The 44729-nt window shown below is 59.8% G+C and carries 44 protein-coding genes and 1 other RNA gene (1 of these 45 cut by a window edge); 29 read left to right on the top strand and 16 right to left on the bottom strand.

What is annotated here, in order from left to right; translation table 11 throughout:
• Positions 1-287, top strand: a 287-nt coding sequence (locus tag AC07S6_RS06785; protein WP_495111959.1) for a hypothetical protein, incomplete at its 5' end; no start/stop codon positions are given.
• Here the strand turns inward: AC07S6_RS06785 and AC07S6_RS06780 are convergent.
• A complete protein-coding gene (locus AC07S6_RS06780; protein WP_197882698.1) occupies positions 284-748 on the bottom strand; it encodes a TIGR02444 family protein in 465 nt (154 codons plus the stop codon). The two genes, AC07S6_RS06785 and AC07S6_RS06780, sit on opposite strands and share 4 nt — an antisense overlap.
• A 50-nt stretch (positions 749-798) precedes the next feature.
• Between AC07S6_RS06780 and abc-f the strand changes: the two genes are divergently transcribed.
• The 5 genes from abc-f (at position 799) to AC07S6_RS06755 (ending at position 6559) form a co-directional block, all read left to right on the top strand.
• Positions 799-2709, top strand: a complete 1911-nt coding sequence (abc-f, locus tag AC07S6_RS06775; protein ID WP_014720438.1) for a ribosomal protection-like ABC-F family protein — start codon at positions 799-801, stop codon at positions 2707-2709.
• On the top strand, positions 2709-3275 hold the full coding sequence (locus AC07S6_RS06770) for a mechanosensitive ion channel family protein (RefSeq protein WP_003195372.1): 567 nt from the start codon (positions 2709-2711) through the stop codon (positions 3273-3275). The genes abc-f and AC07S6_RS06770 overlap by 1 nt, the downstream gene beginning before the upstream one ends.
• Positions 3276-3371: 96 nt before the next feature.
• Positions 3372-4004 carry a LysE family transporter gene (locus tag AC07S6_RS06765; protein ID WP_005792425.1) on the top strand — a complete coding sequence of 211 codons (633 nt, stop codon included), beginning with the start codon at positions 3372-3374 and terminating at the stop codon, positions 4002-4004.
• Positions 4005-4206: 202 nt separating this feature from the next.
• Positions 4207-6102, top strand: coding sequence for an FTR1 family protein (locus AC07S6_RS06760; RefSeq protein WP_495111958.1), 1896 nt, complete (start codon positions 4207-4209; stop codon positions 6100-6102).
• 1 nt (position 6103) lies between these two features.
• Entirely contained in the window at positions 6104-6559 is a 456-nt protein-coding gene (locus tag AC07S6_RS06755) for a YaiI/YqxD family protein (protein ID WP_105228932.1), read from the top strand.
• A gap of 146 nt (positions 6560-6705) precedes the next feature.
• Here the strand turns inward: AC07S6_RS06755 and elbB are convergent, their stop codons facing one another.
• The gene (gene elbB / locus AC07S6_RS06750) at positions 6706-7371 is read right to left on the bottom strand and encodes an isoprenoid biosynthesis glyoxalase ElbB (RefSeq protein ID WP_294195179.1); all 666 of its coding nucleotides are present in this window, start codon (positions 7369-7371) and stop codon (positions 6706-6708) included.
• A 115-nt stretch (positions 7372-7486) separates the two neighbouring features.
• On the opposite strand from elbB, the gene AC07S6_RS06745 reads away from it, so the two are divergent.
• Positions 7487-8722 (top strand): sterol desaturase family protein, encoded by a 1236-nt coding sequence (locus tag AC07S6_RS06745; protein WP_495111957.1) that lies wholly within the window; start codon positions 7487-7489, stop codon positions 8720-8722.
• On the opposite strand, the gene AC07S6_RS06740 is transcribed toward AC07S6_RS06745, so the two are convergent.
• Positions 8703-9338, bottom strand: a complete 636-nt coding sequence (locus AC07S6_RS06740; RefSeq protein WP_197882682.1) for a DedA family protein — start codon at positions 9336-9338, stop codon at positions 8703-8705. The two genes, AC07S6_RS06745 and AC07S6_RS06740, sit on opposite strands and share 20 nt — an antisense overlap.
• Before the next feature lie 208 nt (positions 9339-9546).
• On the opposite strand from AC07S6_RS06740, the gene hemB reads away from it, so the two are divergent.
• Positions 9547-10560: a porphobilinogen synthase gene (gene hemB / locus AC07S6_RS06735; protein WP_057975313.1), complete on the top strand. Its 1014-nt coding sequence runs from the start codon at positions 9547-9549 to the stop codon at positions 10558-10560.
• Between the two features lie 18 nt (positions 10561-10578).
• Positions 10579-12801, top strand: a complete 2223-nt coding sequence (ppk1, locus tag AC07S6_RS06730; RefSeq protein ID WP_014720431.1) for a polyphosphate kinase 1 — start codon at positions 10579-10581, stop codon at positions 12799-12801.
• A gap of 128 nt (positions 12802-12929) precedes the next feature.
• Here the strand turns inward: ppk1 and ppx are convergent, their stop codons facing one another.
• Positions 12930-14432, bottom strand: a complete 1503-nt coding sequence (ppx, locus tag AC07S6_RS06725) for an exopolyphosphatase (protein ID WP_003195352.1) — start codon at positions 14430-14432, stop codon at positions 12930-12932.
• Positions 14433-14910: 478 nt separating this feature from the next.
• Between ppx and AC07S6_RS06720 the strand changes: the two genes are divergently transcribed.
• From AC07S6_RS06720 to AC07S6_RS06700, 5 genes are all read left to right on the top strand, one after another.
• Positions 14911-15570 carry a DUF1120 domain-containing protein gene (locus tag AC07S6_RS06720; RefSeq protein ID WP_495111956.1) on the top strand — a complete coding sequence of 220 codons (660 nt, stop codon included), beginning with the start codon at positions 14911-14913 and terminating at the stop codon, positions 15568-15570.
• 115 nt (positions 15571-15685) lie between these two features.
• Positions 15686-16345, top strand: coding sequence for a DUF1120 domain-containing protein (locus tag AC07S6_RS06715; protein WP_197882675.1), 660 nt, complete (start codon positions 15686-15688; stop codon positions 16343-16345).
• Between the two features lie 106 nt (positions 16346-16451).
• On the top strand, positions 16452-17153 hold the full coding sequence (locus AC07S6_RS06710; protein WP_197882674.1) for a fimbria/pilus chaperone family protein: 702 nt from the start codon (positions 16452-16454) through the stop codon (positions 17151-17153).
• Between the two features lie 6 nt (positions 17154-17159).
• Positions 17160-19664, top strand: a complete 2505-nt coding sequence (locus tag AC07S6_RS06705) for a fimbria/pilus outer membrane usher protein (RefSeq protein ID WP_495111955.1) — start codon at positions 17160-17162, stop codon at positions 19662-19664.
• A gap of 10 nt (positions 19665-19674) precedes the next feature.
• Complete coding sequence (locus AC07S6_RS06700; RefSeq protein ID WP_034129076.1) at positions 19675-20217, top strand: DUF1120 domain-containing protein; 543 nt, start codon at positions 19675-19677, stop codon at positions 20215-20217.
• Between the two features lie 4 nt (positions 20218-20221).
• Here the strand turns inward: AC07S6_RS06700 and AC07S6_RS06695 are convergent, their stop codons facing one another.
• Genes AC07S6_RS06695 through AC07S6_RS06680 form a run of 4 tightly spaced genes read right to left on the bottom strand, consistent with a single transcriptional unit; the run spans position 20222 to position 23061 of the window.
• On the bottom strand, positions 20222-20959 hold the full coding sequence (locus AC07S6_RS06695) for an amino acid ABC transporter ATP-binding protein (RefSeq protein WP_181124100.1): 738 nt from the start codon (positions 20957-20959) through the stop codon (positions 20222-20224).
• Positions 20946-21596 (bottom strand): amino acid ABC transporter permease, encoded by a 651-nt coding sequence (locus tag AC07S6_RS06690; protein ID WP_490613491.1) that lies wholly within the window; start codon positions 21594-21596, stop codon positions 20946-20948. The genes AC07S6_RS06695 and AC07S6_RS06690 overlap by 14 nt, the downstream gene beginning before the upstream one ends.
• Positions 21593-22261 carry an amino acid ABC transporter permease gene (locus AC07S6_RS06685; protein ID WP_495111954.1) on the bottom strand — a complete coding sequence of 223 codons (669 nt, stop codon included), beginning with the start codon at positions 22259-22261 and terminating at the stop codon, positions 21593-21595. The genes AC07S6_RS06690 and AC07S6_RS06685 overlap by 4 nt, the downstream gene beginning before the upstream one ends.
• Positions 22262-22275: 14 nt before the next feature.
• Positions 22276-23061, bottom strand: a complete 786-nt coding sequence (locus tag AC07S6_RS06680; protein ID WP_034129021.1) for a transporter substrate-binding domain-containing protein — start codon at positions 23059-23061, stop codon at positions 22276-22278.
• A 254-nt stretch (positions 23062-23315) separates the two neighbouring features.
• On the opposite strand from AC07S6_RS06680, the gene AC07S6_RS06675 reads away from it, so the two are divergent.
• The 6 genes from AC07S6_RS06675 (at position 23316) to AC07S6_RS06650 (ending at position 30590) form a co-directional block, all read left to right on the top strand.
• Positions 23316-24011, top strand: coding sequence for a FadR/GntR family transcriptional regulator (locus AC07S6_RS06675; RefSeq protein WP_197882671.1), 696 nt, complete (start codon positions 23316-23318; stop codon positions 24009-24011).
• 121 nt (positions 24012-24132) lie between these two features.
• The gene (gene trxA / locus AC07S6_RS06670; protein ID WP_034129019.1) at positions 24133-24462 is read left to right on the top strand and encodes a thioredoxin TrxA; all 330 of its coding nucleotides are present in this window, start codon (positions 24133-24135) and stop codon (positions 24460-24462) included.
• A gap of 235 nt (positions 24463-24697) precedes the next feature.
• On the top strand, positions 24698-25957 hold the full coding sequence (gene rho / locus AC07S6_RS06665) for a transcription termination factor Rho (RefSeq protein WP_003176825.1): 1260 nt from the start codon (positions 24698-24700) through the stop codon (positions 25955-25957).
• Positions 25958-26113: 156 nt separating this feature from the next.
• A complete protein-coding gene (locus AC07S6_RS06660) occupies positions 26114-28096 on the top strand; it encodes an acyltransferase family protein (protein WP_060772781.1) in 1983 nt (660 codons plus the stop codon).
• Between the two features lie 59 nt (positions 28097-28155).
• Positions 28156-29622, top strand: coding sequence for a 4-hydroxy-3-polyprenylbenzoate decarboxylase (gene ubiD, locus AC07S6_RS06655; protein ID WP_003195329.1), 1467 nt, complete (start codon positions 28156-28158; stop codon positions 29620-29622).
• Positions 29622-30590, top strand: coding sequence for a CDP-6-deoxy-delta-3,4-glucoseen reductase (locus tag AC07S6_RS06650; RefSeq protein ID WP_197882669.1), 969 nt, complete (start codon positions 29622-29624; stop codon positions 30588-30590). The genes ubiD and AC07S6_RS06650 overlap by 1 nt, the downstream gene beginning before the upstream one ends.
• A 60-nt stretch (positions 30591-30650) precedes the next feature.
• Here AC07S6_RS06650 and AC07S6_RS06645 read toward each other — a convergent pair whose 3' ends face one another.
• Positions 30651-31133, bottom strand: coding sequence for a serine/threonine-protein phosphatase 2A activator family protein (locus AC07S6_RS06645; protein WP_057710208.1), 483 nt, complete (start codon positions 31131-31133; stop codon positions 30651-30653).
• Positions 31134-31460: 327 nt separating this feature from the next.
• On the opposite strand from AC07S6_RS06645, the gene AC07S6_RS06640 reads away from it, so the two are divergent.
• Together AC07S6_RS06640 and AC07S6_RS06635 are read left to right on the top strand one after the other, a co-directional pair.
• Entirely contained in the window at positions 31461-33848 is a 2388-nt protein-coding gene (locus tag AC07S6_RS06640) for a TonB-dependent receptor plug domain-containing protein (RefSeq protein WP_495111953.1), read from the top strand.
• A 27-nt stretch (positions 33849-33875) separates the two neighbouring features.
• Complete coding sequence (locus AC07S6_RS06635) at positions 33876-34529, top strand: gamma-glutamylcyclotransferase (protein ID WP_054895996.1); 654 nt, start codon at positions 33876-33878, stop codon at positions 34527-34529.
• Here AC07S6_RS06635 and glpT read toward each other — a convergent pair.
• Positions 34526-35863, bottom strand: coding sequence for a glycerol-3-phosphate transporter (glpT, locus tag AC07S6_RS06630; RefSeq protein WP_003195321.1), 1338 nt, complete (start codon positions 35861-35863; stop codon positions 34526-34528). The genes AC07S6_RS06635 and glpT overlap by 4 nt on opposite strands.
• A 291-nt stretch (positions 35864-36154) precedes the next feature.
• Complete coding sequence (locus AC07S6_RS06625) at positions 36155-37132, bottom strand: NADPH:quinone oxidoreductase family protein (protein ID WP_495111952.1); 978 nt, start codon at positions 37130-37132, stop codon at positions 36155-36157.
• 150 nt (positions 37133-37282) lie between these two features.
• On the opposite strand from AC07S6_RS06625, the gene AC07S6_RS06620 reads away from it, so the two are divergent.
• Complete coding sequence (locus AC07S6_RS06620) at positions 37283-37690, top strand: flagellar basal body-associated protein FliL (RefSeq protein WP_014720413.1); 408 nt, start codon at positions 37283-37285, stop codon at positions 37688-37690.
• Between the two features lie 115 nt (positions 37691-37805).
• On the opposite strand, the gene AC07S6_RS06615 is transcribed toward AC07S6_RS06620, so the two are convergent.
• On the bottom strand, positions 37806-38255 hold the full coding sequence (locus AC07S6_RS06615) for an EVE domain-containing protein (RefSeq protein WP_495111951.1): 450 nt from the start codon (positions 38253-38255) through the stop codon (positions 37806-37808).
• A 195-nt stretch (positions 38256-38450) separates the two neighbouring features.
• Here AC07S6_RS06615 and AC07S6_RS06610 point away from each other — a divergent pair, with 195 nt between their 5' ends.
• Positions 38451-38600 carry a hypothetical protein gene (locus AC07S6_RS06610; RefSeq protein ID WP_010207387.1) on the top strand — a complete coding sequence of 50 codons (150 nt, stop codon included), beginning with the start codon at positions 38451-38453 and terminating at the stop codon, positions 38598-38600.
• A gap of 9 nt (positions 38601-38609) precedes the next feature.
• Here the strand turns inward: AC07S6_RS06610 and AC07S6_RS06605 are convergent, their stop codons facing one another.
• The 4 genes from AC07S6_RS06605 to AC07S6_RS06590 all read right to left on the bottom strand — a co-directional run bounded on the left by AC07S6_RS06605 (position 38610) and on the right by AC07S6_RS06590 (position 40032).
• Positions 38610-39242, bottom strand: a complete 633-nt coding sequence (locus tag AC07S6_RS06605; RefSeq protein WP_034129012.1) for a 5-formyltetrahydrofolate cyclo-ligase — start codon at positions 39240-39242, stop codon at positions 38610-38612.
• 57 nt (positions 39243-39299) lie between these two features.
• A non-coding RNA gene (gene ssrS / locus AC07S6_RS06600) (6S RNA) lies at positions 39300-39478 on the bottom strand.
• Between the two features lie 30 nt (positions 39479-39508).
• Entirely contained in the window at positions 39509-39826 is a 318-nt protein-coding gene (locus AC07S6_RS06595) for a cell division protein ZapA (RefSeq protein WP_054895993.1), read from the bottom strand.
• The gene (locus AC07S6_RS06590; RefSeq protein ID WP_003177365.1) at positions 39823-40032 is read right to left on the bottom strand and encodes a TIGR02449 family protein; all 210 of its coding nucleotides are present in this window, start codon (positions 40030-40032) and stop codon (positions 39823-39825) included. Before AC07S6_RS06590 ends, AC07S6_RS06595 begins: the two co-directional genes overlap by 4 nt.
• Before the next feature lie 138 nt (positions 40033-40170).
• On the opposite strand from AC07S6_RS06590, the gene AC07S6_RS06585 reads away from it, so the two are divergent.
• The 5 genes in view from AC07S6_RS06585 to AC07S6_RS06565 are tightly spaced (at most 21 nt apart) and all read left to right on the top strand, a layout consistent with a single transcriptional unit that may run on beyond the window.
• Positions 40171-40728, top strand: coding sequence for a YecA/YgfB family protein (locus AC07S6_RS06585; protein ID WP_034129010.1), 558 nt, complete (start codon positions 40171-40173; stop codon positions 40726-40728).
• Between the two features lie 21 nt (positions 40729-40749).
• A complete protein-coding gene (pepP, locus tag AC07S6_RS06580) occupies positions 40750-42072 on the top strand; it encodes a Xaa-Pro aminopeptidase (protein ID WP_034129009.1) in 1323 nt (440 codons plus the stop codon).
• Positions 42069-43256, top strand: a complete 1188-nt coding sequence (gene ubiH / locus AC07S6_RS06575; protein WP_495111950.1) for a 2-octaprenyl-6-methoxyphenyl hydroxylase — start codon at positions 42069-42071, stop codon at positions 43254-43256. The genes pepP and ubiH overlap by 4 nt, the downstream gene beginning before the upstream one ends.
• Positions 43249-43734, top strand: coding sequence for a DUF4442 domain-containing protein (locus tag AC07S6_RS06570; protein ID WP_495111949.1), 486 nt, complete (start codon positions 43249-43251; stop codon positions 43732-43734). Before ubiH ends, AC07S6_RS06570 begins: the two co-directional genes overlap by 8 nt.
• A gap of 8 nt (positions 43735-43742) precedes the next feature.
• A protein-coding gene (locus AC07S6_RS06565; RefSeq protein WP_259284794.1) for a 2-octaprenyl-3-methyl-6-methoxy-1,4-benzoquinol hydroxylase crosses the window boundary here: on the top strand, positions 43743-44729 show its 5' portion. Its footprint extends 231 nt past the window's final position; the window shows 987 of its 1218 coding nt (coding positions 1-987); the start codon lies at positions 43743-43745; its stop codon lies off the right edge, out of view.

Genomic DNA, 44729 nt, shown 5'->3' with positions numbered 1-44729 from the left:
CTGCTGCTGCCAAACCAGCTGCCAAGCCAGTCGCTAAAACCGCTGCTGCCAAACCAGCCGCGAAGCCAGCCGCTAAAACCGCTGCTGTCAAACCGGCTGCCAAGCCAGCCGCTAAACCTGCTGCTGCTAAACCAGCCGTGAAGCCAGCCGCCAAGCCAGCGCCCGCAAAGCCAGCCGCTCCAGCAGCACCCACTGCCACCCCGGCAGCCGCCACCGCTCCAACTGCATCGGCCAGCAGCACCCCTGCACCGGTAGCGCCAAGCACCACCCCAACCAGCGCTTCCTAAGTGTTGGTGGCCATGACGCGCAATTGCAGCAGCGCGTCGTGGTCAAGGTTGGCGGCTTCGGTCGCCAGGCCTTCGAGCCAGCCTTGCTGACCCGGCACCTCATTGATCGGCCATGTCTGCGCCAGCGCTTCCAAGCGCGCCAGCAACGTTCTTTCGGCCTCGAGCTCCAGTGTCTTGACCTGCTCTCGTAGCGATGCCAATTGCGCATCCTGCTGGGCCAAGGCTCGCCATTGCACGCGCATTTGTCGCAAGGGTTCGACAACCTGCACCCGCCACGGCTGGGCAATCTGCTGCAGTGCCTGAACGCGTTCGGGCTTATATGCCACACCTCGCCATTCCAGCCACGCACCACACAACAACAGGCACACGTCTGCCCCTTGCTCCTGCAAGCGCAGGCACGCGGCCTCCACGCCCGGGCGGGCATAGGTCGAAAGGGCAAAGCTCCACAGGTCAGCGCACATATTCACACCCAAGCCAGCGGCCAACGAAGCTGGTAGACTCCGCCGCCATTATGATCCGACTTCAAAGCCTAACATTACAGCGTGGCCCGCAACGTCTTCTTGAAGACGCCGAGCTGACCCTGCACGCCGGTCACAAAGCCGGCCTGATCGGAGCCAATGGCGCCGGCAAATCCACGTTGTTCGCCTTGTTGCTGGGTGAGCTGACCCCGGATTCCGGGGACTGCCTGCTGCCGGCCGACTGGCGCATTGCCCATATGCGCCAGGAGATCGACACCCTGGACCGCATCGCCATCGACTACGTGCTCGATGGCGACCTGCGCCTGCGCCAGGTGCAGCACGACCTGGCTGAGGCCGAAAAAGCCCAGGACGGTGCCGCACAGGCGCGCCTGCACTCGGAGCTGGACAGCGCCGATGGCTATACCGCCGACGCCCGTGCTCGCAAGATGCTCGCTGGCCTTGGGTTTACCAACGAACAGATGGACCGCCCGGTCGCCGACTTCTCCGGTGGCTGGCGCATGCGCCTGAACCTGGCTCAAGCGCTGATGTGCCCCTCTGACCTGCTGCTGCTCGACGAACCGACCAACCACTTGGACCTCGATGCGATCCTGTGGCTGGAAGATTTCCTCAAGAGTTACCAGGGCACCTTGCTGCTGATCTCCCACGACCGGGATTTCCTCGACGCCGTGGTCGATAACATCGCCCATGTCGAACAGAAGAAAATCACCCTTTACCGTGGCGGCTATACCGCGTTCGAACGCGCCCGCGCCGAACGCCTGGCCCAGCAGCAACAGGCCTTTGAAAAGCAACAGGCGCAACGTGCGCACATGGAAAGCTACATCGCTAGGTTCAAGGCCCAGGCTACCAAGGCCCGCCAGGCCCAGAGCCGGATCAAGGCCCTGGAACGCATGGAAGAGCTGTCGGCGGCCCACGTCGATTCGCCGTTCGACTTTGTCTTCCGTGAGTCGGTGAAGATCTCCAGCCCGCTGTTGGACCTCTCGGACGCTCGCCTTGGCTATGGCGACAAAACCATCCTTGAGAAGGTCAAGCTGCAGCTCACGCCGGGCGCACGCATCGGTTTGCTCGGCCCGAACGGCGCAGGCAAGTCGACACTGATCAAGAACCTTTCGGGTGAGCTTGAGCCGCTGGCCGGTCGCCTCACTCGTGGCGAGAACACGGTGGTGGGTTACTTCGCCCAGCATCAACTGGACTCGCTGGACGCCAAGGCAAGCCCGTTGTTGCACCTGCAACGCCTGGCGCCGACCGAGCGCGAGCAGACCCTGCGCGACTTCCTTGGCGGTTTCGACTTCCGTGGCGCGCGCATTGACGAACCTGTGCTGAATTTCTCCGGTGGCGAAAAAGCCCGACTGGCCCTGGCCCTGATCGCGTGGGATCGCCCGAACCTGTTGCTGCTCGACGAGCCGACCAACCACTTGGACCTGGAAATGCGCCTGGCGCTGACCATGGCCCTGCAGGAGTTCAGCGGTGCGGTATTGGTGGTGTCTCACGACCGTCACCTGCTCAAGAGCACCACCGACAACTTCCTGCTGGTGGCCGACGGTAAGGTCGAAGAGTTCGATGGCGACCTGGACGACTACGCGCGCTGGCTGACGGAGTACCGCCTGCGCAATGCGCCGGCCAGCAACACGCCGGTCAACCCGGACAAGACCGACAAGAAAGCCCAGCGCCAGGCCGCCGCCGCGCTGCGCCAGCAGTTGGCGCCGCACAAGCGTGAGGCCGACAAGCTGGAAGCCGAACTGGGCAAGGTGCATGAGCGCCTGGCCAAGATCGAAGCCAGCCTGGGCGACAGCGCCGTGTACGAGGCGGCGCGCAAGGACGAGCTGCGTGACCTGCTGGCCGAACAGGCCAAGCTCAAGGTGCGCGAGGGGCAATTGGAGGAAACCTGGATGGAGGCCCTCGAATTGCTCGAAACCCTGCAAGCGGAGCTGGAGGCGCTGTCCTGATGGAAGCGTTGCAATTGCCAGTCCCGGTGCAATGGATCGAGCCCATCTGGATCGGCGTGCAAATCCTGCTGATCCTGCTGGCTGGCTACCTGGCTCAGCGCTTCGTCGCAAAAGGCCTTACGCGCCTGGGTGAGCGCTACCCGTTCCCGCCGCAATTGCTGATGCCCCTGCGGGGCGGCTTGCGCTGGCTGATCATGGGCAGTGCGCTGATCTTTGTGCTGGGCCGCCTGGGTGTGTCTGCCACGGTGTTGTGGACGGCCCTGTCAGGCTTTGTCGCGGTGGCGGCCGTGGCGTTCTTCGCCATGTGGTCGGTGCTGTCCAACCTGCTGTGCGCGATCCTGATCTTCACGGTCGGGCCGTTTCGCCTCGGTGATATCGTCGAGTTGGTGGACACCGTCGACAAACCGGGCGTGAAGGGCCGGGTCGTGGCGATCAACTTGCTCTACACCACGCTGATCGAAGTCGAGGAAGCCGGGACCAACAGCGCGATGGTGCAGGTGCCCAATAGTCTGTTCTTCCAGCGTTCGGTGCGACGTTGGCCCGGGTCTGGCACTAATATCCTGTAGGCGCGAGCAAGCTCGCTCCTACAGAAATCTATAGCCAGCCTTTGGTCGCTGGAGTTAGCTTAAGGCACAACCGCTAACTCCATTACGAGGTGTGCAATGGCTCTCGATACATGGCTGGCCTTTTTCCTGGCCAGTTGGATCATCTCCCTTTCTCCTGGCGCCGGTGCCATCGCCTCGATGTCCAGCGGCCTGCAATACGGTTTTGTGCGTGGCTACTGGAACGCCATCGGCCTGCAACTTGGCCTGGCGATGCAGATTGCGGTGGTCGCCGGTGGTTTGGGTGCCATTCTGGCGGCCTCGTCTACTGCGTTCTATGCGATCAAATGGTTTGGCGTGGCCTACCTCGTGTATCTGGCCATCAAACAATGGCGTGCCCTGCCCATGGACATGACCGATGACGCCGCCGTGCGCCCGATCGGCAAACCGATGGCGATGATGTTCCGCGGCTTCCTGGTTAACGCCAGCAATCCCAAGGCGCTGGTGTTCATGCTGGCGGTGCTGCCGCAGTTCGTGAACCCGCAGGCGCCGTTGTTGATCCAGTACCTGATCCTCGGTGCCACTATGATCAGCGTCGATATGATCGTGATGGCGGGCTACACAGGGTTGGCGTCGAAAGTCTTGCGCCTGTTGCGTACGCCTAAACAGCAGAAACGTGTAAACCGCACCTTTGCTGGCTTGTTTGTCGGCGCTGCCGGTTTCCTTGCGAGCCTGCATCGCGCCACGGCCTGACCAAGCGACTGGCTCAAAAATGTGGGAGCGGGCTTGCTCGCGAATACGGTATATCAGTCAAAGAAAATAGTGACTGAAGCACCGCATTCGCGAGCAAGCCCGCTCCCACATTGGTTTTAGGGTGATATGAAATAACACCTTGAGTCGAATCCATTAAAGCTCAACAATAGTGTTACTTCGTATTTCCACTTGAGATTCATTCATGACCGCCCCTTTCCGCTTTCTCGCCTGGCTGGTGTTGCCGGCATTGCTGTCGTGCAGCCTCAATCTGTCGGCCGCGACCGCCGAGGGCGCGCCGCAAGCCCTGCATTTGCTCGACTACATTGGCGCCGACTACCCGCCGACGGTAGAAGCGGGCAAGGTCGTGGATGATTCGGAATACCGCGAACAAGTCGAGTTTCTCGGGGTATTGCAGGGGCTGGTGGCGGAGTTGCCAGACAAGCCTGAGCGCGCCGAGCTGGTAAAGGGCGTTGATGAGCTGCTGGCCGCGGTCACTGCCCACCAGGATGGAGCGAGCGTTGCCCGCCAGGCCCGTCAATTGGGTGCCAAGCTGGCCGTGGCGTATGAAGTCAGCCAGGCCCCGGCCATCACGCCGGACCCGACGCGCGGCGCGCCGCTCTACGCCCAGCATTGTTCGGTGTGCCACGGCACAGCAGGGGCCGGCGATGGCCCCGCAGGCATGGGCATGACGCCACCACCCGCTAACCTGCGCGATGCCACGCGCCTGGATCGCCTGAGCCTCTACGCGATCTACAACACCCTCGGCCTGGGCGTCGAAGGCACCGACATGCCGTCGTTCGCTGACCAACTGGACGACCGCCAGCGCTGGGACCTGGCAACCTATATCGCCGGCTTCACGGCCGACCCGGCCGCTGCCAAAGGCGAGCAGACATTCAACCTCGCCGACCTGGCCCGTCAGACCCCCAATGAAGTGCTCGCCGCTGACGGTCCTGACGCTGCCGCGACATTTCGCGCCCAACGTGCCCAACCGCCGCAGGTTCAGCGTGGCCCCGCGCAGTTGCTCGACTACACCGCCGCCACCCTGGACAAGAGCCTCGCGGCGTTCCGCAACGGCGACCACGAGCAGGCTTACGATCTATCCGTCGCTGCCTACCTGGAAGGCTTCGAGCTGGTGGAAAGCTCCCTGGATAACGTCGATGCCAATGTGCGCAAAGACACCGAGAAGGCCCTGATGGCCTATCGGCAATCGTTGCAGGACGGTTTGCCTATCGAGCAGGTGCAGCAACGCTTGGACGCGGCCAAAGGCAAACTCACTGAATCGGCTGGTTTGCTGGGCGGCGATGGCCTGAGCTGGTCGTTGAGCTATATCTCCGGCTTGCTGATCCTGCTGCGTGAAGGCCTGGAAGCGATACTGGTGCTGGCCGCGATCCTCGCCTTCCTGCGTAACACCGGCCAGCAATCGGCGGTGCGCAGCGTCAACGTCGGCTGGGGCCTGGCGCTGTTGGCGGGTTTGGGTACCTGGGCCTTGGCGGCCTATGTCACTGACGTCAGCGGCGCCCAGCGTGAGTTGCTTGAGGGCTGCACGGCGTTGTTTGCCAGTGTGATGGTGCTGTGGCTCGGCGTGTGGATGCACGACCGGCGTCACGCGGCGGCCTGGCAGGACTACATCAAGAGCAGCCTGGTGGGCGGCGGTGGGCGTTTCGGGTTTGCGGTGCTGGCGTTCTTCTCGGTATATCGCGAACTGTTCGAAGTGATCCTGTTCTACGAAACCCTGTGGCTGCAGGCCGGCCCTGCCGGGCACAACGCGGTGCTGGCCGGTGGTGCCACGGCGCTGGTGCTGCTGGTGGGCCTGGCCTGGGTGATCCTGCGCGGTTCGGCGAAGTTGCCCCTGGCGCTGTTCTTCGGCATCAACGCCGCGTTGCTGTGTGCGCTGTCGGTGGTGTTCGCCGGGCACGGTGTGAAAGCCTTGCAGGAAGCGGGCATTTTCGGCACGCGGCCAGTGGCGTTCTTTGACTTCGACTGGCTGGGCATCCACGCCGACGCGTACTCGTTGGGGGCACAGGCCGTGGCGATCCTGGCGATTGTGGTGTTGTATGGCCGTAGCCGCCTGACCGAAAAGCACCGGGCGGCGGCGTAGCATGCGCGTGTGGATCGACGCCGACGCCTGCCCTCGGGCGGCCAAGGACCAAGTGGTGAAGTTTGCCCTCAAGCGCCAGTTTGAGGTAGTGCTGGTGGCAGGGCAAAGCCAGATCAAACCGAGCTTTGCCTGTGTGAAGCTGATCGTGGTGCCCAGCGGGCCGGATGCCGCTGATGATTACCTGGTGGAGCACGCCGTGCCCGGCGAACTGGTGATTTGCAGCGACGTGCCCTTGGCCGACCGCCTAGTGAAGAAGGGCGTGACGGCCCTTGACCCGCGTGGCAAGGAGTTCAGCCCTGCGAACATGAGCGAGCGGTTGGCGGTGCGCAACCTGTTCACCGACCTGCGCGAGCAAGGCCAGATGGGCGGCGGCCCGCCGCCCCACAGCGAAAAGGACAAGCAGGCGTTTGCCAATGCGCTGGACCGAATCCTTACCCGCTTGATGAAACCAGCCTGACCTGTGGCGAGGGAGCTTGCTCCCGCTGGGCTGTGCAGCAGCCCCAAAGCCGTCGTCAGTGTTTTATCTGAATCACCGCGTCAGCTTAGATGGGGCGGCTTCGCCACCCAGCGGGAGCAAGCTCCCTCGCCACAGGAGCATCCCCATCAGTCGTTCTCGTGGGTCAACTCCAGCACCCGATCCACCAGCTTGTTGATGCCGGACGCCACCTCGCTGATGTTCTTGCCCAGCATGTAGGCCGGTGTACTCACCAGCTTGCGCGCCTGGTCCTCTACGATGTCCTCCACGGTGCATTCGACGTGGGTGGCGCCCATCTTGTCCAGGGCTGCGGCGGTGTCGGCATCGTTGCCGATGGTGCAGGTCACGCCAGGGCCGTAGATCTTGGCGGCCAGGGCCGGCGAAATGCAGATCAAACCCACCGGCTTGCCCGCTTCGGCAAAGGCTTCAGCCAGTGCCAGTACCTGGGGGTTGATGCTGCAGCCGGCGCCTTCCACGGCAAAGTTCGACAAGTTCTTGGCCGCGCCAAAACCGCCCGGCACGATCAGCGCGTCAAAGTCTGCGGCGTTGGCTTGGCCAATATCCTTCACGGCGCCTCGAGCGATGCGCGCGGATTCCACCAGCACATTGCGCGATTCGGGCATTTCCTCGCCCGTGAGGTGGTTGATCACGTGCAACTGCGCTACGTCGGGTGCAAAGCATTCCACTTGAGCGCCGCGCTGGTCCAGGCGCAGCAGGGTGATCACGCTTTCATGGATCTCTGCGCCGTCGTACACGCCACAGCCGGAAAGGATCACTGCAATCTTTTTGCTCATGGGCATTTCTCCTGATTCATGGCGTTAAATGTCTACTAATTTGTAACCTCTTGCCAATGGGAACTCACGTCGCTGCACCTAATCTTGATGTAACAAAAATAGACCGGACTAGCCCATGGACTTTGTGCCTTACGCAGTACCGTTTTTTATTGCCCTGATCGTGGTGGAGTTGCTGGCCGACCGTTGGCGTGGCGTGCGCAACTACCGAGTGGCGGATGCCATCAACAGCCTCAGCACCGGAGTGCTGTCCACCACCACAGGCTTGCTCACCAAGGGCGTGGGCCTGCTGACTTACGCGTTCGCCCTCAAGCACCTGGCGCTGTTCGAATTGTCGGCCCAGAGTGCCTGGACCTGGGTGTTTGCCTTTGTGTTCTATGACTTCTGCTACTACTGGCTGCACCGCATGGGCCATGAGCGCAACATCCTGTGGGCCGCGCATTCGGTGCATCACCAGAGCGAGGACTACAACCTCAGCACTGCCTTGCGCCAGACCAGCACCGGTTTCCTGCTGAGTTGGATCTTCTACTTGCCCCTGGCGGTGGTTGGTGTGCCGCTGGTGGTGTTTATCAGCGTAGCGTCGCTCAACCTGCTGTATCAATTCTGGGTCCATACACGCCATGTTCCCAAGCTCGGCTGGGTCGAATGGTTTTTCGTCACACCCTCCAATCATCGGGCCCACCATGCACAGAACGCTCTCTACATGGATCGCAACTACGGCGGGGTGTTCATTATTTGGGACCGGCTGTTCGGCACCTTCCAAGAGGAAGACGATAACGAACCGGTGATTTTCGGCGTAACCACACCCCTGGCCAGTTGGAATCCGCTGTGGGCCAACCTGCAGTTTTATGCGCAGCTCTGGAGTGACGCCAGGCGTACTGAGCGTTGGTGGGACAAGCTGCGCATCTGGTTCATGCGCACCGGTTGGCGGCCGGCGGACGTCAAGGCCAAGTACCCGATGGCCAAGCCGGACCTGAGCCAGTTCCGCAAATTCGAGGTGCCGCTGGACGTGCGCCAACAGGTCTACATCGCCTTGCAGTTTGCGGCCTATGTAGGGTTTGGCAGCTATCTGATGAATTTCGGTGAGGGCTTGCCCTCCACTGCGCTGGTCCTTGGTTGGGGCACGATGGCGCTGGGGTTGTTTACCTTGGGCGTGGCGTTGGAGAATCGCCCATGGGCACTGAAGGCCGAGCTGGCGCGCCTGGCGCTGAATGTTCCCTTGGTATGGCTGGCGCCGCTGGTGGGGTTGTGGCCCGCCAGCAACCTGGGCTGGCTGGGCCTGGCAAGCTACAGCCTGCTCAGTATCATCGGCCTCTACTGTTGCAGAAGCCGGCTTACTCGGTGGGTGTCTTAGGCGTCTCGACCGAGGCTGGCTCGTTAGCCAGCCGAGCCTTGGCCTCGGCACAGGCTTGGCGGGCGATGCGGGCATTCTTGACGCGACGGCGCAGCCACAGGCCAAAGCCCAGCACCAGCAAGGCCCCCAATACCCACAACTCGTATTTCTTGACGCTGCCGAGCATCCCTTCCAGCACCGCGCCGAAGTGATAGGCCGCCGCCCCCAGTGCTGCGGCCCAGATCGCCGCGCCAATACCGTTCAGAACCAGGTAGCGCAGCGGTGGGTAGCCGGACAGGCCAATCGCCACGGGCATCACAGTGCGCAAGCCGTAGACGAAGCGGAAACTCAATACCCAGATATCCGGATGCTTGCGGATATGTTCCAGTGCCTTGTCGCCCATCAATTGCCAGCGCGGCTTGCGCGCCAGCAACTTGCGGCCGTGCTTGCGCCCCATGTAGTACCAGAGCTGGTCGCCGGCGTAGCTGCCAAAAAAGGCAACGACCACCACCAGGTTGATATCCATGTAGCCGCGGAACGCCAGGAAGCCTGCGAGTACAAGGATGGTCTCGCCTTCGAAGAACGTGCCGAGAAAGAGGGCAAAGTAGCCGAAGTCATGCAGAAATTGTTGAAGCATGGTCTAGGGTGCTGGCGAAATGAACGCGCAGCCTACGCCTTCACGAAGATTCATGAAAGTATCGAGATGTGTCACGAAGTGAACAATTCCTACGCAAATGACGAATGGGACTACAGGTCGCGTCGATAAGCACAACTGTCATTCATTCGTCATAATGGCCGCTTATAACTGCAACGCTCGCCCGTAAACACGGGCTCAGGAGTCTGTCGTGAGCTTTACCCCTGCCAATCGCCTGTTCCCCGCCACCCGTCTGCGTCGCAATCGTCGTGATGATTTTTCTCGTCGCCTGGTACGTGAAAATGTACTGACCACGAATGATCTGATCCTGCCGGTTTTCGTGCTCGACGGCGAAAATCGCCGGGAAGCGGTGGCGTCGATGCCGGGTGTGGAGCGTCTGACCATTGATTTGTTGCTTGAAGAAGCGGCGAAGTGGGTCGAATTGGGCATCCCGGCGCTGGCGCTGTTCCCGGTGACCCCGGCCGAACTCAAGACCCTGGACGCCGCCGAAGCCTGGAATCCCCAGGGGATTGCCCAGCGTGCCACCCGTGCCCTGCGCGAGCGTTTCCCGGAGCTGGGCGTGATCACCGACGTGGCCCTGGACCCTTTCACCACCCACGGCCAGGATGGCATTCTTGACGAAGACGGTTATGTTCAGAACGACATCACCGTCGATGCACTGGTCAAGCAGGCGTTGTCCCACGCGGCTGCGGGCGCCCAGGTGGTTGCACCGTCGGACATGATGGACGGGCGCATCCAGGCGATTCGCGAAGCCCTTGAGCTGGCCGGTCACGTCAATGTGCGGATCATGGCCTACTCGGCCAAATACGCCAGCGCCTACTACGGCCCATTCCGCGATGCGGTAGGCTCGGCGCTGAACCTGGGCAAGGCCAACAAGGCCTCGTATCAGATGGACCCGGCCAACAGCCAGGAAGCCCTGCACGAGGTGGCTGCCGATCTGGCCGAAGGCGCCGATATGGTGATGGTCAAGCCGGGGATGCCCTACCTTGACATTCTTTACCGGGTCAAAGAGGAATTCAAAGTGCCGACCTTTGTCTATCAGGTCAGCGGTGAATACGCCATGCACATGGCGGCCATCCAGAATGGTTGGTTGAGTGAAGGGGTGATCCTCGAATCCCTGACTGCCTTTAAACGTGCCGGCGCTGATGGCATTCTGACCTACTTCGCCGCCCGCGCCGCCCAATTGCTTAGAGAGCAACAATAGCCCTCACAGGAACACTCGATGAATACCGAAGGACTCTCAGAAGTTGCCGTAAAAGACGCTCACCCGGTGGTTGAACAAGTCGCCCAGACCCCGCCGGAGCTGGAGCCCGCACCGCCTGCGGTGGTGGCCGAAGCGCCGGCGCCGGCGCCGGTGGCCGTGGTCACCAACCTGGATGACAGCAGCCTGTACATCCACCGCGAGTTGTCACAACTGCAATTCAACATTCGCGTGCTCGAGCAGGCGCTGGATGAGTCCTACCCCTTGCTGGAGCGGCTGAAATTCCTGCTGATCTTCTCCAGTAACCTGGACGAGTTCTTCGAGATCCGTGTTGCCGGCCTCAAGAAGCAGATCACCTTCGCCCGTGAACAAGCCGGTGCCGACGGCCTGCAACCGCACCAGGCCCTGGCGCGTATCAGTGAGCTGGTGCACGGCCATGTAGACCGCCAGTATGCGATCCTCAACGACATCCTGCTGCCGGAGCTGGAAAAGCACCAGGTCCGCTTCATTCGTCGTCGTCACTGGACCGCCAAGATCAAGACCTGGGTGCGCCGTTACTTCCGGGACGAAATTTCGCCGATCATCACGCCTATCGGCCTCGATCCGACGCACCCGTTCCCCTTGCTGGTGAACAAGAGCCTCAACTTCATCGTCGAACTCGAAGGTATCGACGCTTTCGGCCGCGATTCGGGCCTGGCGATCATCCCGGCACCGCGTCTGTTGCCACGGATCATTAAGGTACCGGAAGAGGTAGGGGGCGCTGGCGACAACTATGTATTCCTGTCGTCGATGATCCACGCGCACGCCGATGACCTGTTCCAGGGCATGAAGGTCAAGGGCTGTTACCAGTTCCGCCTGACGCGTAACGCCGACCTGGCGCTGGACTCCGAAGACGTCGAAGACTTGGCCCGTGCCCTGCGCGGCGAACTGTTCTCACGGCGCTATGGCGATGCGGTGCGCCTGGAAGTGGCGGACACCTGCCCGAAACATTTGTCGGACTACCTGCTCAAGCAGTTCAACCTGGCCGAATCCGAGCTGTACCAGGTCAACGGCCCTGTGAACCTGACGCGTTTGTTCAGCATCACTGGCTTGGACAGCCATCCGGAGCTGCAATACAAGCCGTTCACCCCGCAGATCCCGAAACTTTTGCAAAACAGCGAGAACATCTTCAGCGTGGTGAGCAAGCAGGACATCCTGCTGCTGCACCCCTTCGAGTCCTTCACCCCGGTGGTCGACCTGTTGCGCCAGGCCGCCAAAGACCCGCATGTCCTGGCCGTGCGCCAGACCCTGTACCGCAGCGGCGCCAACTCGGAAATCGTCGATGCGCTGGTAGATGCGGCGCGTAACGGCAAGGAAGTCACTGCGGTGATCGAGTTGCGTGCGCGTTTCGACGAAGAGTCCAACCTGCAACTGGCCAGCCGTCTGCAAGCGGCCGGTGCGGTGGTGATCTACGGCGTGGTCGGCTTCAAGACCCACGCCAAGATGATGCTGATCCTGCGCCGTGAAGCCGGTGAGATCGTGCGCTACGCCCACTTGGGTACCGGCAACTATCACGCCGGCAACGCCAAGCTCTACACCGACTACAGCTTGTTGACATCCGACGACGCGCTGTGCGAAGACGTCGGCAAGTTGTTCAGCCAGTTGATCGGCATGGGCAAGACCTTGCGCATGAAGAAGCTGCTGCACGCGCCATTCACGCTCAAGAAGGGCATGCTCGACATGATTGCCCGCGAGACCCAGTTTGCCCTGGACGGCAAACCGGCGCACATCATCGCCAAGTTCAACTCGCTGACCGATCCGAAGATCATCCGCGCGCTGTACAAGGCCAGCCAGTCCGGTGTGCGCATCGACCTGGTGGTACGTGGCATGTGCTGCCTGCGCCCCGGCATTGTGGGCGTGTCCCATAACATCCATGTGCGCTCGATCATCGGCCGCTTCCTGGAGCACACCCGCGTGTTCTACTTCCTCAACGGCGGCGAAGAGCAGATGTTCCTCTCCAGTGCCGACTGGATGGAACGCAACCTCGACAAGCGTGTGGAGACCTGCTTCCCGGTGGAAGGCAAGAAGCTGATCATGCGGGTCAAGAAGGAGCTGGAAAGCTACCTCACCGACAACACCCACAGCTGGAGCCTGCAGTCGGATGGTCGCTACGTGCGTAACACCCCGACCGGCAACCAGAACCCGCGCAGCGCGCAGGCGACATTGCTGGAGAAGTTGGGTAGCCCGATTCTGACGGTGAACTAGCCCAGGCATACGCAATTCCATGTGGGAGCGGGCTTGCTCGCGAATGCGGTGTGTCAGTCAATGCGTCTGGTGACTGATCCACTGCATTCGCGGGCAAGCCCGCTCCCACATTTGTTTTGCAGTGTGCTTTAGCGCAGGTTCAGGCTGAACCCCACCCGTGTCAGCCATTCCGCTTCCTGGGCGAAGTCCGCCTGGGTCAGCTGGTTTTCATCCAGCCAGCCTTTGGGGAACATCACTTCCAGGCTATCGCCATCGGCGTGCAGTTTGACCTGGGGCATTTCCTGGGTGCCGCGGATGTGGTGGAACAGGATTGCAAAGCGCAGCAGCGCGCACAGGCGGATCAGCTTGATGCCGTCTTTACCGAATTCGGCAAACTTGTCCTTGGGAATGTTGCGGCGATGGCCGCGTACCAGCAGCGCGAGCATCTGTTGGTCTTCCCGGGAGAAACCGGCCAGGTCCGAGTGTTCGATCAGGTACGCGCCGTGCTTGTGATAATGGTAGTGAGCGATGTCCAGGCCGACTTCATGCACCTTGGCTGCCCAGCCGAGTAACTCGCGCCAGACGCCGTCCTCCAGGTCCCAGTCCTCAGCCACCTGGTCGAAGGCGTGCAAGGCTTTGCGCTCGACGCGGGCGGCTTGCTCCAGGTCGACGTGGTAACGCTCCATCAGCGAGCTGAGGGTGCGCTCGCGCACGTCTTCGTGGTGGTGCCGGCCCAGCAGGTCGTAGAGCACGCCTTCGCGCAGGGCGCCGTCACAGTGGTCCATGCGTTGCAGTTCGAGGGCGTCGAAGATGGCTTCGAGAATCGCCAGGCCCGCAGGGAAAATGGCGCGACGGTCGGGCTTGATGCCGTCGAAGTCGATTTTCTCTGCATCCCCCAGCTTGAACAGCTTGCGCTTGAGCCACGCCAGGCCTTCGGCGTTCACCTCACCGGTGCCATGGCCACCGGCCTTCAAAGCCAGGCCAATGGCACGGATGGTCCCGGACGAGCCGATGGCTTCATCCCAGGTCAGGCGGTGCAAGGCATGTTCGATGCTCATGATTTCCAGGCGCGCTGCGGTGTAGGCCTGGGCATAGCGCGCCGGAGTGATCTTGCCATCCTTGAAATAACGCTGGGTGAAACTCACGCACCCCATCTGCAGGCTTTCACGCAATAGCGGTTCGAAACGTTGGCCGATGATGAACTCGGTGCTGCCACCGCCAATGTCCGCCACCAGGCGTTTGCCGGGCGTATCGGCCAGGGTGTGGGACACGCCGAGGTAGATCAGGCGTGCCTCTTCACGGCCCGAGATGACTTCCACCGGATGCCCGAGGATTTCCTCGGCGCGATGGATGAATTCGTTGCGGTTGCGCGCTTCGCGCAAGGCGTTGGTGCCAACGATACGCACCGCGCCAGGGGGCATGCCGTTGATCAGTTGCGCGAAACGCTTGAGGCAATCGAGCCCGCGCTGCATGGATTCTTCATTGAGCTTGCGCTCGTCGTCGATCCCGGCGGCCAGTTGCACCTTCTCGCCGAGCCGCTCAAGGATGCGGATCTCGCCGTTCTGGGCCTTGGCCACGACCATATGAAAGCTGTTGGAGCCCAGGTCGATGGCGGCGATCAAAGACAGATTCTTGGCTTGGGATTGCGGCATGGTTTGGGGGTCTCGGTCGATAACCTTGCCATCGTGCCACGATCGAACGCTGGCGCCAACGCATGGTGCAAGAGGATTTCGACTTGAGGCTTGATGGACACTGTAAGGGTGAGGTGTAGGAAGTTGTTACTTTGGCCGTATTACTAAACCCGAAGACTATGTAGTCATTACTTTGATATGTCTCTGGTTTACGATTTGGAGAGGTTTTCTACAGGATTTTTTCTGTCCTATTTACTGATGTTTGACGTCGTACAGATGCTTTCCTGTCAATGACATCGGGTTGAAGATTAATCCGACGAAAATTGTACGTTTGTCCGGCTTTCTTATTCTGGTGAGACGGTAATACTTAGACGCGACGCTCGTGCTGTGGTGGTATTTATTTATAGATCAGACCTTCAGGGAAGTTTTTATAAGCAATGGATTTGGTATGTAAGTGGGCTGATTTTTGATTTTTGATAGGTTGAAAAGGTGAGCTCTAATGAAGAAATCTATTTCTGGGATGGCTGGGCTGCTCCTGGTTACCGCTGGTATTAACGTTCAAGCCGCAGACCTGAGTGTAAAAGGCTCGATTGCACCGTCCAGCTGCAGCTTTACGATTACAAGTTCCGTCATTGATTATGGGCGGCTTGATCCGAATACTTTTAGCCCAACCAACTACACAAAGCTGGCTAAAAAAAGTAGCCCTTATGCGATCAGATGCGGTGCTGCTGCGAAAGCCAAGATTGGTATAAAAGTCGTGGATAATCGTGCCAGTTCAAGAATACCTGGGCTGATGGTTTCACAGTTTGGAACAGGCTATCGAGATAATTATAACTACGGATTGGGAACTACCTCTAAAGGACAGAAAATCGGCGGATATGTCATTCATATGCGTAACAACGTCGGAGAGGGTAAAGCGGCTTATGTCATTACCAATGAAGGATACGGCGGTACTTGGGATCCGAGGAGCACTGAGGCGCTGGGACATTCTACCAATCTTTCTAGTTGGCGTTCCGGTGCGGCATTTACGCCTGGCCAGTTTAATACGGTAACCGGAAATCTGGAAGTGCAAGCTATCATTAACAAGGCTTCAGAGCTTGAAATGAATACTCAAATCAACCTTGATGGTCACGCAACTTTGGAACTTCGTTACCTCTAGACTTCTGGTCATCCCTCATTACGCAGATAACTCGCATGTTCGTCTCGGTGAAAGTGCGAACCGGCCCGCAAAAGGGGTTGATATGGTGTTTTTTATTAATTAGAGAGCTCTGAAGATGAATAAAAACAAATTTTGGATGACTGCTGTGTGTTTGGCGCTACTTGGTGCTAATGCACAAGCCGCAGACCTGAGTGTGAAAGGGACGATTGCCCCCGTCAGCTGCAGTTTCACGATAACCAATTCGGTTTTTGACTACGGAAGGATTGATCCGAATTCCCTGAGTCCGACGCGTTATACACAGTTGGCTAAAAAGACAACGCCTTATTCGATCAAGTGTGCCAGCAATGTCAAGACAACGGTGGCAATCAGGGCGTCGGACAATCGCGCAAGCTCTCGAATTCCCGGCATGATGCTCAGTCTTTTTGGCAGTAATTATAAAGATTTTTATAACTTCGGATTGGGTGCTACGTCCCAAGGGCAAAAGATTGGTGGGTATCTGATCCACCTGCGTAATTCGGTGGCGGACGGTGTATCGGTAGGGATTGTTGGTTCCGAGAGTAATGGCGGATATTGGCATACGAATAGCACCCAAGCCGTCGGCCATACCTCCAACCTTACGGCTTGGCGGGCAGGAAATGTCTACGCACCTATTAAGCTTAATACGGTGGCAGGCCAAATTGAAGTGTTGCCTGTTATCAATAAAACATCAGAGTTAAATATGAGTAATCAGATTGATCTGGACGGTCAGGCTACTTTAGAGCTGCGCTATCTATAACTAGGTGCGGAAAGGGGCTGACACAGAACCACGCTTTATTAAGCGGGTTTTGTGTCGGCCAATATTTCTTTCGCAAAGCCTGTGCGCACAAGTAGGTAGTGAAGTGATGGTTAAAAGAGTTCTTAAGTCATGCTTGTTAATAGGTTTTTTCTTGCCGATGGTGCTGTTTGCCGACGGTATGCGTCCTGATACTACCGTCATTGTGCTACATGAGGCAGAAGGTGAAGTCAGCATTAACGTCACCAACACGGATAGCAGTCCGGCACTACTGCACTCGGTTATCGAGGATGTCCCGGAAGATACCGAGCAACTGATTGTTGTCACTCCACCGGTCACACGTGTGGATGCAGGAGAGCGTCAGATGGTGCGGTTTCTTTCAATAGGCACCGAGCCACTCAAGACCCAGCGCCTGAAGCGTGTGTCCTTCGAAGGAATTCCTCAGGCAAAACCTGGTTCCGGTGCGACCATTGGTATCAGCCTTCGGCAGAACCTTCCGCTGATCCTGCATCCCAAAGGCTTGCCAAAGAACGATGCGCCTTGGGAGCTACTGACCTGGCATCTTCAGGCCAACGTCTTGAGTGTGCGCAACGACAGCCCCTACGTAGTTCGCCTGGCGGCGGACGTCCGTCTTAATCCGCAACGAGTGACGGCCAGCCTTGCTCGTACCTACGTGCTGCCTGGCGAAGTGTTGCAGGTGGCCTTGGACAAGCCTGTGCCCGGTGCCACCTCGGTCACCCTTGAACCCGCGACCGTCTATGGCTTCGCTGTCGATAGCTACGATGCGCTGCTCATCACGAATGCGCCGTGACCGTTCATGAACACAACCAATGGCAATTTCGGTGCAGTTCCCGACGACTTGAATCATGTACAACAGCGTGAGGCGCTTTTCAGGCGAAGCGGGCTGAGCCTGTCGGTGTGCATGGCACTGATGGCGGGGGTGGTCACGGAGGCTTCTGCCGCCCGGGTATCGAGCATTTCCGGGTTCGACTTGGAAACGCTGCAGGCCCGGGGTATCAGCCCTTCGGTTGCCCACTATTTTCGTCATGCGCCACGTTTCAGTGAGGGTGTGAGGGTCGTGGACCTGCACGTCAACGGTGAGCGGATAGGCTTGACGGATGCTCGGTTCGATAAAGAAGGTGAGCTATGCTTTACCCGTAGTTTGCTTGATCGTGGCAGCTTGCGGGTACCTCCTTCGGTGATCGACAAAAGTGTCCCCCCCGAGCAAGCCTGTCATGACTTCAAAGCCGAATACCCTGAGACAGTAACGACATTGCGCCCTGGCAACGAAGAGGTGTCGTTGGTGGTGCCTACGCAAGCGCTGCGAGACGTTCAGCGAGACTCCGGCAGCTATGCGCGCGGAGGCACGGCAGCGCTACTCAATTACGACGTCCAGGCAATCAACAGTCATTCCAGGGCGGATACCTATCGGTATCTTTCAGCCTCCACAGAGGTGGGCTTCAATTTTGGCGATTGGATTGCCCGCAGCCGCCAGCTTTATATTTCCAACGATCGCCGCACAACGGCCGAACACCTTTTCGCCTATGCACAACGGGATTTCTTGCCTTTGGCTTCGACCTTCCAGGTCGGTCAGATATCGAGCAATAACCCGGTGTTTGGGGGAGTACAACTGACGGGCGCGCAGATTTTTCCCGATGGTATTGAAAGTGGTGGCAGTCACAATGGCGTGGTAGTCGAGGGGCGAGCCCTGAGCCAATCACGGGTGGAAGTACGGCAATCCGGCGCGTTGATCTATACCACGGTCGTTCCTGAGGGGCCTTTTACGCTGACCAATCTGCCCTTGCTCAACGGCACCAGCGACCTTCAGGTCACGGTGATAGAGACTCAGGGCGGGCAGCGCAGTTTTGTCGTGCCGGCTGCTACGTTCCGCGCAGTGGTCCCCGTGAAGTCTGGATATACAGCTTCTTTGGGCAAGGTCCGGGAGGTGGAGGGGAGAGGGGCCAAAGAGCCCCTGCTGGCCATGGCCAGTGGTACGTGGGCTGTGGGCAAGGACAGCGCGGTCAGCGCAGGGGTACAAAGTACCGATAGCTACAATGCGGTAGGGCTTGCCCTGGACAGCAGCTTTTCCCAGCGCTTTTCCCTGGGGGTGCGTAACAACTTGTCCCGGGATCATTCAACAAACGTACAAGGCGCGCGCAACAGTGTGTCTGTGAGCGTCGGCCTGCCTGCGAATGTACAGATGTCCTTGAGTGCCACTGCGCAGACACCGGGCTATCGTGACGTCATCGATACAGTGACGCCTCATGTGAACGATGTGGATGGCTCGCGATTCAAGAACCAGTACACCGTAGGATTCAGTTGGGCGGACCCTCAGTTGGGTGGCTTCTCAATCGGTTATAACCGGGGGGCCGATTTCAAGAGCCGGATTACCCAGAATATCTACGGCACGTGGAACAAGAGCTTCAGATATGCCAGTGTCGGTGTGACCGTGGACTCTCAGATTGGCCAGTCCAACAGTGCCGATGACCGGAACGATGACGGACTGGGTATTCGACTGCAGGTCAGTGTTCCCTTGGGCCGTGATCGGAGCCTCAGCGCATTCGCTCGACGTCAGGGAGAGCGCTCCAGTATCGGCACTGCCTATGATGAGCGTGTCGACGAGACGCTGAACTACCAGATACGCAGCGACAGAGACTTCGCAGGGCATCGTGAGCACACCCTGGGCGGCACGCTCAACGCGTCTTCTCGTTACGCGCAAGTGGGGCTGGGGCTGAATCGTGACTCGTCCAGCACTAGTTACTCCGGGCAATTGCAAGGGGCGGTGGTCGCCCATTCTGAAGGTTTCACATTGTCGCCGTATCGGGTTGAGGACACGTTTGGCGTGGTCTCGGTGGGCGAGGTTGCCGGTGCTCGTCTTACCACACCTCAAGGGCCGGTTTGGACCGACCCGTGGGGCAAGGCTGTGATCGCCAGTTTGCCGGCTTATCAGTCGAGCGTGTTGGAGCTGGAAGGCAAAAGCCTACCTCGCCAGATGGATATCAAGAACGGTACCAAGGTCCTGGAAGCGGGCCGTGGGTCCTTCAACAGGGTCGATTTCGAAGTAATCAACGTGCGCCGGGTACTGCTGCGCGCTACGGATATACACGGCAAACCATTGCCTCAGGGCGCTGCCGTGCTGGGGCCAGAAAATGCATTGCTGACCACGGTGGTTGGGGATGGGATGATTTTTCTCAGCAACGTCGACGCGCCCCAGGCCCTTAAAGTTTCTTCCAGCACAGTGTCCTGCGCGCTGCAACTCGACCTTCCGGAGCAAACCTATAATGGCAAATTCTACGAAACCGCTTCGGCGGTCTGTCGGTGAGATGGCCCGCATGAACGAGTGGCGTATCGGGTGCCTCAAAGGCTTGGGGCTGTTGTTGAGCTGCCTTTTACTGGCAGCGCCGGCAAGTGCTGCGAACTGCCGCCTGTCCCTGAGCCAACCCATCATCGATTACGGCCTGCTTCGCCCAGGCGAACAGCTCGAAAACCGGGGTGCTTCGCTGGGAAAGCGTATGGTACGTCTGAACGTGATCTGCGTGGAGGCTGCGGTGATTGCGCTACGTTTTCAAGGCGTGCCGGCCAATGAGACTGGCTACAGGTTCGGCCGCCAGGGCTTTTTCAACCTGACGCTTCAGCATCCTCAACTCGACGGTAAACCCATCGAGTTAGCGCAATGGCACAACCCTACCGAACGGGACGCCCAGCTACGCCCAGGCCAATCTCTGGTAGTGCTGGTCGGCGGAGTTCCTGCCAGAGGCCACGCTTTTTCCGCGCAGGTGCAAGTAGACACCTGGCTATCGAGCGCAGCCACTGCTGTTGGCAATAAAACCACATACGAGGGCAATGGGCGTTTCGAGCTGGTGTCCGGTGGCTGAGTCCTCAGGCAGGTGATCCATGGCTGCCGATGAAGTTTGCAAGCTCGGCAGATTGCGGATGTGCAAACAGCACTTTCGGATCGCCCACTTCATGCACCTTGCCCTGGTGCATGAACACCAACTTATCCCCAACCTCCCGGGCAAAACGCATTTCGTGGGTCACCATGATCAGGGTCATGCCGTCTTTAGCCAGTTGGCGCACCACGCTGAGCACTTCATTGACCAGCTCCGGGTCCAGGGCCGATGTGATTTCATCGCACAGCAGCACTTTGGGTGACATGGCCAGTGCGCGGGCAATGGCGACTCGCTGTTGCTGGCCACCGGACAGTCGATCAGGGAAAGCGTTGAACTTCTCGCCCAGGCCTACCCTTTCCAGCATCTGCTTTGCCAACTGCACCGCTTTGGCCTTTGGCACTTTCTGCACCACTTGCGGCGCCAGCATCACGTTCTCGCCCACGGTCAGGTGCGGGAACAGATTGAATTGCTGGAACACCATGCCGACCTTCTGCCGCAGGCTGCGCAGGTCGGCGCGGGCCGCGTCGAGGTATTCACCATCGACTTCGATGACGCCGTCGTTGATCGACTCCAGACCATTGAGGGTGCGCAGCAAGGTGGACTTGCCCGAGCCGCTGCGGCCGATGATTGCCACCACCTGGCCTTCGTCCACCGTCAGGTCGATGCCCTTGAGCACGTGGTGATCGCCATAATACTTATGCAGGGCAGAAATTCTAAGCAGAGGCATGCAGTCTCCTTTCCAGGTAGCGCGCACTGAGGGACAAGGGGTAGCAAAGCAGGAAGTATCCGAGGGCCACCAGGCCATAAACCATGAAGGGTTCAAAGGTGGCGTTGGCGAGCATGCCGCCCGTCTTGGTCAGTTCGGTGAAGCCGATGATCGAGGTCACGGCGGTGCCTTTGACCACCTGCACCGAGAAGCCCACTGTCGGCGCGACAGCAATACGTAGCGCCTGGGGCAAGATCACGTAGCGCAGTTGTTCAAGCGGGTTGAGGGCCAGGCTGGCCGAGGCTTCCCATTGGCCATGGGCAATGGAGTCGACGCAGCCGCGCCATATTTCAGCCAGGTAAGCGCTGGTAAACAGGGTCAACGCAATCGCCGCTGCCAGCCAGGGCGATATGTCCACGCCGAGCAGGGCAACGCCGAAAAACACCAGGAATAGCTGCATCAGCAGTGGTGTGCCCTGGAACAGTTCGATATAGGTGCGGGCAATATTGCGCGGGAACGCTTTGCGGCTGATGCGCAGGGTCATCACCAGCAAGCCGATCAGACTGCCGCCCACAAACGCCACCAATGACAGCAGCAGCGTCCATTGCAGGCCGGTAAGCAGGTTGCGCACGATGTCCCAAAACGAAAAATCACTCATCGGCTGTTCCTCATGACAAACCGTCGGCCGATCCAGTTGAGCAACTGGCGAATCATCAGCGCCATGCACAGGTACACCAGCGTGGTCAGGGCATAGGTTTCAAAGGCACGGAAATTACGTGACTGGATAAAGTTGGCGGCAAAGCTCAGCTCTTCAGTCGCGATCTGCGAACACACCGCCGAGCCGAGCATCACGATGATGATCTGGCTGCTCAGGGCTGGCCACACCTTGCCCAGGGCTGGTAGCAACACCACATGGCGGAACGCCTCGAAGCGCGTCATTGCCAGCGCCGCGGCCGCTTCCAGTTGCCCCCGTGGGATGGCCTGGATACCCGCACATATGATCTCGGTGGAGTACGCCCCCAGGTTGATTACCATCGCCAGCACGGCGGCTTGCCATTCGGTGATTTTCAATCCCAGGGACGGCAGTCCGAAGAAGATGAAGAACAGTTGCACCAGGAACGGCGTGTTGCGGATCAACTCGACATACACACCAAAGAGCCACGCAAACGGCTGGATCTTCCATGCCCGTACCACGGCGCCGACAGTGCCCAGGGCCACACCGAGGGTGGCGCCAATGGCCGTCAGCTCAAGGGTGAACAGCGCGCCACGCAGGAGCAGGTCGGTATTGGCCAGCACCGGCACAAAGTCGAATTGATAGGCCATCGTTGAGCTCCGCGTCAGAGGTCGGCAGGCAGCGGTTCTTTGAGCCACTGCATGGCGTTTTTCTCCAGGCTACCGTCAGCCTTGGCCGCGACCAGGATCTGGTTGACCTTTTCCAACAGCGCCGGCTCGTTCTTGTTCACGCCTACGTACACCGGCGAATCCTTGAGTTTCACCTTCAGTGCCGGTACGCGCTTGGGGTTGCGTTCGCTGATGGCCACCATGACCACGTTGCCACTGGCGATCAGGTCGACCTGGCCGGCCAGGTAGGCGGCGATGGTGGAGTTGTTGTCTTCAAAACGCTTGATCGTGGCTTCCTTGGGCGCTACCGCGGTCAGCTCGATGTCTTCGATGGCGCCACGGGTCACGCTGATGGTCTTGCCCTTGAGGTCGTCGAGGCTGGCGATGGCGGCATCAGGCGGCCCAAACACGGCAAGGTAGAACGGCGCGTAGGCGTTGGAGAAGTCGATGACTTTTGCGCGCTCGGGGTTCTTGCCCAGGCTGGAAATCACCAGGTCGACCTTGCCGGTGGTGAGGAACGGGATGCGGTTGGTGCTGTTCACCGGGGTCAGTTCCAGCTTGACCTTGAGTTGGTCGGCCAGCAGCTTGGCGGTGTCGATGTCCAGGCCACGGGGTTGCATGTCAGGGCCCACCGAGCCAAACGGCGGAAAGTCCTGGGGGACGGCAACCTTCAGCGTGCCACGAGCGACGATGTCATCCAGACCATTCGCCTGGGCGGGTGCCTGGCTCAGCATAAGGCTGGCAAACAGGGCAGTGAGCAGGGCGCTGTAGCGCTTGGTCATGGCAACTCTCCGAAAAAGGCGAAGGAATTTTCTGAGTTTGCCCAGTGCACAGCCCATGCCAGCACCGTTCGGATCGTCTGCAAGGCTGATGTTTATTGAGGTGCACAGGTCTTACTGGTCTGAACAGTTGCCAGGGTTTTCGCACCCTTTTCGAGCGCTGACAAAAAGCTGCGAGCCCCTTTGGGGCGCGGCTTGCAGCCGGCCATAAATAGTTTTACAACGGGTCACGCAGCTATCGGGAACCTGTGCTTTTTATGAATTCCATTGCCCAAGCCGTACCGGAGGCGGCCTTGCAGGCCATCCGCAAACTCATCAAGGAGCAAGGCTTCGGGCCGGGCGATGCGTTACCGTCCCAGCGCGACCTGGCCCTGCAATTGGGGGTGAGTCGGGCTTCGTTGCGTGAGGCGCTGTCATCGCTTAGCGCCTTGGGCGTGGTCAGTGTGCAGGCGGGCAAGGGCGTGTTCGTGCAGGACGTGCAAGAAGCGCCAGGCTTTGCCTGGCCCTTCGCGGCGCAGGCTACGCCGCCGGATATCTTCCAGCTGCGCTACGCATTGGAGGGGTTTGCGGCGGGGTTGGCAGCAATGACACTGACCATCGAGGCGCTGGACAGCCTGGAGGATAATGTCGAAGCCATGCACAGAGTGCTCAAGGCGGGTGACTTCGAAGCGGCCGCTCGCCTGGACTTCGAATTTCACCAGTGCATTCTGCTGGCCAGCGGTAACCAGGCAATGGTGAGTATCCTCAGTGCCAGTGCCGAGGTGTTTTTGGAGAGTCAGAAACTACCGTTCATCCGGCCGGAGCGGGCCATGGAAACCTGGCAGGAACATCGCAGGATCCTGCGCGCCCTGGCCCGCCGCAACAGTACGAAGGCGCAGAAAACCATGCAGGAACATATACGTAATGCTGCGTTGCGCACGGGCATTGCGTTCGTGACGCCCGTTACGTCGTGAGTGGGGTCATACCCACACTCATTCAACTTCATAGCAAGACTCAATCAGACGCGGCTTCCTGAACAGGGGAAGGGCGGCTATGATGGGCAACGTTTTTTTTGCTTACAATCCGGAGACATCCATGAGCAACGATCTTATCAAGCACGTCACCGACGCGACCTTTGAGGCCGAAGTACTCAAGGCTGCCGGCCCGGTGCTGGTTGACTACTGGGCTGAATGGTGCGGCCCTTGCAAAATGATCGCTCCGGTCCTGGACGACATTGCAACCACCTACGAAGGCAAGCTGACCGTTGCCAAGCTGAACATCGACGACAACCAGGAAACTCCGGCCAAGCATGGCGTACGTGGTATTCCTACGCTGATGCTGTTCAAGAACGGCAATGTTGAAGCGACTAAAGTGGGCGCGCTGTCGAAGTCCCAGTTGCAAGCTTTCCTCGACGCGAACATCTAAGCGTCGTCAAAAAAGCCCCGCAAATAGCGGGGCTTTTTCGTAAAGCAGGGCTAGACGCTCCGAAATCCAGGTGGTACATTCGGCCCCGCAGTGGTTTCTCCACTGCCCCCTGCAAGCCGTCGCCGACGCATTCCTTTTCGATTAGTACGCGATCCTGTCGCCTTCTCTGCGGCGCGGCCTCATTAAGCCAAAAGCTTAATTTCCCCCCCTCCATAAATGATTACGTCATTCCTATATGAATCTGACTGAACTCAAGCAAAAGCCGATTACCGACCTGCTCCAACTGGCCGAAGAAATGGGCATAGAAAATATGGCCCGTTCGCGCAAGCAGGACGTGATTTTCTCCCTGCTCAAGAAGCACGCGAAAAGCGGCGAGGAAATCTCCGGTGATGGCGTGCTGGAGATTCTCCAGGACGGCTTCGGCTTCCTCCGCTCTGCAGACGCGTCCTATCTCGCCGGCCCAGATGATATCTACGTCTCGCCGAGCCAGATCCGTCGCTTCAACTTGCGCACTGGTGACACCATCGTTGGCAAGATCCGTCCTCCGAAGGAAGGCGAGCGTTACTTCGCCCTGCTCAAGGTCGACACGATCAACTTCGACCGCCCAGAGAACGCGAAAAACAAGATTCTCTTCGAGAACCTGACCCCGCTGTTCCCGACCGTGCGCATGAAGATGGAAGCCGGTAACGGCTCCACCGAAGACTTGACCGGTCGTGTGATCGATCTCTGCGCTCCGATCGGCAAAGGCCAGCGTGGCCTGATCGTCGCACCGCCGAAAGCCGGCAAGACCATCATGCTGCAGAACATCGCCGCGAACATTGCACGTAACAACCCTGAAGTTCATCTGATCGTGCTGTTGATCGATGAGCGTCCGGAAGAAGTGACCGAGATGCAGCGCACCGTGCGCGGCGAAGTGGTTGCCTCGACGTTCGATGAGCCGCCAACCCGCCACGTGCAGGTTGCCGAAATGGTGATCGAAAAGGCCAAGCGCCTGGTCGAGCACAAGAAAGACGTGGTGATCCTGCTCGATTCCATCACGCGTCTGGCCCGTGCCTACAACACCGTGATCCCGAGCTCCGGCAAGGTGCTGACCGGTGGTGTCGATGCCCACGCCCTGGAGAAACCAAAGCGTTTCTTCGGCGCTGCGCGGAACATCGAAGAAGGCGGCTCGCTGACCATTATCGCCACCGCGCTGGTTGAAACCGGCTCGAAGATGGACGAAGTGATCTACGAAGAGTTCAAGGGTACTGGCAACATGGAACTGCCTTTGGACCGCCGCATCGCTGAAAAGCGTGTGTTCCCGGCGATCAACATCAACCGCTCCGGCACCCGCCGCGAAGAGTTGCTGACCGCAGACGACGAACTGCAGCGTATGTGGATCCTGCGCAAGCTGCTGCACCCGATGGACGAAGTTGCGGCCATCGAGTTTCTGATCGACAAGCTGAAAACCACCAAGACCAACGACGAGTTCTTCCTGTCGATGAAACGCAAGTAATACAGCGTTTCAGGTCCAAAAAAATGGCGTCCTTAATGGGGCGCCATTTTTTTTGCGTCGAGATTCTGCGATTTTTGTGGCATAAGTATCCGTTAAGTAACAAAAATTGACGCGTGACTTCGCTCATCCCTTTCGTCGCAGACTGACCACATTCTTATGACCACCCTTGCTTACCGCAGAGACATCGATGGCCTGCGTGCCATTGCTGTCCTTGCAGTCGTGTTGTTCCACTTTGGTGTCCCTGGCATTACTGGCGGTTTTGTTGGCGTTGACGTCTTCTTCGTCATCTCAGGTTTCCTGATCACGTCAATTATCTGGCGTGAGCGTCAAGCTGGACGCTTCAGCTTCATCGACTTCTGGGCTCGTAGAGCCCGGCGTATCTTGCCCGCGCTGTTTGTGATGATCGCCGCGACACTGGCAGTGGGTTGGTTTCTTTTGGCGCCCAAGGACTATGAGGAGTTAGGGCGGTCTGCGCACTATCAGGTGACCTTTACGTCGAACCTGTTGTTCTCGCGCCAGCATGGCTACTTTGATGCCTCATCCGACATCAAGCCCTTGCTGCATACCTGGTCGCTCGCAGTAGAAGAGCAGTTCTATATTTTCTTCCCATTGCTGCTGACGTTGCTTTCCAGTCGGTTGAAGCACTGGCGCCTGGCATTGTTCGCGGTACTGTTGGTGTCGTTTGGCATGAGCGTCTGGGCGGTTCAGCATGAGCCGCAGAAAGCCTTCTTCCTGCTGCATCTGCGGGCCTGGGAACTATTGGCCGGTGCAATGCTGGCGGTGCAGCCCAAGCGTGAATGGCGCGCCTCGCCGGCCTTGGCCCAAGGGGTCAGCCTGGCTTCCCTGGCATTGATCCTCATCGCTGTGCTGGGCTACGACGCGAAAACGCCGTTCCCAGGTGCGACCGCGTTGTTGCCCGTGCTGGGGGTGGTCGGGTTGATCTGGGCCAACGGTCAGCAACAGACCTGGGTCGCTCGCCTGTTGGGCACACGGATCATGGTGGGTATCGGGCTGATCTCTTATTCCTGGTACCTCTGGCACTGGCCGGTGTTCGTGTACGCCAACTATGCCGCGGTGGATGGCTTGAGCGCGCTGGAGCTGGCGGGGCTGATGCTGCTTTCGCTGGTGCTGGGCTATCTGTCCTGGCGCTTCGTGGAAACGCCGTTCCGGGAAAAACGTTTGCTGGCTTCGCGTAAGGCGATTCTGGCGTCAGCCATGGTCGGCATTCTGGGGCTGGGCTTTACTGGCCTTGCGATACGCGAAGCTGACGGCGTGCCTTCGCGCTTGTCCGAACAGGCGTTGCGTTTTGCCCAGGCCAAGAAGTGGAGCCCTGACCTGCTGGCGTGCATGGCCGACAAAGATACGCCCGATGAACGCTTGTTCTGCCATTTCGGCCCGAAAGGCCAATCTGTTTCAGCACTGGTATGGGGCGACAGTCACGCCACTGCGCTGATACCCGCACTCAAAGAGGGCGCTGATCGCCACGATATCAGCCTGGTCGAAGCCAGTTTTGCCGGCTGTATTCCCCTCGATGGCCTGGAGAATATTGCCCGCTGCGCGCATTTCAATCGTCGCGTCGAGAAGGCCATGTCCGAGCAGACTTTCAGCGATGTGGTGTTGGCCGCCCGCTGGAGCCTGTATGTGTACGGGCAAATGTCCGGCGACAAGGAGCATGCGCTCAAAGACCCGGGCACTGGCCAGTATGTGCGTGCCGTCGCCGAACAACGCTTTGCCCAGGGCTTGCGCGAGCGCATCCAGGGCTTGCGCGCTGCCGGGCACAAGGTCTGGCTGGTCAAGGAAGTGCCGCTGCAGGAAATCATCGTACCTTACCGTCTCAGCCGCCTGGCCATGATGAACCGCCCCGTGGACGGTGAAGGGCTCGCCGTGGCCGAGCATGTAAAGCGCCAGGCCTTTATCACGCACTTGTTTGATGAGTTGGCGGCGGCCGACAGCGGTGTCGCGGTGCTGGACCCTGCACCTTTGCTGTGTGGCACCGACGGTGTATGCCGGGTCGAACTCAATGGCCGAGCGCTGTATACCGACGATAACCACCTTTCAGACGTCGGCGCGCGACACATCGAAGCCTTCCTGGAGCCGTTGTTCAGTTCGTTGCAATCACGCGGATTGACGGCCAATTAAGCTGCCAGCCGCCCTCAGAGCAGGTAGGATGTACGCCTATTTTACGGGTGGCATGGTTAATGAAATTCAAGGATCTTCGGGATTTCGTGCAGCAACTTGAGCAGCGCGGAGAGTTGAAACGTATCCAGATGCCGATTTCTCCGGTGCTGGAAATGACTGAGATTTGCGACCGCACCTTGCGCAACAAGGGCCCGGCGCTGTTGTTCGAAAACCCGACCGGCTTCGATATTCCGGTGCTGGGCAACCTGTTCGGCACTCCCGAGCGCGTGGCCTTTGGCATGGGCGCCGAGTCTGTCAGCGAACTGCGCGAGATCGGCAAGCTGCTGGCCTTTCTCAAGGAGCCCGAGCCGCCCAAGGGCTTGAAGGACGCCTGGTCCAAGCTACCGATCTTCCGCAAGATCATTGCCATGGCCCCCAAGGTGGTCAAGGACGCAGTATGCCAGGAGGTGGTCATTGAGGGCGATGATGTCGACCTGGCCATGCTCCCGGTGCAAACCTGTTGGCCCGGCGACGTCGGCCCGTTGATCACCTGGGGCCTGACCGTCACCAAAGGCCCGAACAAGGACCGCCAGAACCTCGGTATCTACCGTCAGCAAGTCATTGGCCGTAACAAAGTGATCATGCGCTGGCTCAGCCACCGTGGCGGCGCCCTCGACTTCCGTGAGTGGTGCGAAAAGCATCCCGGCAAGCCGTTCCCGGTATCCGTGGCCCTGGGTGCCGACCCGGCGACCATCCTCGGCGCGGTCACGCCCGTACCTGACAGCCTCTCCGAATACGCTTTCGCCGGTTTGTTGCGCGGTAATCGCACGGAGCTGGTGAAGTGCCGCGGTAATGACCTGCAAGTGCCGGCCACCGCCGAAATCATCCTTGAAGGCGTGATTCACCCAGGTGAAATGGCCGATGAAGGCCCCTACGGCGACCACACCGGTTACTACAACGAAGTCGACAGCTTTCCGGTGTTCACCGTCGAGCGCATCACCCATCGGGTCAAGCCGATCTACCACAGTACCTACACAGGCCGTCCGCCCGACGAGCCGGCCATCCTCGGTGTGGCGCTCAACGAAGTGTTCGTGCCGATCCTGCAAAAGCAATTCCCGGAAATCACCGACTTCTACCTGCCGCCCGAGGGCTGTTCGTACCGCATGGCCATCGTGACCATGAAGAAGTCGTATCCGGGGCATGCCAAGCGGGTAATGCTCGGCGTATGGTCGTTTTTGCGACAGTTCATGTACACCAAGTTCGTTATCGTCACCGACGACGACATCAATGCCCGTGACTGGAACGACGTGATCTGGGCCATCACCACGCGCATGGACCCCAAGCGCGATACGGTGATGATCGACAACACGCCTATCGACTATCTCGACTTCGCGTCGCCGGTATCGGGCCTTGGCTCAAAGATGGGCCTGGATGCCACGCACAAATGGCCGGGCGAAACCACGCGTGAGTGGGGCCGGGTGATCGTCAAGGATGAAGCCGTCACTGCGCGGGTCGATGCGATCTGGAAAGAATTGGGAATAGATTGATGCGTGTAACCCTGCAACCTTCCGGTGCTGTGCTGGAACTGGCCCCTGGCGAGCGAATCCTCGAGGGCGCCCGTCGCCTGGGCTATGAGTGCCCTCAGGCCTGTCGCAATGGCGTGTGCCATGTCTGCGCGGCATTGCTGGTGGAAGGCCGGGTACGCCAAGCCGGGGAAGTGCGCGATCATGGTGAGTTCTACACCTGCATCGCCGAGCCCCTGGAAGACTGCATTGTGTTGTGGGATGGCGTACTGGCGCCAGGAGAGTTGCCGTTGCGCAAATTGTCATGCCAATTGATCGAGTGCGTGGAAGTCGGCGGCGATGTCTGGCGTGTGCGCCTGCGCGCCCCGGCCGGTAAGGCGGTGCGTTACCACGCCGGGCAGTACTTGATGCTCGAACGGGAGAACGGCGAAAAGTCGGCGTTTTCCCTGGCTTCTGCGCCCCATGCCGGGCGTGAGTTGGAGCTGCATGTGCTGGTGCGCGAAGACAGTGCGCGCAACCTGATCGAACAATTGCAGCGCAACCAGATAGCCCGTGTGGAACTGCCGTTCGGTGACACCCACCTGGCCGAGTTGCCGGACGGGCCGCTGGTGCTGATGGCCGCCGGTACCGGTATGGCGCAGATGCACAGCCTGATCGAGCACTGCCGCGCTTCGGGCTTCAAGCACCCGGTGCACCTGTATTGGGGCGTACGGCGCCCGGAAGATTTCTACCAGATCGAGCACTGGGATCAGTGGCTGCAATTGCCCAATCTGTTCCTGCACAAAGTGGTCAGTGACCTGTGTGGCTGGGAAGGGCGCTGCGGTTTGCTGCATGAGGTGGTGTGCGAAGACATTGCCGACCTCAACACGGTACATGTCTACGCCAGCGGCTCTCCGGCGATGATCTACGGCACCCTGGATGCATTGGTCGACGCCGGTATGGATGCTCACCGGATGCGCGCTGACGTGTTTGCCTACGCCCCACGGCCCTGAAGTGTTGCGCTGAATAATGTGGGAGCAGGCAAGCCAGCTCCCACATTGAATTGTGCCTGCTCAGAAGCGTAAGCCGGTCGTCACCATCGCTGCATTGAACCCCAGCAACACCAACTCCGCCGCGACCGGCCCGTAGTGGGTACCCACGGACGGAATGATCACTGGCGCTACGCCAAAACGATTCAATGGGATCTTGTCGCGATACTCGCCGCGATAGCCCTGGATCAGCCCACCGGTCAACTTCGCATACACCGGATAGTCGGCCATGTCATAGCGCTTGCCCGCATAGGCGTAGTACGAGCGTTGGCGGAACGAGTTGCGAAAGGTCACCCCGCCATACACCAGGCCCGACGCCTCATTGCGCTCCAGGCCGATCAAGTCCTGTTTGTTGTTGTGTTGCGGGTCGGGTGCAAAGTGCCGGGTGTAGATGCTGGTCTGGGCGTACCAGAAGCCTTTGTCGTCAGTGACCGTTGGCGTTTCGCTAGCCAGTGCTGTGGTGGCCTGGGCAAGCAATAGCAGGCCAGGCAATCGGAATTTTTTCATGAGCGACCTCGGTAGTCGATTTGATGAACGGCTAAGTGGGTCGTTATAGGCGCGTCAGTTTGACGGCTTGGCACCCGCCCAGGCTGAACCGGGGCTGAAAGTACCGGGATTAGCCGCGTGGATCCTGACGAATGGGCGAGCGTGCTTATGCTTTTGCTTATTCTTTTAAGGTATTTATTCTGGTTTATGAATATCTTTAAGCTATATCGCAACGGACTACCGACTTCATCGACCATAACCAGATACTGACCGCCACCGCCCGCCAGCCGGATCGATCGTACGAACTTCGCGTATTGCAGTTCTATTTTTGATTCAAAGGGGAGCGGTATGGGGAGCTACAGGAAACACGCGCTATACACGGCGATTTTGTCGGCAAATTTGCTGACGGTTGTGGGATTCAATCCAGTTCTGGCAGACGAAACTTCTGCGGTTGATGCACCTAAACTCGACACCGTGATCGTCACCGGCACCCGCGCCCAAGAGCGCACCGCCAGTGCATCGCTGTCGCCAATCGACGTAATCTCCGGTGAAACCCTGCGCAGCACCGGCTCCGATGAGCTGGGTGCCGTATTAGCGCGCCTGATTCCGTCGATCAACTTCCCCCGACCAAGCCTGGTGGACGGCGCCGAACTCGTGCGTCCGGCGCAGTTGCGCGGCTTGTCGCCGGACCAGGTATTGGTACTGGTCAACGGCAAGCGTCGCCATACCAGTGCCTTCGTCAATCTGGGCGGTGCGGTTGGGCGCGGTTCGGCTCCGGCAGACTTGAATGCCATCCCGCTGTCGGCGGTGGACCATATCGAGGTGCTGCGCGACGGCGCTTCTGCCCGTTACGGCTCCGATGCGATCGCCGGGGTGATCAACGTGATCCTCAAGCACGCCGACCATGGCGGCTCGGTTTCCAGCAAGTTTGGCGAGTACAAAAAGGGTGACGGCATCCAGCGTAATGTCAGCGGTAATACGGGCCTGGCATTGGGCGACAATGGCTTTATCAACCTGTCTGCCGAAGGCGCCGACAACGATTACACCAACCGCGCCGGCAACGACTACCGCCCCGGCAGCATCGGCTCTACTACTTACGGCCAGCGTGTGTTCCGCCAAGGTGAGCCGGCCACCAATGAAGGCAAATTCCAGTTCAACTCGGAGTATGCCTTCAACGATGCCGCCGAGTTCTACACCTTCGGTGGCTACAGCAAGCGGCGCGGTGAAACGGCAGCCTTCTACCGGGCAAGCAACGCGTCCAACAACATCAAGGCGCTCAACCCCAACGGCTATCTGCCACTGATCAAAGGCAACCTGCAAGACACCTCGCTGGTGGTGGGCTTGCGCGGCCTGCTGGCCTACGACTGGCATTACGACTTGTCGGCCAACTACGGCAAGAACCAGTACGAACTGGGGACTGAAACCATCAACACCTCACTGGGCCTGGCGACGCCGCGTAAATTCGATAACGGCACACTGAGCAACGATCAGAAGCAAGTCAGCCTGGACCTGTCCCGCGAATTCGATGTGGGCTTTCTGCCGTATCCGGTCTCTGTGGCGTTCGGCGGTGAGTACCTGCATCAGGGCTATGAAATCGAGGCGGGCGAGCCCGCGTCCTATTACCAGACCGGCAGCTCCGGCCTGGGTGGTTTCCGCGATGCCGATGCCGGTACCAGCACGCGGCAAAACTGGGCGCAGTACCTGGACCTGGAAACCAACTTCACCGAAAAGCTCAGCGCCTCGGCTGCCGTGCGCCATGAGGATTACAGTGACTTTGGTTCCAACGTCAGCGGCTCGCTGTCGGCCCGCTACGACTTCACCCCCCAGGTGGCCGTGCGCGGCAGCATCTCCAACGGTTTCCGTGCGCCGTCCCTGGCCCAGCAGAATTTTGCCTACACCTCATCGCAGTTGATCGGTAGCACCATCCAGGAAGCCGGCACCTTCCCGGCCAACAGTCAGGTCGCGCGCCTGCTGGGTGCCGAAGACCTCAAGGCCGAAAAGTCGCGCAACTACAGCCTCGGCCTGGTGCTCGAGCCGGCCGATGACCTGACCGTCACGCTCGATGTGTACCGCATCGACATCCGCGACCGCATCAGCCTGTCGTCCAACCTCAATCTCAACCCGGCCACGGTGGCCTACCTGCAAGCCAATGGCGTCGGCAATATCAACTACACCACGGCCCGTTACTTCACCAACGCCACGGACACCAGCACCGATGGCGTCGATCTGGTAGCCAACTATCGCTACCAGCTCGATAACGGCATTCGCTGGAACAGTACCGTGGGCTACAACTACAACCACACCAAAGTCACCGACGTGAAAGCCAACCCCGCGATTCTCGACAGCCTGGGGGCCAACCTGGTGCGGGTGGACCGCCGCGAGCGTATCGGTTTGCTGGGCGATACCACGCCCCAGCACAAGCTGAGCCTGGGCAATGACTTCACCTTCGGTAATTGGGCGCTGCACACTAACCTGGTGCGCTATGGTGAGTTCACCAGTTATCAGACGGACAAGGTCAACGATCAGACCTTCAAGGCCGCCTGGGTGCTGGACCTGTCGGCGGATTACAAGTTGAAGAACTGGACCTTCACCCTGGGCGGCGACAACGTCACCGATAAGTACCCGGAGAAGGTTAACGCCTTCGCCAGCAGCGGCGGCAACCTCGCCTACAGCACTTTTTCGCCGTACGGTTACAGCGGCGCGTTCTATTACGGTAAAGTCGCTTACAACTGGTAACACACAGGAGGCGCACCGCTTTTCGCCATGACCGCCATTGAAACCGATCTTCTGCAATTGGCTTACCCTCCGCGGCTCGATCTGGGGCCGCAACTCACTCACGAACAATTGATGAGCTCGATGCAAGCCACCATGGCTCGGCACAAGGGTGGGCCGGTGTGGCTGTTTGCGTATGGTTCGCTGATCTGGCGCCCTGAGTGCTCGTCGACCGAGCGGGTGCGTGCACGGGTTCACGGTTATCACCGTGGCTTGTATTTGTGGTCACACGAGCATCGGGGTACGCCGGAATTGCCGGGGTTGGTGTTCGGGCTGGACCGCGGTGGTTCCTGCAGCGGGTTCGCCTACCGTTTGCCGGAAGATCAGTTGGAGGCCTCGCTGTATGCCCTGTGGCAACGCGAGATGCCTTACCCCTCTTACCGGCCGCACTGGCTCAGCTGCCGATTGCAAGATGGCAGTACCGTGCAGGCGTTGGGGTTTGTGTTGGAGCGGCATTTGCCCAGCTATGCTGGCAACTTGCCTGATATCGTGCTTAATCATGTACTGCAAAGCGCTTGCGGGCGTTACGGCACGACTCGCGATTATGTCGAGCAGACCGTGAACGCCCTGCGTAGCCACGCCATGCCAGATAAAAACCTGGAGGCGCGGCTCAAGCGTTGTGCCAAGGGCTGCCCGGGCGATTAACGCGCCGAGCTGACACTGTTGGTGTGCCACAGCGTGGGGATCAGGAACGCGATCGCCAGTACGCACGCACCAATCAGCAGCACGAAACCACCGTCCCAGCCGAAATGGTCGACCGTGTAGCCCATGGCCGCACTTGCCGCTACCGAACCGCCCAGATAACCGAACAGACCGGTGAAGCCCGCTGCGGTGCCGGCGGCCTTCTTCGGAGCCAGTTCCAATGCCTGCAGGCCGATCAGCATCACCGGGCCGTAGATCAGGAAGCCGATGGAGAACAGCGCAATCATGTCGATCATCGGGTTGCCCGGCGGGTTGAGCCAGTAAACCAGAGTGGCCACTGTCACCAGGGCCATGAACACGATACCGGTCAGGCCGCGGTTGCCACGGAAGATCTTGTCCGACATCCAGCCGCACAGCAGCGTGCCCGGGATACCTGCCCACTCGTAGAAGAAGTACGCCCAGGACGACTTATCGACCGTGAAGTGCTTGGCTTCTTTCAAGTAGGTCGGCGCCCAGTCCAGTACGCCGTAGCGCAGCAGATAGACAAACACGTTGGCGAAGGCGATGTACCAGAGCATTTTGTTGCGCAGCACGTACTTGACGAAGATTTCCTTGGCGCTGAATTCGTCTTCGTGGCTGGCATCGTAGCCTTCCGGGTAATCGTTCTTGTACTGCTCGATAGGCGGCAGGCCCACCGATTGCGGTGTGTCGCGCATGGTGATGAAGGCAAACGCTGCCACCGCCAAGGCCACGGTGGCCGGTACATAGAACGCCGCATGCCAGTCGTTGAACCACGCCATGCCCAGCAGGAACAGCGGGCCGATCAAGCCACCGCCGACGTTATGCGCCACGTTCCACACGGACACCACGCCGCCGCGTTCTTTCTGCGACCACCAGTGCACCATGGTCCGCCCACTTGGCGGCCAACCCATGCCCTGGGCCCAGCCGTTGATGAACAGCAAAATGAACATCATGGTCACGCTGGACGTTGCCCAAGGTGCGAAACCGAAAATGAACATCACCCCCGCCGAAACCAGCAGGCCGAAGGGCAGGAAGTAACGTGGGTTGGAGCGGTCGGACACCAGGCCCATCAGGAATTTGGACAAGCCGTAGGCAATCGCGATCGCCGACATCGCCAGGCCCAGTTCACCGCGGGTGTAACCCTCGTCGATCAGGTAGGGCATGGCCAGGGAGAAGTTTTTACGCAGCAGGTAGTAACCGGCGTAACCAAAGAAAATACCCGCGAAGATCTGCCAGCGCAGCCGTCGGTAGGTACTGTCTATTTTTTCTTCAGGCAGGGGCGCCTGGTGTGCGGCAGGACGAAAGAAAGCAAACATTCAAGAGCTCCAAATTTCTTGTTTTGACTGCGGATGCGAATGTTACAGTTTCGTTACCGAAAATAGCATCGCCTCTTATCCGCAAACACAGGAAACGCGAGCAATTGCATGTTCTTTTACGAACATGTCGCCTATAGATAAGTGATGGTCGTGGTTAGGTCCTAAGACCGCGAAGTAACTACTGTGGGAGCTGGCTGGCCTGCGATGACGGTCTTTCAGCTTCATCTGTAGCAGCTGACCCACCGCTATCGCAGGCAAGCCAGCTCCCACATGGATTGCATTTCAGGTGTGTTATCGGGTTTGGACAACTATTTTACCCACTGCCTTGCGCTGTCCCAGATCATTGATCGCCTGTGCTGCCTGTTCCAGCGGATACACCTGCGACACCAACGGCTTGAGCTTGCCCTCGCCATACCAGGTGAACAACTGCTGGAAATTCGCTGCATTGTGCTGCGGTTGGCGCTGGGCAAACGAACCCCAGAACACCCCGACCACCGCTGCGCCCTTGAGCAACGCCAGGTTCACCGGCAGTTCAGGAATACGCCCGCTGGCGAAACCCACCACCAGCAGCCGACCATTCCAGGCGATCGAACGAATGGCCTGGTCAAACAGGTCGCCCCCCACCGGGTCGTAAATCACGTCAGCGCCATTTCCATCGGTCAGACGCTTGACCTCATCCTTGAGGCTGGCTTCGCTGTAGTTGATCAGCTCATCGGCGCCAGCGGCCTTGACCACTGCGAGCTTGTCGGCGCTACTGGCGGCGGCAATCACCCGGGCGCCCATGGCCTTGCCGATCTCCACGGCGGCCAGGCCCACGCCGCCGGACGCACCAAGCACCAGCAAGGTCTCGCCGGGTTGCAGGTTGGCGCGTTGTTTCAGCGCATGCATGGAGGTGCCGTACGTCATGCTGAAGGCGGCGGCGGTGTTGAAATCCATGCTCGGCGGGATCGGCAGCACGTTATAGCCGGGCACCGCGACCTGCTCGGCAAAGCTGCCCCAGCCGGTCAGCGCCATCACACGGTCACCGACTTTCAGATGGCTGACTTTCTCACCCACTTCACTGACCACGCCTGCCGCTTCGCCACCGGGTGAGAACGGAAAGGGCGGCTTGAACTGGTATTTGCCTTCGATGATCAGGGTGTCCGGGAAATTCACCCCGGCCGCGTGCACGTCCAACAGGATTTCGTTCTTCTTGATCGCGGGGCTGGCGATCTCTTCCAGCACCAGGGTTTCGGCGGGGCCGAAGGCTTTGCACAGCACAGCTTTCATCGGACTATTCCTTTTGGCGTCGTGGCCGATAAGTGTAGGAGGGAACGCCCGTGGGTCAACGAGCATGCCCGCGCCTGATAAGCCCCCATAAGCTTGTGCTCAGCCTTGCTAGCGTTATGCTACCCGGCAACCGAATTCGAGGAATGAACTGTGAAAGCGTGGATCCTGTTGATGCTGGCCCTGACCTTGCCGATGGCAGCCCAGGCCGAAGAGGCCAAAGAGGGCGAGGCGCCGAAGGTCAGCTATATCAGCCTGAGCCCGCCGTTCGTGGGCAATTACGGCCTGGATGGCACCGCCAAGCTCAAGGTCTACAAGGCCGACATTGCACTGCGCGTGACCGGTGATGAGGCGGCGAAGCTGGTCAAGGCCAACGACCCGTTGATTCGCAACCAACTGGTCGCGCTGTTTACCCAGCAGACCAACGAGACCATGAGCAGTGTGGAAGGCAAGGAAAAGCTGCGTCAGGAAGCGTTGAAGCAAACGCAGCAGGTGATGAACGATGAAACCGGCAAGCCAGTGGTAGAAGACCTGCTGTTCAACAACCTGATCATCCAGTAAGTCGCTGCGCGACTATCGCGGGCAAGCCCGCTCCCACAGGGGCTCGCATTTCCAGTGTGGGAGCGGGCTTGCCCGCGAAGAGGCCCTGACAGGCACCGCAAGAAGCCAGTGTCAATTAAAGCAACTGCAGGACCGCTGCCCACTGCTCCGGTGTGACCGCCATGACCGAAAGCCGACTGCCCTTTTGCACCAGCGGTATTTCAGCCAGTGCAGTTTGCTGCTTTAGATAGCCAAGGCCCAGCACCTTGGAGAAGGTTTGCACATGTGCGACATCGATCGCGCTCCACGGGTTTTTCTCCGGGGTGGCCTTGGCGTCGAAATAGTGGCTTTCTGGTTCCAGCGCAGTGGGGTCCGGATAGGCGGCCCGGATGATTTTGCCGATGCCGGCAATCCCTGGCTCCGGGCAACTGGAGTGATAGAAGAAAAACTCGTCGCCCACGGCCATGGCGCGCAAAAAGTTGCGCGCCTGATAGTTGCGTACCCCGTCCCAGCGCGCTTCGCCGAGCTTTTCCAGGCCGTTGATGGAGAGTTCGTCGGGCTCGGATTTCATCAGCCAGTAGGCCATGGTTGGGCTCCTGAAAAAGGCATTGGGCAAGTTGTCGGGCTATTGCATGACAAACCGACAGTCGGTTGGCGTCAAGGTTTGCGTGTTGGATCACGTTACCGCAGAATGCGCGCTTTTAAGCTTGACGCAGCTGCAACGGACTACTTTGGAACGTTGTTGTCATCGTGTACGAGGTGCCTGAAAGGGGGGCAATCGATGCAACGTAAGCCGGATTTACTATGGATTTTGGTTATTTTGTTTGGTCTGGGCGTCGTGACCACCGGTTATGCCCAGAGCCTGTGGTCGAACAAAACCGATGCACCGGTTGAACTGGCTCAGCAGCAGCCGCAACCGTTCAAGCGTTAACTCAAGCATTCACCAAGGCGCCGCTGTTTCCAGCGGCGTTTGTGCGTCATACCACTGCGTATCAGTCACCGTCCCCGCCAACGGCACATCCCAACTCGCCTGCGCCAGGCGTTCGACTTTCTGGCATTCATGGGCCAGCCCCAGCAGCGTTGGCTTGCGCCAGCTCTGGCGGCGGGCAAGATAGGCCAGGCTGCGATCGTAGAACCCGCCGCCCATGCCCAGGCGCCCACCCACATCGTCGAACCCCACCAGCGGCAATAACACCAGGTCCAGCGCCCAGACCTGGCGCTGACGATGGGCATTGACCCGTGGTTCAAGGATGCGAAAGCGGTTTGGCAGCAACTTATCCCCAGGTCGTACACGCTGAAACACCATCTTGGTGCGCGGCCAGGCGCTGAGCACCGGCAGGTAAGTGGCTTTGCCGCGGCGCTGGGCCGCACGCAGCAGCAGGCGCGGATCGATTTCACCATCCGTGGGCAAATATAAAGAGATATGTTTGGCCCGGCGAAACAGCGGGTGCTGTGCCAGTTGCCGGTACAGACCCTGAGCGGCCTGACGCTGCTCGCTTGGCGTGAGGGCGCGGCGGGCCTTGCGCAACATGCGTCGAAGTTGCGGACGAGATAGCGGCGCAGGTTCGGTCATGATTTTCGGCTCATAAAACAATGCCAGTCCGGGGACTGGCATTGAGTTTGGGAATTCAGGCTCCCCGACAGAGCCGCTGTCGACTTAGCCCTTGAACCCGAAAGTTCAAGGTGGAAGAAGCAGTAGGCTTTAAGGCTTTCCGTCTAGCGGACATGCACACCAGCCCAACGTGCAACTTCCAGGGTAGTGCGAATCGGCTCAGGGACATCGCCGACTGGCAAACACGCCAGGGAGTGGGGCGAGTATACCTTAAACCCGCTCGGCAATCAGCCCTTGGGTGTGTCTGAATCGGTGGAAAGCGCCAGATCCACGCGATCAAGCAGGTCACGCACCTGCTCGCGCGTCGAACCACTGGCCTGTACGTCAGGGCGCTCCTGCTTATGCAGCAGGTCGTGGGTGATATTCAGCGCGGCCATCACAGCGATGCGGTCGGCGCCAATCACTTTGCCGCTGCTGCGGATTTCGCGCATCTTGCCGTCCAGGTAGCGGGCAGCGCTCACCAGGTTGCTGCGTTCTTCCTGGGGGCAGATGATCGAATATTCTTTGTCGAGGATCTGCACGGTAACGCTATTGCTTGAACTCATGAGTCTTGCTCCAGGGCCTTCAGGCGCGAAATCATCGATTCGACCTTACGCCGGGCGATTTCGTTTTTTTCAATGAGGTGAGCGCGTTCCTCGCGCCAGGTCTTTTCCTGAGCTAATAGGAGTCCGTTTTGACTCTTAAGTTGCTCGACCCGATCAATTAGCAGTTCGAGTCTGGCCATCAGCGCTTGCAGGTCGGTGTCTTCCATTGGGTTCCACTGGATTTGTCTGATGAATGGCAACTGCAGGATAAACGATCTGACGCCCTCGATAGTCTTGGTACGTCTGCCGGTGCTAGGATACAGCGCTCCATTCTAGACATTGCGCCGTCTGGCGCCTAGCTCACCATGCCCATTCAGAATTCCCCGTACGACGCTTTTTCCAAACTGCTGAGCACCAGCGGCCACCCTTGCTCGCCTGCCGAACTGCACGGCGTGCTGTTGGGCCGCAGTTGCACCGGTGTGGGCTTTGATGCCGACAACTGGCTGGCCGATGTGGCCGAGTTGCTGGAAACCGAACCCACCGAGAACGTGCGCAATGCGTTGATCGGCCTGCAAGAGATGGTCAAGGGCGAGTTGACCGGTGACGACGTCACCGTGGTCCTGCTGCTGCCGACCGATGACGCGCCGCTCACCGAGCGCGCTGCTGCCCTGGGCCAGTGGTGCCAGGGCTTCCTCCACGGTTTCGGCGTGAATGCCGGCGGCCTGGAGCTGAGCACCGACGCCAAGGAAGTGCTGCAGGACCTGGCGGCGATCTCACAGGTGCAAGATGCCCTGGAAGAGTCCGAAGATGGCGAAGGCGACTACATGGAAGTCATGGAATACCTGCGCGTCGCGCCGTTGCTGCTGTTCACCGAGACCAGGAAGTCCGCTGAGCCGGTCGCTGCCAAGCCGTCGTTGCACTAAAGAAAGGAAGCCCATCTGCCCATGATTCATATCCCCAAAGCGGAATACACCCGTCGCCGCAAGGCGCTCATGGCGCAGATGGAACCCAACAGCATCGCGATCCTGCCGGCCGCCGCCGTGGCCATCCGCAACCGCGATGTCGAGCATGTTTACCGCCAGGACAGCGATTTCCAGTACCTGAGCGGTTTCCCCGAGCCCGAAGCGGTGATCGTGCTGATGCCCGGTCGCCAGCACGGCGAGTACGTGCTGTTCTGCCGCGAGCGCAATGCCGAGCGCGAATTGTGGGACGGCCTGCGTGCGGGCACCGAGGGCGCGATTCGCGACTTTGGCGCGGATGACGCCTTCCCCATTACCGATATCGACGACATCCTGCCCGGCCTGATCGAAGGTCGCGACCGCGTGTACTCGGCCATGGGCAGCAATGCCGAGTTCGACCGGCACGTGATGGAGTGGATCAACGTGATCCGTTCCAAAGCACACCTGGGCGCCCAGCCGCCGAACGAATTCGTTGCCCTGGATCATTTGCTCCACGATATGCGCCTGTATAAATCGGCGGCAGAAGTGAAGGTGATGCGCGAGGCAGCGCGAATTTCCTGTGCGGCCCATGTGCGGGCGATGCAGGCCAGCCGTGCCGGCCTGCATGAGTTCAGCCTGGAAGCCGAGCTGGATTACGAGTTTCGCAAAGGCGGTGCGAAAATGCCGGCCTACGGCTCCATCGTCGCCGCCGGGCGCAACAGCTGCATCCTGCATTACCAGCAGAATGACGCAGTGCTCAAGGACGGCGACCTGGTGCTGATCGACGCCGGGTGTGAGATCGATTGCTACGCCAGCGATATCACCCGTACCTGGCCGGTCAACGGCAAGTTTTCGCCCGAGCAAAAGGCGATCTACGAGATTGTGCTGGCCTCCCAGGAAGCCGCCTTCAAGCAGATCGCGCCGAACAAACATTGGAACCAGGCCCACGAGGCGACCGTGCAGGTCATCACCGCGGGCCTGGTGAAGCTGGGGTTGTTGCAAGGTGACGTTGACGAGTTGATCGCCAGCGAAGCCTACCGCGCCTTCTACATGCACCGTGCCGGCCACTGGCTGGGCATGGATGTGCATGATGTGGGCGAGTACAAAGTGGGCGGTGAATGGCGCGTGCTGGAAGTGGGCATGGCCTTGACCGTGGAGCCGGGTATCTATATTTCCCCGGACAACCAGAACGTGGCAAAAAAATGGCGTGGCATTGGCGTGCGCATCGAGGACGACGTGGTAGTGACCAAGCAAGGCTGTGAAATCCTGACTGGCGGCGTGCCCAAGACCGTTGCCGAGATCGAAGCGTTGATGGCGGCTGCCCGATGAGCCGGGTCAACCTGGCGATTATCGGCGGTGGCCTGGTGGGCGCCAGCCTGGCCCTGGCATTGCAAGCCGGGGCCAAGGCGCGGGGTTGGAAGATCGTGCTGATCGAACCCTTTGCACCGGGCGACAGCTACCAGCCGAGCTACGATGCGCGCTCTTCCGCGCTGTCGTTTGGCGCGCGCCAGATTTACCAGCGGCTGGGCCTGTGGCATGCCATTTCCCGACGTGCGGAGCCGATCAAGCAGATCCATGTATCGGACCGTGGGCGCTTCTCCACCGCGCGTTTGTCCGCGATGGAGGAGGGCGTGCCAGCCCTGGGTTATGTGGTGGAAAACGCCTGGCTCGGCCAGTGCCTGTGGCAAGGCTTGGACAAGGACGTGGTGAGCTGGCGTTGCCCGGCGGAAGTCACGCGCATGGAGCCTCTGCCCGATGGCTATCGCCTGACCCTCAACGATGAAACCGTGCTGGAATGCGACCTTGCGGTACTGGCCGATGGCGGCCGTTCCGGCCTGCGAGAGCAACTGGGCATTGGCGTGAAAACCCGGCCCTACAACCAGAGCGCGCTGATCGCCAACATCACCCCGAGCGAAGCGCACAATGGCGAGGCGTTCGAGCGCTTTACCGATGAAGGCCCCATGGCCTTGCTGCCGCTGCCGGACAACCGTTGCGCGCTGGTCTGGACCCGCATCGGCATGGACGCCCAGCGCCTGGCCAGCCTCGACGAGCGTAGCTTCCTGAGCGAACTGCAGGGTGTGTTCGGGTATCGCCTGGGCACCCTCAAGCAAGTGGGCGCCCGCCACCTGTACCCGTTGACCCTGGTGGAAGCCGAAGAGCAAGTGCGTTCGCACCTGGTGGTCCTCGGCAATGCCGCCCACAGCCTGCACCCGATTGCCGGGCAGGGGTTCAACCTGTCCCTGCGCGATGCCAATGCCTTGGCCGAAGCCCTGTTGGCCGGGCCTGCTGTGCCGGGTGACCTGGCGACCTTGCAAGGCTATCGCGAGCGCCAGCGCCTGGACCAGCAACTCACCGTAGGCTTCTCCGACCAGGTCACGCGCCTGTTTGGCAGTGCCCAACCGTTGGTGGCGCTGGGCCGCAATATGGGCTTGCTCGGCCTCGACCTATTACCACCGGCCAAACGCTGGTTCGCCCGCCAGGCCATGGGCCTGGGTACGCGTTCCGATGCATAAGTGGCTAACCCAAGGCGTGGGCAAGGCGCGCCTGTTGCGCTGGTTCCTCACCCTGTACCCGCCGTACCTCGGCGCCGGGGTGCGGGTGCAGGCATTGAGTGCCGATTTCCGACATGCCAAGGTGCGCATGGGCCTGGGTTGGTACAACCGCAATTACGTCGGTACGCAATTTGGCGGCAGCCTGTATTCGATGGTCGATCCGTTCTACATGTTGCTGTTGATCGAGAACCTGGGCCGCGACTACATCGTGTGGGACAAGGCTGCGAGTATCGACTTCATCTCGCCGGGCAAAGGCCCGGTGTATGCCGAATTCTCCATCGACGACGCTTTGCTCGATGAAATCCGGCGCCAGACCGCAGGTGGCGAGAAATATCTGCCCCACCTCAAGGTCGAGATTCATGACGGCTCCGGCACTCTGGCGGCGCGGGTCGACAAAACCCTTTATGTGCGGCGCAAGTCGCCAGCGAGACAGGCTTGAATATGGACATGCGCGCAGATGTGCTGATTGTCGGGGCCGGAATGGTCGGAAGCGCCCTGGCGCTGGCGTTGCAGGGCAGTGGCCTGCAGGTGCTGCTGCTCGACGGCAGCCCGTTGAGCGTCAAGCCGTTTGAACCGGCTGCGGGGTTTGAACCGCGGGTGAGCGCGCTGTCGGCGGCCAGCCAGCGCATTCTTGAGCGCCTGGGCGTGTGGGACGGTATCGTAGAGCGGCGTGCCAGCCCCTATGGCGAAATGCAGGTATGGGACGGCAGCGGCACTGGGCAGATCCACTTCTCGGCGGCCAGCGTGCATGCGGAGGTGCTTGGGCATATCGTCGAGAACCGCGTGGTGCAAGATGCCTTGCTCGATCGCCTGCATGACTGCGACCTCGGCTTGCTGGCCAATGCGCGCCTGGAACAAATGCGCCGCTCCGGCGATGACTGGTTGTTGACCCTGGCCGACGGCCGCAAGCTGCGCGCGCCGCTGGTGGTGGCCGCCGACGGTGCCAACTCCGCCGTACGCCGCCTGACCGGTACACCTACCCGCGAATGGGATTACCTGCACAACGCCATCGTCACCAGCGTGCGCAGCAGTCAGCCGCACCAGCGCACCGCGTGGCAACGTTTCACCGACACCGGCCCATTGGCGTTCCTGCCGCTGGTGCGCGATGGGCAGGAAGACTGGTGTTCGATAGTCTGGTCGACCACGCCCGCCGAATCCGAGCGCTTGATGGCGCTGGATGACGAAGGCTTCTGCCGTGAGCTGGAGCGTGCTTTCGAGGGGCGCCTGGGCACCGTGCTCAGTGCTGACCCGCGTGTGTGCGTACCGTTGCGCCAGCGCCATGCCAAACGTTATGTGGCCGAAGGCCTGGCGTTGATCGGCGACGCCGCCCACGTCATTCACCCGTTGGCGGGGCAGGGCGTCAACCTGGGTTTCCTCGATGCAGCCGTGCTGGCCGAAGTGCTGTTGGCGGCGACCGAGCGCGGCGAGCGCCTG

The sequence above is a fragment of the Pseudomonas sp. GW821-FHT07B01 genome, from assembly GCF_059419065.1.
This window is presented reverse-complemented; position numbering and strand designations above follow the sequence as displayed.

Bases quoted from the DNA above. Each gene is read 5' to 3' on its own strand.
- abc-f (WP_014720438.1), top strand. From the start codon at position 799: ATGATCCGACTTCAAAGCCTAACATTACAGCGTGGCCCGCAACGTCTT.
- AC07S6_RS06710 (WP_197882674.1), top strand. From the start codon at position 16,452: ATGGTTAAAAGAGTTCTTAAGTCATGCTTGTTAATAGGTTTTTTCTTG.
- AC07S6_RS06650 (WP_197882669.1), top strand. From the start codon at position 29,622: ATGCGTGTAACCCTGCAACCTTCCGGTGCTGTGCTGGAACTGGCCCCT.
- AC07S6_RS06720 (WP_495111956.1), top strand. From the start codon at position 14,911: ATGAAGAAATCTATTTCTGGGATGGCTGGGCTGCTCCTGGTTACCGCT.
- AC07S6_RS06690 (WP_490613491.1), bottom strand. From the start codon at position 21,596: ATGAGTGATTTTTCGTTTTGGGACATCGTGCGCAACCTGCTTACCGGC.
- AC07S6_RS06780 (WP_197882698.1), bottom strand. From the start codon at position 748: ATGTGCGCTGACCTGTGGAGCTTTGCCCTTTCGACCTATGCCCGCCCG.
- AC07S6_RS06745 (WP_495111957.1), top strand. From the start codon at position 7,487: ATGGACTTTGTGCCTTACGCAGTACCGTTTTTTATTGCCCTGATCGTG.
- AC07S6_RS06705 (WP_495111955.1), top strand. From the start codon at position 17,160: ATGAACACAACCAATGGCAATTTCGGTGCAGTTCCCGACGACTTGAAT.
- AC07S6_RS06715 (WP_197882675.1), top strand. From the start codon at position 15,686: ATGAATAAAAACAAATTTTGGATGACTGCTGTGTGTTTGGCGCTACTT.
- AC07S6_RS06695 (WP_181124100.1), bottom strand. From the start codon at position 20,959: ATGCCTCTGCTTAGAATTTCTGCCCTGCATAAGTATTATGGCGATCAC.
- AC07S6_RS06660 (WP_060772781.1), top strand. From the start codon at position 26,114: ATGACCACCCTTGCTTACCGCAGAGACATCGATGGCCTGCGTGCCATT.
- AC07S6_RS06700 (WP_034129076.1), top strand. From the start codon at position 19,675: ATGAACGAGTGGCGTATCGGGTGCCTCAAAGGCTTGGGGCTGTTGTTG.
- ppk1 (WP_014720431.1), top strand. From the start codon at position 10,579: ATGAATACCGAAGGACTCTCAGAAGTTGCCGTAAAAGACGCTCACCCG.
- ppx (WP_003195352.1), bottom strand. From the start codon at position 14,432: ATGCCGCAATCCCAAGCCAAGAATCTGTCTTTGATCGCCGCCATCGAC.
- AC07S6_RS06570 (WP_495111949.1), top strand. From the start codon at position 43,249: ATGCATAAGTGGCTAACCCAAGGCGTGGGCAAGGCGCGCCTGTTGCGC.
- AC07S6_RS06610 (WP_010207387.1), top strand. From the start codon at position 38,451: ATGCAACGTAAGCCGGATTTACTATGGATTTTGGTTATTTTGTTTGGT.
- AC07S6_RS06755 (WP_105228932.1), top strand. From the start codon at position 6,104: ATGCGCGTGTGGATCGACGCCGACGCCTGCCCTCGGGCGGCCAAGGAC.
- AC07S6_RS06605 (WP_034129012.1), bottom strand. From the start codon at position 39,242: ATGACCGAACCTGCGCCGCTATCTCGTCCGCAACTTCGACGCATGTTG.
- AC07S6_RS06675 (WP_197882671.1), top strand. From the start codon at position 23,316: ATGAATTCCATTGCCCAAGCCGTACCGGAGGCGGCCTTGCAGGCCATC.
- elbB (WP_294195179.1), bottom strand. From the start codon at position 7,371: ATGAGCAAAAAGATTGCAGTGATCCTTTCCGGCTGTGGCGTGTACGAC.
- AC07S6_RS06640 (WP_495111953.1), top strand. From the start codon at position 31,461: ATGGGGAGCTACAGGAAACACGCGCTATACACGGCGATTTTGTCGGCA.
- AC07S6_RS06635 (WP_054895996.1), top strand. From the start codon at position 33,876: ATGACCGCCATTGAAACCGATCTTCTGCAATTGGCTTACCCTCCGCGG.
- AC07S6_RS06615 (WP_495111951.1), bottom strand. From the start codon at position 38,255: ATGGCCTACTGGCTGATGAAATCCGAGCCCGACGAACTCTCCATCAAC.
- AC07S6_RS06595 (WP_054895993.1), bottom strand. From the start codon at position 39,826: ATGAGTTCAAGCAATAGCGTTACCGTGCAGATCCTCGACAAAGAATAT.
- AC07S6_RS06645 (WP_057710208.1), bottom strand. From the start codon at position 31,133: ATGAAAAAATTCCGATTGCCTGGCCTGCTATTGCTTGCCCAGGCCACC.
- AC07S6_RS06760 (WP_495111958.1), top strand. From the start codon at position 4,207: ATGACCGCCCCTTTCCGCTTTCTCGCCTGGCTGGTGTTGCCGGCATTG.
- ubiH (WP_495111950.1), top strand. From the start codon at position 42,069: ATGAGCCGGGTCAACCTGGCGATTATCGGCGGTGGCCTGGTGGGCGCC.
- glpT (WP_003195321.1), bottom strand. From the start codon at position 35,863: ATGTTTGCTTTCTTTCGTCCTGCCGCACACCAGGCGCCCCTGCCTGAA.
- AC07S6_RS06590 (WP_003177365.1), bottom strand. From the start codon at position 40,032: ATGGAAGACACCGACCTGCAAGCGCTGATGGCCAGACTCGAACTGCTA.
- AC07S6_RS06685 (WP_495111954.1), bottom strand. From the start codon at position 22,261: ATGGCCTATCAATTCGACTTTGTGCCGGTGCTGGCCAATACCGACCTG.
- pepP (WP_034129009.1), top strand. From the start codon at position 40,750: ATGATTCATATCCCCAAAGCGGAATACACCCGTCGCCGCAAGGCGCTC.
- AC07S6_RS06625 (WP_495111952.1), bottom strand. From the start codon at position 37,132: ATGAAAGCTGTGCTGTGCAAAGCCTTCGGCCCCGCCGAAACCCTGGTG.
- AC07S6_RS06680 (WP_034129021.1), bottom strand. From the start codon at position 23,061: ATGACCAAGCGCTACAGCGCCCTGCTCACTGCCCTGTTTGCCAGCCTT.
- AC07S6_RS06585 (WP_034129010.1), top strand. From the start codon at position 40,171: ATGCCCATTCAGAATTCCCCGTACGACGCTTTTTCCAAACTGCTGAGC.
- ubiD (WP_003195329.1), top strand. From the start codon at position 28,156: ATGAAATTCAAGGATCTTCGGGATTTCGTGCAGCAACTTGAGCAGCGC.
- trxA (WP_034129019.1), top strand. From the start codon at position 24,133: ATGAGCAACGATCTTATCAAGCACGTCACCGACGCGACCTTTGAGGCC.
- AC07S6_RS06765 (WP_005792425.1), top strand. From the start codon at position 3,372: ATGGCTCTCGATACATGGCTGGCCTTTTTCCTGGCCAGTTGGATCATC.
- AC07S6_RS06770 (WP_003195372.1), top strand. From the start codon at position 2,709: ATGGAAGCGTTGCAATTGCCAGTCCCGGTGCAATGGATCGAGCCCATC.
- rho (WP_003176825.1), top strand. From the start codon at position 24,698: ATGAATCTGACTGAACTCAAGCAAAAGCCGATTACCGACCTGCTCCAA.
- AC07S6_RS06740 (WP_197882682.1), bottom strand. From the start codon at position 9,338: ATGCTTCAACAATTTCTGCATGACTTCGGCTACTTTGCCCTCTTTCTC.